This window comes from Klebsiella sp. GG_Kp173 (assembly GCF_040062415.1).
GTDB lineage: Bacteria > Pseudomonadota > Gammaproteobacteria > Enterobacterales > Enterobacteriaceae > Klebsiella > Klebsiella quasipneumoniae.
The window spans coordinates 1-56,662 of record NZ_JBEAFZ010000021.1 but is presented as its reverse complement, the minus strand read 5'-3'; the positions used below and the strand labels follow the sequence as shown (position 1 = coordinate 56,662).

55 protein-coding genes, 1 other RNA gene, 1 pseudogene and 1 other annotated feature (1 of these 58 cut by a window edge) are annotated in these 56,662 nt (G+C 55.4%); of the genes and pseudogenes, 22 read left to right on the top strand and 35 right to left on the bottom strand.

The window, feature by feature from the left end:
- Positions 1–735: the 5' portion of a DUF1852 domain-containing protein gene (locus tag ABLU50_RS11600; protein WP_087832285.1), read on the bottom strand. Its footprint begins 243 nt before the window's first position; the window shows 735 of its 978 coding nt (coding positions 1–735); it begins with the start codon at positions 733–735; its stop codon lies off the left edge, out of view.
- Positions 736–1,332: 597 nt separating this feature from the next.
- On the opposite strand from ABLU50_RS11600, the gene ABLU50_RS11595 reads away from it, so the two are divergent.
- Positions 1,333–1,653: a hypothetical protein gene (locus tag ABLU50_RS11595; RefSeq protein ID WP_087832286.1), complete on the top strand. Its 321-nt coding sequence runs from the start codon at positions 1,333–1,335 to the stop codon at positions 1,651–1,653.
- Positions 1,654–1,751: 98 nt separating this feature from the next.
- On the opposite strand, the gene ABLU50_RS11590 is transcribed toward ABLU50_RS11595, so the two are convergent.
- The 3 genes from ABLU50_RS11590 to ABLU50_RS11580 form a co-directional block, all read right to left on the bottom strand.
- Positions 1,752–2,000 carry a GlsB/YeaQ/YmgE family stress response membrane protein gene (locus tag ABLU50_RS11590; protein WP_004203110.1) on the bottom strand — a complete coding sequence of 83 codons (249 nt, stop codon included), beginning with the start codon at positions 1,998–2,000 and terminating at the stop codon, positions 1,752–1,754.
- 202 nt (positions 2,001–2,202) lie between these two features.
- Complete coding sequence (gene menI / locus ABLU50_RS11585; RefSeq protein ID WP_004203111.1) at positions 2,203–2,613, bottom strand: 1,4-dihydroxy-2-naphthoyl-CoA hydrolase; 411 nt, start codon at positions 2,611–2,613, stop codon at positions 2,203–2,205.
- Positions 2,610–5,666, bottom strand: coding sequence for an FAD-binding and (Fe-S)-binding domain-containing protein (locus ABLU50_RS11580; RefSeq protein WP_032456259.1), 3,057 nt, complete (start codon positions 5,664–5,666; stop codon positions 2,610–2,612). The genes menI and ABLU50_RS11580 overlap by 4 nt, the downstream gene beginning before the upstream one ends.
- 218 nt (positions 5,667–5,884) lie before the next feature.
- On the opposite strand from ABLU50_RS11580, the gene ydiK reads away from it, so the two are divergent.
- Both ydiK and rprA read left to right on the top strand, forming a co-directional pair.
- Positions 5,885–6,997, top strand: coding sequence for an AI-2E family transporter YdiK (gene ydiK / locus ABLU50_RS11575; RefSeq protein WP_087832287.1), 1,113 nt, complete (start codon positions 5,885–5,887; stop codon positions 6,995–6,997).
- Between the two features lie 190 nt (positions 6,998–7,187).
- Positions 7,188–7,295, top strand: an RNA gene (gene rprA / locus ABLU50_RS11570) — antisense sRNA RprA.
- An 85-nt stretch (positions 7,296–7,380) separates the two neighbouring features.
- On the opposite strand, the gene ppsA is transcribed toward rprA, so the two are convergent.
- On the bottom strand, positions 7,381–9,759 hold the full coding sequence (gene ppsA / locus ABLU50_RS11565) for a phosphoenolpyruvate synthase (protein ID WP_004203115.1): 2,379 nt from the start codon (positions 9,757–9,759) through the stop codon (positions 7,381–7,383).
- 75 nt (positions 9,760–9,834) lie between these two features.
- Here ppsA and ABLU50_RS11560 point away from each other — a divergent pair, with 75 nt between their 5' ends.
- The 4 genes from ABLU50_RS11560 (at position 9,835) to hemP (ending at position 12,467) form a co-directional block, all read left to right on the top strand.
- Positions 9,835–9,954, top strand: coding sequence for a hypothetical protein (locus ABLU50_RS11560; protein ID WP_004203117.1), 120 nt, complete (start codon positions 9,835–9,837; stop codon positions 9,952–9,954).
- Positions 9,955–10,098: 144 nt separating this feature from the next.
- On the top strand, positions 10,099–10,932 hold the full coding sequence (locus ABLU50_RS11555) for a pyruvate, water dikinase regulatory protein (RefSeq protein WP_002909061.1): 834 nt from the start codon (positions 10,099–10,101) through the stop codon (positions 10,930–10,932).
- Positions 10,933–11,086: 154 nt separating this feature from the next.
- Entirely contained in the window at positions 11,087–12,133 is a 1,047-nt protein-coding gene (gene aroH / locus ABLU50_RS11550) for a 3-deoxy-7-phosphoheptulonate synthase AroH (protein WP_004203118.1), read from the top strand.
- Between the two features lie 154 nt (positions 12,134–12,287).
- Positions 12,288–12,467, top strand: coding sequence for a hemin uptake protein HemP (gene hemP, locus ABLU50_RS11545; protein WP_023290103.1), 180 nt, complete (start codon positions 12,288–12,290; stop codon positions 12,465–12,467).
- A gap of 29 nt (positions 12,468–12,496) precedes the next feature.
- On the opposite strand, the gene selO is transcribed toward hemP, so the two are convergent.
- From selO to ABLU50_RS11525, 4 genes are all read right to left on the bottom strand, one after another.
- Positions 12,497–13,939, bottom strand: coding sequence for a protein adenylyltransferase SelO (gene selO, locus ABLU50_RS11540; protein ID WP_106479197.1), 1,443 nt, complete (start codon positions 13,937–13,939; stop codon positions 12,497–12,499).
- A 113-nt stretch (positions 13,940–14,052) separates the two neighbouring features.
- Positions 14,053–14,517, bottom strand: a complete 465-nt coding sequence (locus ABLU50_RS11535; protein ID WP_002909082.1) for an NlpC/P60 family protein — start codon at positions 14,515–14,517, stop codon at positions 14,053–14,055.
- A gap of 81 nt (positions 14,518–14,598) precedes the next feature.
- Positions 14,599–15,348 carry a vitamin B12 ABC transporter ATP-binding protein BtuD gene (btuD, locus tag ABLU50_RS11530; protein ID WP_049116533.1) on the bottom strand — a complete coding sequence of 250 codons (750 nt, stop codon included), beginning with the start codon at positions 15,346–15,348 and terminating at the stop codon, positions 14,599–14,601.
- On the bottom strand, positions 15,348–15,899 hold the full coding sequence (locus ABLU50_RS11525) for a glutathione peroxidase (protein ID WP_004203124.1): 552 nt from the start codon (positions 15,897–15,899) through the stop codon (positions 15,348–15,350). Before ABLU50_RS11525 ends, btuD begins: the two co-directional genes overlap by 1 nt.
- A gap of 236 nt (positions 15,900–16,135) precedes the next feature.
- On the opposite strand from ABLU50_RS11525, the gene ABLU50_RS11520 reads away from it, so the two are divergent.
- Positions 16,136–16,936, top strand: a complete 801-nt coding sequence (locus ABLU50_RS11520; protein WP_057215907.1) for a MetQ/NlpA family lipoprotein — start codon at positions 16,136–16,138, stop codon at positions 16,934–16,936.
- Between the two features lie 45 nt (positions 16,937–16,981).
- On the opposite strand, the gene btuC is transcribed toward ABLU50_RS11520, so the two are convergent.
- On the bottom strand, positions 16,982–17,959 hold the full coding sequence (gene btuC / locus ABLU50_RS11515) for a vitamin B12 ABC transporter permease BtuC (RefSeq protein WP_004203127.1): 978 nt from the start codon (positions 17,957–17,959) through the stop codon (positions 16,982–16,984).
- Between the two features lie 121 nt (positions 17,960–18,080).
- A complete protein-coding gene (locus ABLU50_RS11510) occupies positions 18,081–19,514 on the bottom strand; it encodes a gluconate:proton symporter (RefSeq protein ID WP_087832289.1) in 1,434 nt (477 codons plus the stop codon).
- A 276-nt stretch (positions 19,515–19,790) separates the two neighbouring features.
- On the opposite strand from ABLU50_RS11510, the gene ABLU50_RS11505 reads away from it, so the two are divergent.
- The 3 genes and pseudogenes from ABLU50_RS11505 to ABLU50_RS11495 all read left to right on the top strand — a co-directional run bounded on the left by ABLU50_RS11505 (position 19,791) and on the right by ABLU50_RS11495 (position 22,358).
- Positions 19,791–20,705, top strand: a complete 915-nt coding sequence (locus ABLU50_RS11505; protein ID WP_004203130.1) for a LysR family transcriptional regulator — start codon at positions 19,791–19,793, stop codon at positions 20,703–20,705.
- A gap of 37 nt (positions 20,706–20,742) precedes the next feature.
- Complete coding sequence (locus ABLU50_RS11500; RefSeq protein ID WP_323084013.1) at positions 20,743–22,008, top strand: D-amino acid dehydrogenase; 1,266 nt, start codon at positions 20,743–20,745, stop codon at positions 22,006–22,008.
- A pseudogene (locus ABLU50_RS11495) lies at positions 22,005–22,358 on the top strand (RidA family protein). Before ABLU50_RS11500 ends, ABLU50_RS11495 begins: the two are co-directional and overlap by 4 nt.
- Positions 22,359–22,410: 52 nt before the next feature.
- Here the strand turns inward: ABLU50_RS11495 and ihfA are convergent.
- The 10 genes from ihfA to ABLU50_RS11445 form a co-directional block, all read right to left on the bottom strand.
- Positions 22,411–22,710: an integration host factor subunit alpha gene (gene ihfA, locus ABLU50_RS11490; RefSeq protein WP_002909098.1), complete on the bottom strand. Its 300-nt coding sequence runs from the start codon at positions 22,708–22,710 to the stop codon at positions 22,411–22,413.
- A 4-nt stretch (positions 22,711–22,714) separates the two neighbouring features.
- The gene (gene pheT, locus ABLU50_RS11485; RefSeq protein ID WP_087832291.1) at positions 22,715–25,102 is read right to left on the bottom strand and encodes a phenylalanine--tRNA ligase subunit beta; all 2,388 of its coding nucleotides are present in this window, start codon (positions 25,100–25,102) and stop codon (positions 22,715–22,717) included.
- Between the two features lie 15 nt (positions 25,103–25,117).
- Positions 25,118–26,101 (bottom strand): phenylalanine--tRNA ligase subunit alpha, encoded by a 984-nt coding sequence (gene pheS / locus ABLU50_RS11480; RefSeq protein WP_002909105.1) that lies wholly within the window; start codon positions 26,099–26,101, stop codon positions 25,118–25,120.
- Positions 26,102–26,164: 63 nt separating this feature from the next.
- Positions 26,165–26,289: a sequence feature (Phe leader region), on the bottom strand.
- The gene (gene pheM / locus ABLU50_RS11475) at positions 26,240–26,284 is read right to left on the bottom strand and encodes a pheST operon leader peptide PheM (protein WP_001386830.1); all 45 of its coding nucleotides are present in this window, start codon (positions 26,282–26,284) and stop codon (positions 26,240–26,242) included. It overlaps the preceding feature by 45 nt.
- Positions 26,290–26,407: 118 nt before the next feature.
- Entirely contained in the window at positions 26,408–26,764 is a 357-nt protein-coding gene (gene rplT / locus ABLU50_RS11470) for a 50S ribosomal protein L20 (RefSeq protein WP_000124850.1), read from the bottom strand.
- A 50-nt stretch (positions 26,765–26,814) separates the two neighbouring features.
- The gene (rpmI, locus tag ABLU50_RS11465; protein WP_001124225.1) at positions 26,815–27,012 is read right to left on the bottom strand and encodes a 50S ribosomal protein L35; all 198 of its coding nucleotides are present in this window, start codon (positions 27,010–27,012) and stop codon (positions 26,815–26,817) included.
- A 92-nt stretch (positions 27,013–27,104) separates the two neighbouring features.
- A complete protein-coding gene (infC, locus tag ABLU50_RS11460) occupies positions 27,105–27,647 on the bottom strand; it encodes a translation initiation factor IF-3 (protein WP_004189469.1) in 543 nt (180 codons plus the stop codon).
- 3 nt (positions 27,648–27,650) lie between these two features.
- Positions 27,651–29,579 carry a threonine--tRNA ligase gene (gene thrS / locus ABLU50_RS11455; protein WP_017900777.1) on the bottom strand — a complete coding sequence of 643 codons (1,929 nt, stop codon included), beginning with the start codon at positions 29,577–29,579 and terminating at the stop codon, positions 27,651–27,653.
- Positions 29,580–30,010: 431 nt separating this feature from the next.
- Positions 30,011–30,244: a hypothetical protein gene (locus ABLU50_RS11450; RefSeq protein ID WP_004203141.1), complete on the bottom strand. Its 234-nt coding sequence runs from the start codon at positions 30,242–30,244 to the stop codon at positions 30,011–30,013.
- A gap of 258 nt (positions 30,245–30,502) precedes the next feature.
- Complete coding sequence (locus ABLU50_RS11445) at positions 30,503–31,261, bottom strand: YdiY family protein (protein ID WP_004203142.1); 759 nt, start codon at positions 31,259–31,261, stop codon at positions 30,503–30,505.
- A gap of 356 nt (positions 31,262–31,617) precedes the next feature.
- Between ABLU50_RS11445 and pfkB the strand changes: the two genes are divergently transcribed.
- The 3 genes from pfkB to ABLU50_RS11430 all read left to right on the top strand — a co-directional run bounded on the left by pfkB (position 31,618) and on the right by ABLU50_RS11430 (position 33,906).
- Positions 31,618–32,550, top strand: coding sequence for a 6-phosphofructokinase II (gene pfkB, locus ABLU50_RS11440; protein ID WP_004203145.1), 933 nt, complete (start codon positions 31,618–31,620; stop codon positions 32,548–32,550).
- A 93-nt stretch (positions 32,551–32,643) separates the two neighbouring features.
- Positions 32,644–32,928 (top strand): type V toxin-antitoxin system endoribonuclease antitoxin GhoS, encoded by a 285-nt coding sequence (ghoS, locus tag ABLU50_RS11435; RefSeq protein WP_004203147.1) that lies wholly within the window; start codon positions 32,644–32,646, stop codon positions 32,926–32,928.
- 105 nt (positions 32,929–33,033) lie between these two features.
- On the top strand, positions 33,034–33,906 hold the full coding sequence (locus ABLU50_RS11430; protein WP_087832293.1) for a fructosamine kinase family protein: 873 nt from the start codon (positions 33,034–33,036) through the stop codon (positions 33,904–33,906).
- Positions 33,907–33,949: 43 nt separating this feature from the next.
- Here ABLU50_RS11430 and tonB read toward each other — a convergent pair whose 3' ends face one another.
- A complete protein-coding gene (gene tonB, locus ABLU50_RS11425; protein ID WP_060656024.1) occupies positions 33,950–34,696 on the bottom strand; it encodes a TonB system transport protein TonB in 747 nt (248 codons plus the stop codon).
- Positions 34,697–34,906: 210 nt separating this feature from the next.
- Between tonB and ABLU50_RS11420 the strand changes: the two genes are divergently transcribed.
- The gene (locus tag ABLU50_RS11420; RefSeq protein WP_002910042.1) at positions 34,907–35,203 is read left to right on the top strand and encodes a YciI family protein; all 297 of its coding nucleotides are present in this window, start codon (positions 34,907–34,909) and stop codon (positions 35,201–35,203) included.
- Positions 35,204–35,885: 682 nt separating this feature from the next.
- Positions 35,886–36,533 carry a YceI family protein gene (locus tag ABLU50_RS11415; protein ID WP_072206868.1) on the top strand — a complete coding sequence of 216 codons (648 nt, stop codon included), beginning with the start codon at positions 35,886–35,888 and terminating at the stop codon, positions 36,531–36,533.
- A 278-nt stretch (positions 36,534–36,811) separates the two neighbouring features.
- On the opposite strand, the gene ABLU50_RS11410 is transcribed toward ABLU50_RS11415, so the two are convergent.
- Positions 36,812–36,985 (bottom strand): YciY family protein, encoded by a 174-nt coding sequence (locus tag ABLU50_RS11410; RefSeq protein ID WP_023290120.1) that lies wholly within the window; start codon positions 36,983–36,985, stop codon positions 36,812–36,814.
- Between the two features lie 143 nt (positions 36,986–37,128).
- Between ABLU50_RS11410 and cls the strand changes: the two genes are divergently transcribed.
- Both cls and ABLU50_RS11400 read left to right on the top strand, forming a co-directional pair.
- Complete coding sequence (cls, locus tag ABLU50_RS11405; RefSeq protein WP_004203158.1) at positions 37,129–38,589, top strand: cardiolipin synthase; 1,461 nt, start codon at positions 37,129–37,131, stop codon at positions 38,587–38,589.
- A gap of 34 nt (positions 38,590–38,623) precedes the next feature.
- Entirely contained in the window at positions 38,624–38,953 is a 330-nt protein-coding gene (locus ABLU50_RS11400) for an HI1450 family dsDNA-mimic protein (RefSeq protein ID WP_002910079.1), read from the top strand.
- Between the two features lie 64 nt (positions 38,954–39,017).
- Here the strand turns inward: ABLU50_RS11400 and ABLU50_RS11395 are convergent, their stop codons facing one another.
- The 8 genes from ABLU50_RS11395 to ABLU50_RS11360 form a co-directional block, all read right to left on the bottom strand.
- Entirely contained in the window at positions 39,018–39,845 is an 828-nt protein-coding gene (locus ABLU50_RS11395; RefSeq protein ID WP_004203160.1) for an ion transporter, read from the bottom strand.
- Positions 39,846–39,899: 54 nt separating this feature from the next.
- Positions 39,900–40,904, bottom strand: coding sequence for a murein tripeptide/oligopeptide ABC transporter ATP-binding protein OppF (gene oppF / locus ABLU50_RS11390; RefSeq protein WP_002910083.1), 1,005 nt, complete (start codon positions 40,902–40,904; stop codon positions 39,900–39,902).
- Positions 40,901–41,914 (bottom strand): ABC transporter ATP-binding protein, encoded by a 1,014-nt coding sequence (locus tag ABLU50_RS11385; protein ID WP_060656025.1) that lies wholly within the window; start codon positions 41,912–41,914, stop codon positions 40,901–40,903. The genes oppF and ABLU50_RS11385 overlap by 4 nt, the downstream gene beginning before the upstream one ends.
- Before the next feature lie 11 nt (positions 41,915–41,925).
- The gene (oppC, locus tag ABLU50_RS11380) at positions 41,926–42,834 is read right to left on the bottom strand and encodes an oligopeptide ABC transporter permease OppC (protein ID WP_004145396.1); all 909 of its coding nucleotides are present in this window, start codon (positions 42,832–42,834) and stop codon (positions 41,926–41,928) included.
- A gap of 14 nt (positions 42,835–42,848) precedes the next feature.
- Positions 42,849–43,769, bottom strand: coding sequence for an oligopeptide ABC transporter permease OppB (oppB, locus tag ABLU50_RS11375; RefSeq protein ID WP_002910089.1), 921 nt, complete (start codon positions 43,767–43,769; stop codon positions 42,849–42,851).
- An 85-nt stretch (positions 43,770–43,854) separates the two neighbouring features.
- The gene (gene oppA / locus ABLU50_RS11370) at positions 43,855–45,489 is read right to left on the bottom strand and encodes an oligopeptide ABC transporter substrate-binding protein OppA (RefSeq protein WP_004203164.1); all 1,635 of its coding nucleotides are present in this window, start codon (positions 45,487–45,489) and stop codon (positions 43,855–43,857) included.
- Positions 45,490–46,232: 743 nt separating this feature from the next.
- A complete protein-coding gene (locus tag ABLU50_RS11365; protein WP_002910095.1) occupies positions 46,233–46,880 on the bottom strand; it encodes a YchE family NAAT transporter in 648 nt (215 codons plus the stop codon).
- A 213-nt stretch (positions 46,881–47,093) separates the two neighbouring features.
- Entirely contained in the window at positions 47,094–47,279 is a 186-nt protein-coding gene (locus tag ABLU50_RS11360) for a hypothetical protein (RefSeq protein WP_032425908.1), read from the bottom strand.
- 77 nt (positions 47,280–47,356) lie between these two features.
- Between ABLU50_RS11360 and adhE the strand changes: the two genes are divergently transcribed.
- Positions 47,357–50,032 (top strand): bifunctional acetaldehyde-CoA/alcohol dehydrogenase, encoded by a 2,676-nt coding sequence (adhE, locus tag ABLU50_RS11355; RefSeq protein WP_004203165.1) that lies wholly within the window; start codon positions 47,357–47,359, stop codon positions 50,030–50,032.
- A gap of 146 nt (positions 50,033–50,178) precedes the next feature.
- On the opposite strand, the gene tdk is transcribed toward adhE, so the two are convergent.
- Positions 50,179–50,796 (bottom strand): thymidine kinase, encoded by a 618-nt coding sequence (gene tdk / locus ABLU50_RS11350; RefSeq protein WP_025999297.1) that lies wholly within the window; start codon positions 50,794–50,796, stop codon positions 50,179–50,181.
- Between the two features lie 561 nt (positions 50,797–51,357).
- Here tdk and hns point away from each other — a divergent pair.
- Positions 51,358–51,765, top strand: a complete 408-nt coding sequence (gene hns, locus ABLU50_RS11345) for a histone-like nucleoid-structuring protein H-NS (RefSeq protein WP_002910103.1) — start codon at positions 51,358–51,360, stop codon at positions 51,763–51,765.
- Positions 51,766–51,887: 122 nt separating this feature from the next.
- On the opposite strand, the gene galU is transcribed toward hns, so the two are convergent.
- The 3 genes from galU to rssA all read right to left on the bottom strand — a co-directional run bounded on the left by galU (position 51,888) and on the right by rssA (position 54,993).
- A complete protein-coding gene (gene galU, locus ABLU50_RS11340; RefSeq protein WP_048324758.1) occupies positions 51,888–52,790 on the bottom strand; it encodes a UTP--glucose-1-phosphate uridylyltransferase GalU in 903 nt (300 codons plus the stop codon).
- A 197-nt stretch (positions 52,791–52,987) separates the two neighbouring features.
- Entirely contained in the window at positions 52,988–54,001 is a 1,014-nt protein-coding gene (gene rssB / locus ABLU50_RS11335; protein ID WP_017900771.1) for a two-component system response regulator RssB, read from the bottom strand.
- A gap of 89 nt (positions 54,002–54,090) precedes the next feature.
- On the bottom strand, positions 54,091–54,993 hold the full coding sequence (gene rssA / locus ABLU50_RS11330) for a patatin-like phospholipase RssA (RefSeq protein WP_004203175.1): 903 nt from the start codon (positions 54,991–54,993) through the stop codon (positions 54,091–54,093).
- A gap of 112 nt (positions 54,994–55,105) precedes the next feature.
- Between rssA and ABLU50_RS11325 the strand changes: the two genes are divergently transcribed.
- Positions 55,106–55,564 carry a YchJ family protein gene (locus ABLU50_RS11325; RefSeq protein ID WP_017900770.1) on the top strand — a complete coding sequence of 153 codons (459 nt, stop codon included), beginning with the start codon at positions 55,106–55,108 and terminating at the stop codon, positions 55,562–55,564.
- A 42-nt stretch (positions 55,565–55,606) separates the two neighbouring features.
- The gene (gene purU, locus ABLU50_RS11320; protein WP_004203178.1) at positions 55,607–56,449 is read left to right on the top strand and encodes a formyltetrahydrofolate deformylase; all 843 of its coding nucleotides are present in this window, start codon (positions 55,607–55,609) and stop codon (positions 56,447–56,449) included.
- Positions 56,450–56,662: the final 213 nt, after the last annotated feature.

The following is a 56,662-nucleotide window of genomic DNA, read 5'->3' as shown; positions in this document are numbered from 1 at the left end:
GGTCGCGATCAGCTCCAGGCTGGTGTAATCGCTGAGCAGATCGCCGGAAAAATAGAAGGCCAACGGCGCGACGCTGTGTTTCGGCATAAAATAGCGCACCTGCAGCCCCATTTTGCTGAAATAGCGCTCGGTCAGCGAGACGCCTTCCTGGGCATATTCAATGCCGAGAACCGGATGTTCGTTACCGGTGCGACGATAAACATCTTTGCTGGATACGCTCAGACAAATCACCGGCGCCTTGCTAAAGCTGGTCTTATAGGCGCTGGATTGCACGAAATCCTTAAAGATATTGCCGTGCAGCTCGCCAAACTTTTCGGGCACGCTGAAGCGGCTCTGGTCTTTATTATGCTCCAGCAGCAGCACGCTAAAATCATAATCCCGTACCCAGGAAGAGAAGTTATTGCCGACGATACCGGCATGGCGCTCACCGGTTTTTTTATCGACAATATGCGTTTGCAGGATCTCTATCACCGGAAAACTGGCGGCATCAGCAATATTCATCTCGACAGAAATAATATCCAGTTCCACCGCATAGCGATCGTTGTAGGGATTATCCCAGTGCGCCAGGGTATTAAACCGGTTATTCATCATGATTAACGTATTGCGCAGATTGTCCTGACGGCTCTCCCCTCTCGCCAAATTGGCAAAATTGGTGGTAATACGCGTATTTTCCGCAGGGTTATAATTTTCATCAAACCGGCTGCGCTTAATCGTATAGGTAAATTCGTTATTCATGGCGATTGTCCATCCTGGTGTCGGGCATAAAGCGGAATAAGCGGAGTACTCTCCACAGGCGGCGCAGAGTCAGACCTGGCGCGCTTCAACCGGTAAATGTTGTTGATTCGTTAATGGGTCTATTTTTGCCAGAGTCGGTGATGGAGGGAAAGCGACTTAAATTCATTGCAACATGAGCTATCCTCATGTTGCTCCGCTAAGGGCAAGGTGCGGTTCGCGGTATCATCATGACGCCATGGTCAGGGGCGGCAGTTCAGGCAACGCCAGGCTAATAATCGTTTGTCCAGAGAATGCATGCAGGGTACAATCTTTAACCACTATAATACGTGCTGTGACCTGGCCGCCGTACCCGTTTGCTGGAGCTTTTGTCGTAAAGAATGATTGTTGATATCAGTATTATGTCGATGTGCATGGCCGTGCTGCTGATTATGAGCGTGCTGCTGAATTGAGAGGCTCCCGAACACAATGACACCCACTCTCATCTGACCTTCACATTCGCGAGGAATAAAGGAGATTCAGAGGATTCGCGCTGCACGGCATTGTCCCGCCTGCCGCCGCCCTCTACTCTTTATGCACTTGCTTATCGAGGAAAACCAGATGAAAAAAGCTCTCTTTGCGCTGTTCGCTATTGCTGCCGTGGGCGCCGCCAGCGCTTTTGCGGCTGATAAAACCGACGCTCCGACGCCCGCTGTCGACAACGGCGGCCGTCCTCCGCTGGAGATGAGTCATGGTCCCCTGCCGCCGTTCCCGCCACCGTTTCCGCCGCGCAAGCCGGTGCTGTTTTCAGCAACGGTCGCGACCGATACGCCGGCGGAAACCATTAACAAACTAACCGCCCTGATCCCGACCGGTCAGGCGAAGCACTACGAAGTTCACGTTGAGGTGGTGCCGGTTGCGGAGGATGCCGACGGGCAATAGCCCTGGCGTGGGCACGCTGCCTGAGTCCTGCGATAATAAAAAAGCTGCCGCTTATCGCGGCAGCTTTTGTTAACTTGAATAAAACAGAATGCAGAGAATTAGCTGCGCACTTTACGGTAGATAAACAGCACAACCAGCGCACCGATTACCGCCACCACGAAGCTGCCGAAATTAAACCCGTCGACTTTGCCAAAACCAAAGAAGGTACTGATCCAGCCGCCGACCACGGCGCCGATGATCCCCAGAATAATGGTTACAATAAACCCGCCGCCGTCTTTCCCCGGCATAATCCACTTGGCTAAAATACCGGCAATAAGTCCAAAAATGATCCAGGAAAGAATACCCATGGTTAACCGTCCTCTTGTTACCTTTATGCATTTCGTATTGAAAAGAGTAGCATATATAACGAGATTGGATCGGTAATAATCTATTTATTAGATAATTTCTTGCCGCTGCGCGGTAGTGTTCTCACGCCATCTCTCGCGCTGCCAGGCCCTGTGCCGCTTATTACCTTGAAAAAAGGGAGGCTATTCGCCTCCCCCTTACGGTTTATATTACCGCGGTGGTTAGCCGCGATGAACAGCACAATCGCGACTGTTCGTCGAAGATTTCAATTTGCCAGACCTGATGGCGAGTCCCGACGTGCAGCGCTTTGCACACGCCCCGCACCCGGCCCCCACGCGCTGAACGGATGTGGTTGGCGTTAACCTCCAGCCCCACCACCTTCTGTTCGCCTTCGCTGCACAGATAACCCGCTACCGACCCCAGCGTCTCCGCCAGCACCACCGACGCCCCGCCGTGCAGCAGACCAAACGGCTGCTGGGTGCGGCCATCCACCGGCATGGTGGCCTCCAGCGTATCGTCGGTAAACGTCTCAAAGCGAATATCCAACAGCCCTACCATGTTTCCCTCACCGAGCCGGTTGAGCTGCTCCAGCGTGGTCTGACGTTTCCAAATCATCCGATTATCTCCAGTAACGCCTGCAGCGGGTGGCGAACGCCGCTGCCTTCAATGCGCTTCACCTGGCTGCGGCAGGAGTAGCCCGTCACCAGACAGCGGTTACGCGGTAGCCGCTGCATCGCCTGCTGCCAGGAGAGCGCGTAAATGGCCAGCGAGTTGGCATGGTTTTTCACTTCATGACCATAGGTGCCTGCCATCCCGCAGCACCCAACGCTGACGTTTTCCAGCTTCGCGCCGAAGTGGGCAAAAATCTCTGCCCACTGCTTTGTCGCCGCCGGCAGCGCGGTCACTTCCGTACAATGACCGAACAGGTACCAGGGCTCGCCGCCGAGATCGGGACGGGCGTCGGTCGGCAGGGCCTTCGGCAACCACTCATGCACCAGCATGACCTGGAAATCGCCGCGCTTGTCGCCGAGCGTTTGCTTATATTCATCGCGGTAGCAAAGCACCAGCGCCGGATCGACGCCGACCAGCGGCATCCCCAGCTGCGCCACGCGGTTAAGGAAGTCTGCCGTTTTCTGCGCGGTGCGCGCGAAGCGGGTCAGGAATCCTTTAATATGCTGCGCCTTGCCGTTCGGCGAGAACGGCAGGAGCACCGGCTGATAGCCTAAGGCCTCGACCAGACGGATAAAGTCAGCCACCACCTGAGCGTCGTAATAGCTGGTGAAGGGATCCTGCACCACCAGCACCATCTTCGCCTTCTGCTCGTCGCTCAGCGCTTCGAGCTGCTCAAGGGTCATATTGGCGGAGCGGTGGCCGGCCATCTGCTGCTTCAGCGACGGCGCCGAGAGCAGCGGCAGATCGACCATCCCGATATGCTTCTCCGACAGCTTTTTCAGCCACGGCTGGTTAATGAAGAAGTTAAAGGTCTTCGGCGCCTGGGCCATCAGCGGCGCATAGGACTCCACCGACGCCACCAGATGATCCCGCACCGGGCGCAGATAGCGGCTGTGATACAGCTGCAGGAAGCGCGAGCGGAACTCCGGGACATCGATTTTGATCGGGCACTGGGTCGAACAGGCTTTACAGGCCAGACAGCCGGACATCGCCTCTTTGACCTCGTGCGAGAAGTCATATTCCCCTTTGCGCGCATGCCAGCTGTTACGGGTGCGCGCCACCAGCGAACGCAGGCTAACGCCCTGCTCCGGCAGCGCCTTCTCCAGCTGATTGGGATCGACGCCGCGATCCGCTAGCAGACGCAGCCATTCGCGGACCAGCGTCGCCCGCCCTTTCGGCGAGTGGATGCGCTGGTTGCTGACTTTCATCGACGGACACATCGGACTTTTTACGTCAAAGTTGAAGCACAACCCGTTGCCATTACACTCCATCGCCCCGCGCCAGCTGCTGCGCACCGCGATGGGGATCTGCCGATCCCAGGTGCCACGCTTCACCGCGTCGACTTTCATCATCGGCGCGTCGACCCCTTCCGGAGGACAGATTTTCCCTGGGTTCAGGCGGTTATCGGGATCGAAGACCGCTTTGATCTTCCTAAGTTCGCCGTACAGCGCCTCGCCAAAGAAGGCCGGGCTGTACTCCGCGCGAAAGCCTTTGCCATGTTCCCCCCACAGCAGGCCGCCATACTTCGCCGTCAGCGCCACCACATCGTCGGAGATCTGCTTCATCAGCACCTCCTGCTGCGGATCGCACATGTCCAGCGCCGGGCGCACATGCAGCACCCCGGCGTCGACGTGGCCAAACATGCCGTAGCTCAGGCCGTGGCTGTCGAGCAGCGCGCGGAACTCGACGATATAATCCGCCAGGTGTTCGGGCGGGACGCAGGTATCCTCGGCAAAGGGGATCGGCTTGGCGGCACCTTTGGCATTACCCAACAGGCCTACCGCCTTCTTGCGCATGGCATAGATGCGCTCCACGCCATCAAGATCGTGACAAACCTGCCAGCCGATGACTCCCGCCTCGCTGCGGGCCATCAGCTCGTCCAGCCGCTGGCACAGGGTGGTGACCTGCTGGTCAATCAGCGCCGCGTCATCCCCGGCGAATTCGACGATATTCAGCCCGAGCATCTCTTTATCCGGTACGTCGGTGATCAGTTCGTTCACCGAGTGCCAGACGATATCCTCGCGCGCCAGATTGAGGACCTTAGAGTCGACGGTCTCCACCGACAGGGCCTTGGCTTCCACCATAAAGGGTGCATTACGCAGCGCAGAGTCAAAGGAGTCATATTTGACGTTGACCAGCCGGCGCACCTTCGGCAGGCGGGTAATATCCAGCCGCGCTTCGGTAATAAACGCCAGCGTCCCTTCCGAACCGGTTAAAATTCGGGTCAGGTCGAACTCGCTCATCTCATCGTTAAAGACGTGGCGCAGATCGTATCCGGTGAGGAAGCGGTTGAGTTTGGGAAACTTATCCATGATCAGCTCGCGCTGCGCCTTGCAGCGCTGGTAGACCGTGTTGTAGATCCTGCCGATCGTCGAGGGCGTATTGCCCAGCGTCTCCGCCAGCGCCACCGGCACCGCCTGGGTATCGAGGATATCACCGCCCATCAGCACCGCCCGCAGGCCAAGCACGTGATCCGACGTCTTACCGTACACCAGCGATCCCTGTCCGGACGCGTCGGTGTTAATCATCCCGCCCAGGGTAGCGCGGTTGCTGGTGGAGAGCTCCGGGGAAAAGAAATAGCCATAGGGCTTGAGAAACTGATTCAGCTGATCTTTGATGACTCCGGCTTCAACGCGCACCCAACCCTCTTCGGGGTTGATTTCGATAATGCGGTTCATATAGCGGGACATATCGACGATAATTCCGCCGTTCAGCGCCTGGCCGTTAGTGCCGGTGCCGCCGCCGCGCGGGGTGAAGATCAGCGATTTAAAGCGTGGTTCGGCGGCGACGCGCGCCAGTAGCGCGACGTCTGCCGTGGAACGTGGAAAAAGGACCGCATCCGGCAGCAGCTGATAGACGCTGTTGTCGGTGGCCATCGTCAGCCTGTCGGCATAGCTGGTGGCGGTATCGCCGGTAAAACCCTGTTGCTCCAGTACCTGCAAAAAATTCAGCACCAGCTGAACTACCCCTGGCGCCTGAGAAATTTGTGGGATCATCACACTTGACCCTGCCTGACTATGTTGTGTTTGAAAATATTGTGTTGGTGCTAACTAAACGTTTGCGTAGCGCATTCAACTTTTTATCACATTTTTTTCATATGCGCCCACGTGTTTTCTGTGCAAAATCAGCCCGGCAAAATTATTGATATTATTATCAGTACATGGATTTACGCGGCGCCAGCTTTTTGGCGCGACTGGAAAGGTAAAATTTATCTATGATTAACCCCCATCAGCCTCGGGACATACCGCAAATACTGCTGTCGGTGCTGTTCCTGGCCCTGATTATCATATCCTGCCTGTGGGTTGTGCAGCCGTTTATTCTGTCCTTCGCCTGGGCCGGCACCGTGGTGATCGCCACCTGGCCGGTGCTGCTGCGTCTGCAGCGTGTGCTGTTCGGCAAACGGATGCTGGCGGTGCTGGCGATGACCCTGCTGCTGTTTTTGCTATTCGTTATTCCTATCGCTCTGCTGGTCAACAGCCTGGTGGATAACAGCGTTCCGCTGATCAAACTCATCAGCAGCGGAAATGTGACGCTGCCGGATTTCGCCTGGCTCAACAGCGTGCCGCTGGTGGGCGATAAGATCTACTCCGCCTGGCATGGCCTGCTGGATATGGGCGGCTCGGCGATTATGGCCAAGGTTCGCCCCTATATTGGCACCACTACCAGCTGGTTTGTCGGTCAGGCGGCGCACATCGGCAAGCTTCTGGTCTACTGCGGTTTGATGCTGCTGTTCAGCGCGTTGCTCTACTGGCGCGGTGAGCAGGTGGCCTACGGTTTCCGCTATTTCGCCACGCGCCTGGCGGCTAAACGCGGTGACGCCGCCGTGCTGCTGGCCGGCCAGGCCGTGCGCGCCGTGGCGCTGGGCGTGGTGGTGACAGCCCTCACCCAGGCGGTGCTGGGCGGTATCGGCCTTGCCATCTCCGGCGTGCCCTACGCCGCTCTGCTGACCGTGGTGATGATCTTTACCTGTCTGGTCCAGCTCGGGCCTTTGCTGGTTCTGGTGCCGTCGATTATCTGGCTTTACTGGAGCGGGGACACCACCTGGGGCACCGTGCTGCTGGTGTGGAGCTGCGTGGTCGGCACCATGGACAACGTAATCCGCCCGGTGCTTATCCGCATGGGCGCCGACCTGCCGATGATCCTCATTCTTACCGGCGTCATTGGCGGCCTGATCGCCTTCGGCATGATCGGTCTGTTTATCGGTCCGGTGCTGCTGGCCGTCTCCTGGCGCCTGTATGACGCCTGGGTGCACGAAGTGCCGCCGCCGCCGAAAGACCCCGACGTCGTACTCGAAGAGCTCAGCGAGCTGGAGGCCGGGCGCAAGTAATGCATTGTCAGGCGGGGAGACCCGCCTGTTTCCCCGCCAGCACAATTGTTAAGCAAAATTTATTGATCGCCGGCTCAACGCCAGACTTGTAGGCCCCTCACCCGCGTTTCACCTCCCGGACCTTCACAACAATTTAACTATTGAGAGGAATCTGATCGACGGCAAAGGCCCCGCTGCCTACTATTAGCTCACGGTTATAAATCAACACCTTGATTTATAAGCATGGAAATCCCCTGAGTGAAACAACGAATTGCTGTGTGTAGTCTTTGCCCATCTCCCACGATGGGCTTTTTTTTGTCCTGCGCTCACGACACCTGGCGCTCTGACACAGGCAAAAAAAATCCCCGGCATCGCTGCCGGGGATCGGTGTTGTCAGGGCGAACTTATTTATTCAGTTCCGCCAGACCTAACCAGGTTTGCACCACGGTGTCCGGGTTGAGGGACAGGCTATCGATCCCCTCCTCCATCAGCCAGGCGGCAAAATCTTCATGGTCAGACGGCCCCTGGCCGCAGATGCCGACGTATTTACCCTGCTGCTTCGCGGCGCGGATCGCCATCGACAGCAGGGCTTTCACCGCGTCGTTGCGTTCATCAAACAGCTCAGAGACCACGCCGGAGTCGCGGTCCAGACCGAGCGCCAGCTGGGTCATGTCGTTAGAACCGATGGAGAAGCCGTCGAAGTATTCGAGGAACTGCTCCGCCAGCAATGCGTTCGACGGGATCTCGCACATCATAATGATCTTCAGCCCGTTCTCGCCGCGCTTCAGCCCCTGACGCTCCAGCTCTTCGACCACCGCTTTCGCCTGGGCAACGGTACGGACGAACGGCACCATCACTTCAACGTTGGTCAGCCCCATGTCGTTACGCACGCGCTTCATGGCTTCACATTCCAGCGCGAAGCAGTCGCGGAAGCTTTCGGAAACGTAGCGTCCGGCACCGCGGAAGCCGAGCATCGGGTTCTCTTCTTCCGGCTCATAGCGCTCGCCACCTACCAGGTTGGCGTATTCGTTCGACTTGAAGTCCGACAGACGCACGATCACCCGTTTCGGATAGAAAGCGGCACCGAGGGTGGCGATCCCTTCGGTCAGGCGGCCAACGTAGAACTCTCTCGGCGAATCGTAGCCTTTCATCAGCTCGCGAATTTCGTTCTGCAGGCCCGGCTCCTGGTCGTCAAACTCCAGCAGCGCGCGCGGGTGCACGCCAATCATGCGGTTGATGATAAACTCCAGCCGCGCCAGACCCACGCCTTCGTTCGGCAGGCAGGCGAAGTCGAAGGCGCGATCCGGGTTGCCGACGTTCATCATCACCTTCAGCGGCAGATCCGGCATGTCGCCGACGCTGGAGCTCTTGACGCTGAAGTCGAGCAGCTCGGCGTAGACATAGCCGGTATCGCCTTCGGCGCAGGAGACGGTCACATTCTGGTTTTCCTGAATGCGATCGGTGGCATCGCCGCAGCCGACCACCGCCGGAATACCCAGCTCACGGGCGATGATCGCCGCGTGGCAGGTACGGCCGCCGCGGTTGGTGACGATCGCCGAGGCTTTCTTCATGATCGGTTCCCAGTCCGGGTCGGTCATATCGGTAACCAGCACGTCGCCCGGCTCAATGCGGTTCATCTCGCTGATATCGTGGATCACCTTCACCGGACCGGCGCCAATGCGATGGCCGATGGCGCGCCCTTCGGCGATGATCTGCCCCTGAGCGTGGAGGGTATAACGCTCCATCACCTGGCCGCGGGAACGCACGGTTTCCGGACGCGCCTGGACGATAAACAGCTTACCGGTGTGGCCATCTTTCGCCCACTCGATATCCATCGGACGGCCGTAGTGCTTCTCGATCTGCACCGCCTGCTTCGCCAGCTCCTGCACCTCCTCGTTGGTTAACGAGAAGATATCGCGCTGCGCCTGCGGCACATCTTCGATACGCACCTGCTTGCCGTGCTCCTGGGTCGGCGCGTAAACCATGCGGATCTTTTTCGAGCCCATGGTGCGGCGCACGATCGCCGGGCGTCCAGCGGCCAGCGTCGGTTTGTGGACGTAGAATTCGTCCGGGTTCACCGCGCCCTGCACTACCATCTCGCCCAGACCCCACGCCGAGGTGATAAACACCACCTGGTCAAAGCCGGATTCGGTATCGATGGAGAACATGACGCCGGAGGAGGCCAGATCGGAGCGGACCATCCTCTGCACCCCGGCGGAGAGCGCCACGCCGCGATGATCGTAACCCTGATGCACGCGATAGGAGATCGCGCGATCGTTAAACAGTGAAGCAAATACGTGCTTCACGGCAACGAGCACGGCGTCAAAGCCCTGCACGTTGAGGAATGTCTCTTGCTGCCCGGCGAAGGAGGCGTCCGGCATATCTTCCGCGGTGGCGGAAGAGCGCACGGCGAATGAGGCCTCGGCGTCATCGGCGGACAGCAGGTCATAAGCATCGCGAATCGCGTTTTCCAGTTCGCTCTGGAAGGGGGTATCGATGATCCACTGTCGGATCTGCGCGCCCGCTTTCGCTAATGCGGAAACGTCGTCAATGTCGGTTTCATCCAGCAGCGCATAGATGCGCTGGTTAACACCGCTTTGGTCCAGGAACTGGTTGAAAGCATCAGCGGTGGTGGCAAACCCGTTAGGTACGGAAACACCCATACCGGACAGATTCGTAATCATTTCACCAAGGGAGGCATTTTTGCCCCCAACTCTGTCTACATCATTCATGCCGAGTTGGTTATACCAAAGCACCAGCGGTGACGAGCCATTGTTGGACATCGAGACAATCCTTTTGTGATTTAATACCAGTGAAAAAAATTTCACGATCGACTGCAAGATTATCCTGACATATTTATGGTGCTGAAAAAAACGGTGAATCGTTCAAGCAAATTATTTTTTCTTTTTTCGGACTGTTCCTCTGATATAGATAACTTGATGATTTTTAGGAATTATGACGAGAAACGCTGGAAATAACGGCAAAAAAAAGAAAATGAACCACCCTTTTCATAAAAAACAAAAATAGCGTTTCAATTTTAACAAGAGACAAATCAAACAGGGATATGCTTAAATTTAATATCCGCTTTCAGGCAATTAAACTCATTATACCGGATGGTCAAAATGGAAAGTGCTGTAGATCGCCACGTATTTTATATTTCTGACGGTACCGCCATTACGGCGGAGGTGCTGGGACATGCCGTCATGTCGCAATTCCCGGTCGCCATCAGCAGCGTGACCCTGCCGTTTGTGGAAAATATCAGCCGCGCGCGGGCGGTGAAAGAGCAGATCGACGCCATTTATCAGCAAACGGGCATCCGCCCGCTGGTGTTCTATTCCATCGTCATTCCGGAGATCCGCGATATCATTCTGCAAAGCGAGGGCTTTTGTCAGGATATCGTTCAGGCGCTGGTGGCCCCGCTGCAGCAGGAGCTCAACCTCGACCCGACCCCGGTGGCGCACCGCACCCACGGCCTGAACCCCGGCAACCTGATCAAATACGATGCGCGTATCGCCGCCATCGATTACACCCTCGCCCATGACGATGGCATCTCGCTGCGCAACCTTGACCAGGCGCAGGTGATCCTCCTCGGCGTGTCGCGCTGCGGCAAGACGCCCACCAGTCTGTACCTCGCCATGCAGTACGGCATTCGCGCCGCCAACTATCCGTTTATCGCCGACGATATGGACAATCTGGTTCTGCCGGCCTCGCTGAAACCCCTGCAGCATAAGATGTTCGGCCTGACCATCAATCCGGAGCGTCTGGCGGCGATCCGCGAGGAGCGCCGGGAGAACAGCCGCTACGCCTCGCTGCGCCAGTGTCGGATGGAAGTGACCGAAGTGGAGGCGCTGTATCGCAAGAATAAAATCCCCTGCCTGAACAGCACCAACTATTCCGTTGAGGAAATAGCGACAAAAATCATGGACATCATGGGGCTGAATCGCAGGATGTACTAATACACTAGTACATTATTAAAAATTTGTTTATGCTATCACCCGTGGCCTATACAGGATCATGCCCTGCTCTTGCAATAAGCAGGGATTGGTTTATCGTGATGCGCATCACTTCCCGGCATTTTCGCTGGCGAAGAAACAGATTTTTGAGACCCCAATGAATAAAACAGACGAATTGCGTACCGCGCGCATTGAAAGCCTGGTAACGCCCGCGGAGCTGGCCCAGCGCCATCCCGTTACGGCCGACGTGGCCGCCCACGTCTCGGCCTCCCGTCGCCGAATTGAAAAAATCCTCAACGGCGAAGACCGCCGCCTGCTGGTGATTATCGGCCCCTGCTCCATTCACGACACCGACGCGGCGATGGAGTATGCCCGCCGCCTGCAGACCATGCGCGAGCGCTACCAGCCGCAGCTGGAGATCGTGATGCGCACCTACTTTGAAAAACCCCGTACCGTGGTGGGCTGGAAAGGCTTAATCTCCGATCCGGACCTCAACGGCAGCTACCGGGTCAACCACGGGATTGAGCTGGCACGGCGCCTGCTGCTGCAGGTCAATGAGCTGGGGGTGCCGACGGCCACCGAGTTTCTCGATATGGTGACCGGTCAGTTTATCGCCGATCTCATCAGCTGGGGAGCCATCGGGGCGCGCACCACTGAAAGTCAGATCCACCGTGAAATGGCTTCGGCGCTCTCCTGCCCGGTCGGGTTTAAAAACGGCACCGACGGCAATACGCGCATCGCTGTGGACGCCATCCGCGCCTCCCGCGCCAGCCATATGTTCCTCTCCCCGGACAAGCAGGGGCAGATGACGATTTACCAGACCAGCGGCAACCCGTTCGGGCATATCATTATGCGCGGCGGCAAACGGCCGAACTATCACGCCGAGGACATCGCCGCCGCCGGCGAGGCGCTGCGGGAATTCGATCTGCCGGAGCAGCTGGTGGTCGACTTCAGCCATGGCAACTGCCAGAAGCAGCATCGCCGTCAGCTGGAGGTGTGCGCCGATATCTGTCAGCAAATTCGCGCGGGCTCTACCGCCATCGCCGGCATTATGGCGGAGAGCTTCCTGCAGGAAGGGACCCAGAAAGTGGTTCCCGGCCAGCCGCTGGCCTGGGGCCAGTCGATCACCGATCCCTGCCTGAGCTGGGAAGACAGCGAACGTTTATTGAGTGAGCTGGCGGCCGCCACGGCCACCCGTCTGTGACCGCTCCGCCCGCCGCGCATGCGGTGGGCGAACCCCTTCTGACATTCCCTACCAAATTCGGTAACACGAGAAATAACGCTTGCTGTCAAAAACAACATTATTGATAATGATTATCATTGTTGCTTTGATTTTTATTTTGAGAGCTATGACGCGTATGGATAACACTGCCACAGCTGAAAAACCAAAAGACAATGCCCCCTATCCCGTGGCGACGGACAGACAGATCAGCAGTCGGGTTCTGTTAGGCAGCGAAGGACGGGTAGTCATTGAGCATGGCGGCCAGCGCTATCTGCTGCGCCAGACCCACGCCGGGAAGTTGATCCTGACCAAATAATCGCCCCGCGGTGCGCGGGGCGAGGCGAGTTAGCTCGAGCAGCTGACTTCCAGACGTTTCCCCCAGTCCGGCGGCCGGCGGACGTAGTCGTCCTCGCGATCGGTGAAGGGATCGGCCAGCGCGGCATGCAGACGCTCCAGCTCCCCCATATCGCCAGCCTCAGCCTGCTCGATCGCCCGCTGCGCCAGCCAGTTACGTAATACCAGCGCCGGGTTGACGCCCTGCATCCGCTGCTGGCGCTGGGCATCCCCCACCTGTTCATCACGCAGCCGCGCGCGATATCCGGCGAACCAGCTGTCGAAAGCCGCACGGTCGATAAACTCGTCGCGCAGCGGCGAGGCGGCGCAGAGCTGTTCGCTGTGGCTCAGCAGGCGGAACGTTCGGGTATAGTCGCTTCTCTCGCGGATCATCAGGGCAAACAGACCGTCGAGCAGGTCGTTATCCCCTTTCTGCTGGCTGAACAGGCCAAGCTTGTCGCGCATCCGCTGGCCATAGGCGGTCAGCAAGGCGTGCTGATACTCATCCAGCGTCGCATTCAGCGCTTCGGCGCTGATAAACGGCGACAGCGTCTGGGCCAGACGCTGCAGATTCCACAGCCCCACCGCCGGCTGGTTTTCAAAACTGTAGCGCCCCTGATAGTCGGAGTGGTTGCAGATGAAGTCCGGCTGAAAATCGTCAAGGAAGCCATACGGGCCGTAGTCGATGGTCAAACCGAGAATCGACATGTTGTCGGTATTCATCACCCCATGGGCAAAGCCCACGGTTTGCCAGCTGGCGATGGTCTGCGCGGTACGCGTGACAACGTCACGGAACCATAACAGGTACTTGTCCGCCTCATCCTGCAGCTGCGGCCAGTGGTGGCGAATGACATAGTCGGCCAGCTGCTGGACCTTCTGCGGCTCGCGGCGATAGTAAAAATGTTCGAAATGGCCAAAGCGGACATGGCTCTCGGCCACCCGCATCAGCATCGCGCCAGGCTCCACGCGCTCGCGGTAGACCGGCGTATCGCTGGTCACCATCGCCAGGGCGCGCGTCGTCGGGATCCCCAGGGCGTGCATCGCCTCTGACGCCAGACTCTCCCGGATCGTCGAGCGCAGCACGGCGCGGCCGTCTCCCATCCGCGAATAGGGGGTCAGGCCGGCGCCTTTCAGATGCCAGTCGTAACGACGGCCATCCGCCAGCTGCTGCTCGCCGAGCAGGATCCCGCGGCCGTCGCCCAGCTGGCCGGCCCAGGCGCCAAACTGATGGCCGCTGTATACCTGCGCCAGCGGCGACATGCCCGGGAGCAGCGCTTCCCCGCCCCAGACGCCGGCCCCGTTTTCAGGCGCAAACAGCGCGTCAGGGACGCCCAGCTGTTGCGCCAGCGGGGCGTTGCGCCAGATGAGTCGGGCGTTATCCAGCGGCGTTGGTGACAGGGAAGTGTAAAAGTCCGGCAGTTCATCCCGCCAGTGGGTGGTAAAAGAAAGGGTCATGGTTCCTCCTCTCTCCAGTGTAGTGCCTGGAACAGCGGATTAACACGGGCGGAGTGCAGGGTTATCGGCATAAAAAAGGGAAGCGCTCGCTTCCCTCAGGCCGCTGAATGACGTCAGATACGCCGCGCCTGCCAGAACTTTTTGTTCCAGTAGACGTTATCCAGCGAGGAACGGGTGACGCCCTGACTGGTGGAGGCATGTATGAACTGGTTATCGGTATCGTAGATGCCGACGTGCAGGCCGCTTTCGCCTGAGCCGGTTTTGAAGAACACCAGATCGCCAGGCAGCAGATCGCGCTTATCAATCCGGGTACCGATTTCCGCCTGCTCGCGGGTTTCGCGCGGCAACTGGAGGGCAAATTTATCGCGAAACGTGCGCACCACAAAGCCGGAGCAGTCGACGCCGCGCGGCGTCATGCCGCCGTAGCGATACGGTGCGCCGCGCCAGCTGCGCAGCTGCTCGTTCAGATTCGCCACCACCGTAATGGAGTCAGCCAGCCGAGGATTCGGCGGCGGTGCCCGATGGCTGCTGCAGCCGGCTAAAATTAACGCCGCCGCCAACATGAACCAGAAGCGCATTTCAGATGATCCCTCTGTCCCTAGTCTCTTTATCGCAATAATTTAGCTTGTTTATCAATATAGTGACAAGATAACTGCGTGCTACTGTGACGCGATGAGCATAATATGACCGGCCACCTCCACGCGCTGGAACGGGATCGCATAGGCGGCGGTTAAATTTTCCTCATTCAGCACCTCGGCGGTCTCCCCGCAGGCGATGGCTTCCCCCTGGCAGAGCAGCCAGCTCTGTCCGGCATGGCGCAAAGTGTGGTTGAGATCGTGACTGCTCATCACCACCGCAATTCCCGTCGCGCTTAGCTCGCGTAACAGCCGATCCAGCGCCGCCTGCTGGGCCACATCCAGACTGTTCATCGGCTCATCCAGCAGCAGCAGTTGACCCACGGGGTTGCTTAAGGGATCGATCTGCAGGATCACTGCCGCCAGCCGCACGCGCTGCCACTCGCCGCCCGACAGCTGATTGACCGGACGGCCCAGCTTATTGTCCAGACCAAGCCGGGCCGCGATATCGCTCAGACGGGCGCTATCACCCTGCTGCTGCATATGCAGCGCCAGGTAGTGCCACACCGGCATGGCGAACGGCGGGGTCTGGTGTTGACACAGATATCCGCGACGGCGCGCCAGCTCCGTCGCCGGCCACTCGTCAAGCCGTCGTCCGTTAAAATGAATCGTACCGGGGCCGTCGGACAGTCCCGCCATGCGAGCCAGCAGCGTGCTCTTCCCTGCGCCGTTAGGCCCCACCAGGTGGACGATCTCCCCGGCGCGAAAGGCCGCAGAAAACGGGGCCAAACGCCCCGCCGCTTCTACATCCTGTAGCTGCATCAGAAACGACATTATTTCGCCAGCGCTCCTTTAATCGCCGCCACCAGCTGCGGATCGTCCGGCGTCATGTCCGGAGAGAAGCGCTGAATGACGTTGCCCTGGCGATCGACGAGGAATTTTTCGAAATTCCACAGAATGTCGTCCACGTACAGCGGCGCCCGGCCCTTGCTGGCCATCCGCTCATAAAAACCGCTGCCTTCCGGGGCCACCGCCTTCGGCGCGGCGGCAACCAGCTTTTGATAGAGCGGCGCGCGATGTTCGCCGTTGACGTCAATCTTGCTGAACAGCGGGAAGGTGACGCCGTAGGTGGTGCTGCAGAAGGTCTTAATCTCTTCTTCACTGCCCGGCTCCTGGCCGAGGAACTGGTTGCAGGGGAAGCCCAGGACGCTGAAGCCCTCGCCGGCAAACTGCTTTTGCAGGTCCTCCAGTTGCTCGTACTGCGGCGTCAGGCCGCATTTGGAGGCCACATTGACGATCAGCAGTACCTTGCCGGCAAAGGATGCCAGGGTGGTTTTCTCGCCATCAATGGTCGTCACTTCGGTATTCAGAATGTCATGTTGCATAGCCTGTCCTCAATGGATAAACCGGTTTCCGGTGAAGGTGATCCCTATCTACTGTAGCGGATTCAGCGCCCGCCATTCTACTGCCAATCCCCGCGAGTTGTCGCATGATGTAACAGCGCTTCGCTGCCCGTCGGCAACATGAAATCCTCTCAATTGGGCAGGCAACCATTTCCGTGTACAGTGTTCCATGAATGTAATATGGTTTTGTTACTTGTTAATTTAAGAGAGTTTTATTGATGAAGAAGTTGTTTAGCCTGGCGTTAATCGCCGCCTCTGTCGCCCTGCTGAGCGCCTGCTCTCCGGATGAAGATAATAAAGTGAAAGTCGCTATCAATACCGGGCCGGACGAAGCCATCTGGAAAGTAGTGGAGCAGGTGGCGAAGGAAAAATATCACCTCGACGTCGAAGTGGTCTCCTTCAATGATTACGTGCTGCCTAACGAAGCGCTGAACAACAAAGATGTGGATGCCAACGCCTTCCAGACTCTGCCTTACCTTGAGGCGCAGTCGAAAGAGCGCGGCTATAAATTCGCGGTGGTGGGTAAAACCTTTGTCTTCCCTATCGCCGCCTATTCACATCGCATCAAAAATATCAGCGAGCTCCCTGAGGGGGCGACAGTGACCATCTCTAATGAAACCACCACCCTGGGCCGCAGCCTGCTGCTGCTTCAGGCGCAGGGACTGCTCAAGCTGAAACCGGGCGTCGGCTATTTACCCACCACGCTGGATATCATCGACAACCCAAAACAGCTGAAAATTGTGGAGGTGGATACCCCGCAGCTGACTCGTACTCTGGATGACCCGAACGTCAGCCTGTCAATCATTAACACCAACTTCTCCGCCCAGGCCGGCCTGTCAGCCGCCCGCGACGGCCTGTTCATGGAGGGACCGGATTCCCCTTACGTGAATGCGATCGTCGCCCGCGAGGATAACAAGGACAGCAAGAAAATTCAGGAACTGAAAGCCGCCTTCCAGACCAGTGAAGTCGCGGAAAAAGCGAAGGAAGTCTACAAAGGCGACGCGATCAAAGGCTGGTAAGCCCGAGCCGGCGCCGTCCCTGCAGACGGCGTCGCGCTATCCCCGTCACCGCGAGCGCAGCAGCAACCAGATAAAGACCGGCGCGCCCAGCGTCGCCGTCACCACGCCAATCGGCAGCTCAGCGGCGGAAAGCGCCAGCCGGGCGATAATATCCGCCCCCAGCAAAGCGCTTGCCCCCGCCAGCATGCAGGCCGGGAGCAACACCCGGTGATCGCTCAAGCCGCATAGCCGCAGAATGTGCGGGATCACCAGGCCGATAAAGCCAATCGCCCCCGCCAGCGCCACGCTCACGCCGACCATCCAGCCGGTCGCCACCACCAGCAGCTTGCGCCACAGCCACAGCGGCAGCCCGAGCTGACGGGCGGAGACTTCGCCCAGCGCCAGTAAATTCAGGGGTTGGGACTGCAGACAGACCCAGCAGAGCACCGGCAGGAGGGCTATCATCAGCCACAGCTGCTGCCAGTCGACGCCGCCAAACCCGCCCATCATCCAGTACATCAGCTGCCGCAGGTCAAAAGAGGTGGAGAAGTACACCGCCCAGGTCATCAGGGCGCTGCAGATGATGCCCAGCGCCACCCCCGCCAGCAGCAGACGGCTGGTGGAAAGATGGCGGCGGGCGAAACGCAGCAGAATAAAGGTGATCAGCAGCGCGCCGAGGATCGCACACAACCCCAGCGCCCAGCCTGGTAACAGGCCTTTGCCCAACAGGACGGCGGCAATCAGCCCGACGCCCGCGCCGTTGGAGACGCCCAGCAGACCCGGTTCCGCCAGCGGATTTTCAAACAGCGCCTGCATTATCGCCCCGGAGAGCGCCAGCGCCGCCCCCACCAGCAGCACCGCCAGGGTCCGCGGCAGGCGGATCTGCCAGATAAACAGCTGCCCCTTGGCGCTGAACCACTCGCCGGGCGGGATCCATTGATCCCCCGCGCACAGACTGATCAGCAGGGTGACCAGCAGCAACAGCGTTAAACCAAAGAGCCAACGCCGGCTGCGGCGCTGTTGGAGATGGGCGAGAGTCAGCATAGATTCCATTACGCACTGGGAACAAGAGGCTGATTTTACGGTGGCTGTCGCGGTGAGAAAAGGAAAACCTCACGGCCAAACGTCGACGCGGAGGAGGCTCCCCCGCGTCGACCATCCCGCTTTACACCAGGATCTGAAACAGCAGCGCGAAGAGAATGATGTTCGCCACCACGATTGCCCAGCCGTTATAGAGCATGTATTTCAGATGAGTAGACTGTGCCAGCCCCATCTGGCCGAACATGTCCGATGAGGGGAACGGTCCGAACCAGTCCACCTGAGACGAGGCCAACAGCACCGCGGTGGTCCCCTGCGGCGGCACGCCGGCTGCCATCAGCATCGGGCCAAAGATTTTATGAGTAAAGGTCATCTGGGCCACCGCCGCGCCAGGCACATGGCCGATAATATTGAACGCGAAGATGCTAAAGCACAGCCAGGCCGGGGAGATCCCCTCCAGCAACGGCTGGGTATACTCCAGCAGCCCCTGATAGGCGTGCAGGCCATCCATCAGCTCAAGGATCGGGTTGTACAGCCAGTAGAGAATAAACATCCACACCAGACGACCGCAGCCGTGATAGAGCGCCTGCAGGATCTGCGTCGGCCGCAGGCCGCCCACCAGCCCGGTCATCAGCGCCACCAGCAGCATGACGATAATTGCAAAGCTAAAGCCGGCTTTAATCACCACCCCAACCACCGCCATCACGATGATGGTCGCGGCGAAAGCCAGCGCGCTTAATTTACGCCGGCGCTGCTGCGCGGCGTTAAGTTCCTCTTGCGGCTTTTCCGAGAGATCGACCTCATAGCGCAGTTTGCCTTCGGTCATCTTCTGGATCCGTCCCGCCATGATCCAGCCGGCTAACAGGGTGACGGCGCTCATCGGCAGGCCGACATACAGCAGATAATCCGGATAGCTCAGTCCGCCAAGGCTGAGGATCGTCACGGTGCTGGGGGTGAAGGGCCCGGTAAAGAGTCCAACGGAACCGGCGGTCATCATCAGCGCGGCCACCGTCGGCGGCGTTAAGCGTACCGCTGCCGCCACCGGAATGATTACTGCCACGATAATGGCATTGCCACCGGCCATAGTGCCCAGCGAACCGCAAATTAAAATCGATGACACCACAATGCCGAACTTGACCCGCGTCTGGCTCGACAGCCCAATACGGTGGACCACGAATTTCACCAGCTCAACCGCCGCGCCGGTGCGGGTGGCTACCTCCCCCACGCCGGCGCCGAGCATAATGATAAGCCCGACGGTGGCAATAAATGACCCGGTGGATTTCGCCAGCATCACGCCCATTTCCGGCAGACCGGTTGAGGTCATGATCATGGCGATAATAATCGAGGAGATGACCGCCAGCACAATATCGACGCCGATCAGCGATAATATCGCTAACGCCACCAGCGGCGTAAATCCCAGCAGGCCAAGCTCGCTGCCCGGTCGACCGTGGCACCACAGCGCAATCAACATAAACAGCAGCAATAACAGACCGGTAATAACGTTTTTTCGCGTGATATTTCGTCTGACAGGCGTATTGCCTGCGAGCGTTGAGTCACTCATAACACTCCTTAATGCCAATCAATCCGACCGTAAAGGTCAGGTGGTGTATTGGTGCCTGCTCAGAAAATATCCTCCCTCTTTTTCATTATTGGCCGCGGCCTGAGGGTCTGGTGGGGTACAAAGGAAACGATTCTGAGAGCGTTTTATTCCGCCATCATGCGGGGCCAGCAGCACAATATGTAACCAATGCGCTGATTGGTGATTAAATTTATGTTAACTTAGTGTTAGTGGAAAATGACTTTTTATCGGTAGGCTATAACCCTGAGTTAACTGTTCATGAAACTGCGTCATCTGGAAATCTTCTATGCCGTCATGACCTGCGGCTCTCTGTCGCGGGCAGCGGAATCGCTGAATATCTCCCAGCCAGCGGCCAGCAAAGCGTTAAAAAGCGCCGAGCTGAAGCTGGGCTTTACCCTCTTTCAGCGGGTGCGCGGCAAGCTGCTGCCGACCAGCGAGGCGATCACACTTTTCGAAAAAGCGCAGACTATTTATCAGGACCTCGATAACCTGCGCCTGCTGGCCGATAACCTGGCCCGCGATCCGCGCGCTAAAATCACCTTAGGCTGCCTGCCAAGCCTGGGGTTAAGCCTGGTACCGGAGCTGGTGACCGATTTTTATCAACAAAACAGCAATCTGGTAATGACGCTCACCACTGAACACACCGAGACGCTGGTTAGAAAACTGGATTTACGCGAGATAGATTTAGCGCTGACGCTACAGCCGGTGCAGCAGGGAGAGATCCTTACCACCCTGATTGCCGAAGTGCCGCTGGTGTATATCGACCGTCATTATCGTCAGGGTGCGGTGGACATCAGCGAGATCGACCAGCAGCGGTGGATCTCGCCGGGGCCGCACTCGCTCTCCGCCGCCATCGCCACCCGTCGCGACTTTTCCACTACCCGGCTAAACGTCCAGACCTACTATATGGCCACCGAGTTCGTGAAGCGCGGCATGGGCTGCAGCATTACCGATATCTTTTCCGCCCAGCACAACCTTTCTCCCGAGATGATCCATCCCATTACGCCGCCGATCGCGATTAACCTCTGCCTGTTACGGCGGGCCGACGTTTCCCTGAGCCCGATGGCGCAAAAGTTCGTCGATTTTCTCTGCCAGCGCCTGCGCCAGCAGCTCAAGGAGATTAACCTGCGGTTATACCCTGACCATAAAAAGTCAATTGCGCCGCTGGGGTAAATGCTTTGACATAACCCGATAAATTGATCAGCGGTGGATATATCGGGTTATGAACAAACGCATTGTCATTATCGGAGGCGGCGTGGTCGGTCTGGCCACGGCCTGGGAACTGATTAAGCGCGGCCATCAGGTGCAATTACTGGAGCGCAATGGCGAACCGGCCAGCGCCACCAGTTTTGCCAACGGCGGCCAATTAAGTTACCGCTACGTCGCTCCCCTTGCCGACAGCGGCGTTCCCCTGCAGGGGATGAAATGGATGGGTAAAGCCGATTCGCCGCTCAATATGCGTCTCAATATCTCTTTTCAGCAGTGGCGCTGGCTGCTGCAGTTCCTGCGCGCCTGTAATAGCCAGACCAATAAAATAAACGGCGACCATATATTGCGTCTGTCGCTGCTCAGCCGGCAGGTTATGCAGTCGTGGCGGGAAGAGGATAGGCTTGCCGATTTTCACTGGCGACGCAGCGGAAAATTAATTATCCATCGCCGGGAATACGATTTTACTAAAGCGGCAAAAGGGATAGATCCTCAATATCAGCAGGTGCTGAATGCTGAAGCCTGCCTGCGGCTGGAGCCGGCGCTAAAACATATCAGCCCTTCGCTACAGGGCGGCATTTATTCGCCGGGGGATGAAACGGCGGATTGCCATCAGTTTTGCCTTGCGCTGCTCGACAAGCTCGCCGCCAGCAGCCGCTTCAGCCTGCTGACCCACTGTGAGGTGCTGCGGCTCACTAAGCGCGGCGGACGCGTCAGCGCCCTGGAGACCAGCCGCGGGAGCATCACCGGCGATGAGTATGTCGTCGCCGCCGGAAACGGCAGCGGCCCGCTGCTGGGACATCTGGGCGTTCGCGTGCCGCTCTGCGCCCTGAAGGGGTACAGCCTGACCCTTCCCTATCCCCAACAGACGGGCATTGCGCCGGACATCAGCGTTACCGACTATGGGCACAAAATTGTCTATGCCCGCCTTGGCCAGCAGTTGCGCATCGCAGCGATGGTGGACATCGGCTACGACGGCGACGAACTGCGCGAAAGCCGCATTCAGGCGCTGAAGAGCATCGTCGCCCGCAGCTTTCCCGAACTCGAGGGGTTGGACAAGGCCGAAGCCTGGACCGGCATGCGCCCCTCAACGCCAGCCGGCCCACCGCTGCTGGGACGCGCCGGCTACCCCAACCTGTGGATGAACCTCGGCCAGGGAAGCCTCGGCTTTACCCTCGCCGCCGGCAGCGCGGTGGTGCTGGGCGCGTTAATCGACAATCAGATGCCAGACATTTCTTTAGAAGGTCTCACATGGAAACAAACCGCATGACAATTATTCGCAATCATCCACAACCTCGTCTTTCCGCCAGCGTTGAGTATGGCAATCTGCTGTTCCTCTCCGGACAGACGCCGAAAAGCAACGAGGAGGAGATCACCTTGTAGACCCGCGAAGTGCTGGAGAAGATCGACGCCCTGCTGGCGGAGGCCGGGAGCGATAAGCGGCACATTCTCTCCGCGCAGATCTGGCTGAAAAATATCGAACGTGACTTTGCTGCGTTCAATGAGGCGTGGGTGGAGTGGATGCCGGACGGCCATAGCCCGGCGCGAGCGGCCGTGCAGGCGGAGATGGCGCGACCAGAAATCCTGGTGGAGATCATGCTCACTGCCGTTAAAGCGTAAGAGTCGACAGAAAAGAAAAAGGCCGCAATGCGGCCTTTTTAATTAGTTCAGATTATTTGTCTTTAGGCGACGCGTTTTCGACACGGCTTTTCAGCTTCTGACCGGGTCTGAAGGTCACCACGCGCCGGGCTGTAATGGGAATATCCTCCCCCGTCTTCGGGTTACGTCCCGGGCGTTGGTTTTTATCCCGCAAATCGAAGTTGCCGAACCCGGAGAGTTTGACCTGTTCTCCGTTTTCCAGAGCACGACGGATCTCTTCGAAAAACAACTCGACCAGTTCTTTGGCATCCCGCTTGCTAAGCCCAAGCTTATCAAACAGATATTCTGACATTTCAGCTTTTGTAAGCGCCATAGGTTCAATCCCTCAATGATGCCTGGAATCGCTCTTTTAATGCCTCTACACATCTGGCAACGGTAGCGGCAATCTCCTCTTCTTCGAGTGTACGGCTGGTATCCTGCAGGATCAGGCTAATCGCAAGGCTCTTATACCCTTCCGCCACACCTTTACCACGGTACACGTCAAATAAGTTTACGCCAACTACCTGATTTACGCCAACTTTCTTACATTCGGCTAAAACATCGGCGGCAGCCACGTTTTCCGCGACCAGCAACGCGATGTCGCGACGGTTCGCTGGGAAGCGGGAAATATCGCGCGCCTGAGGCACCACGCGGTCTGCGAGCTTGTTCCACTCCAGTTCAAACACCAGAGTGCGACCGTTCAGATCCAGTTTACGTTCCAGCTCAGGATGAACAACCCCAATGAAACCAATGCGTTCACCTTTAAGATAAATCGCTGCGGATTGCCCCGGATGCAGCGCAGTGGTCGCTTCAGCACGGAATTCGATATCCGCTAATTTTCCGGTTAAATCCAGAACGGCTTCCAGATCGCCTTTCAGATCATAGAAATCGACCGTCTCTTTCGCCAGTGTCCAGTGCTCTTCGTAGCGGTTGCCGCAGATGGCCCCGGCCAGCATCACATCCTGACGAATGCCCAGCGGCGCATTGGTGTCCGGCACAAAGCGCAGACCACTCTCAAAGATGCGTACCCGGCTCTGCTGACGGTTCTGGTTGTAGACCACGGTCCCCAGCAGGCCAGTCCACAGCGACAGGCGCATCGCCGACATTTCGCTGGAGATCGGGCTTGGCAGGATCAGCGCCTCTTCACCGGCGTGGATCAGCTGCTGGACTTTCGGGTCGACGAAGCTGTAGGTGATCACTTCCTGATAGCCTTTGTCATTCAGCAGCGTTTTCACGCGCTTCAGCGACAGGTCGGCTTCACGGTGGGTACCCATGATCAGACCCGCCTGCACCGGCTCATCAGGAATGTTGTTGTAGCCATAAACGCGAGCCACTTCCTCGACCAGATCCTCTTCGATCTCCATGTCGAAACGCCAGCTCGGGGCCACCGCCTGCCATTCGCCTTCGCCCACCGTCACTTCGCAGCCGAGGCGCTGCAGAATGTCGGTGACCTGCGCGTCGTCGATATGGTGGCCAATCAGGCGATCCAGTTTGCTACGACGCAGAGTGATGGTGGCGCGTTTTGGCAGAGTCTCTTCGTTGGTCACGTCGATCACCGGGCCGGCTTCGCCGCCGCAGAGGTCGATCAGCAGACGCGTGGCGCGCTCCAGCGCTTTATACTGCAGGGCCGGATCGACGCCGCGCTCATAGCGATGAGAGGCATCGGTGTGCAGGCCGTGACGGCGCGCGCGGCCAGTGATGGACAGCGGGCTGAAGAAGGCACACTCCAGCAGCACGTTTTGGGTTTCGTCGTTAACGCCGGAGTGCTCCCCACCGAAGATCCCGCCCATTGCCAGCGCTTTGTTGTGGTCAGCAATGACCAGGGTATCGCTGTCGAGCTTCGCTTCGGAGCCATCAAGCAGGACCAGGGTTTCGCCCTCTTTCGCCATGCGCACCACGATCCCGCCTTCGATACGGTCGCGGTCAAAGGCGTGCATCGGCTGGCCCAGCTCAAGCAGCACATAGTTGGTCACGTCAACCACCGCGTCGATGGAGCGGATCCCGCAGCGGCGCAGTTTCTCTTTCATCCACAGCGGCGTCGGCGCTTTGACGTTGATGCCTTTCACCACGCGGCCCAGATAGCGCGGGCACGCCTGCGGGGCGTCAACCTGAATCGGCAGCACATCGTCAATGGTGGCGGCAACCGGGGTGATTTCCGGCGCGTTCAGCGGCGCCTTGTTCAGCACGGCCACGTCGCGCGCGACGCCGATGATGCCCAGGCAGTCGGCGCGGTTCGGGGTGACGCTGATCTCGATGGTGTTATCGTCTAGCTTAAGGTATTCGCGAATATCGGTACCGATCGGCGCATCCGCCGGCAGCTCGATAATTCCGCTATGATCGTCGGAAATGCCCAGCTCGGAGAAGGAGCACAGCATCCCTTCTGACGGTTCGCCGCGCAGCTTCGCAGCCTTGATTTTAAAATCGCCCGGCAGCACGGCGCCGATGGTCGCCACGGCGACTTTCAGCCCCTGACGGCAGTTTGGCGCGCCGCAGACGATGTCCAGTAGGCGTTCGCCGCCGACGTTGACTTTAGTGACGCGCAGTTTGTCGGCGTTCGGGTGCTGACCACACTCCACGACTTCACCAACAACGACGCCGTTGAAGCTGCCGGCAACCGGCTCAACGCCGTCCACTTCGAGGCCCGCCATGGTGATCTGATCGGAAAGCGCTTCGCTGTCGATCGCCGGGTTAACCCACTCGCGTAACCACAGTTCACTGAATTTCATTGTTCTGTCCTGCCCTTATTTAAACTGTTTGAGGAAACGCAGATCGTTTTCGAAGAACGCGCGCAGATCGGTGACGCCATAGCGCAGCATGGTCAGACGCTCCATGCCCATGCCAAAGGCGAAGCCGGAATACACTTCCGGATCGATACCCACGTTGCGCAGCACGTTCGGGTGCACCATACCGCAGCCCAGCACTTCCAGCCATTTGCCGTTTTTACCCATTACGTCGACTTCCGCGGACGGTTCGGTGAAGGGGAAGTAAGACGGACGGAAGCGTACCTGCAGATCTTCTTCAAAGAAGTTGTTCAGGAAATCGTGCAGGGTTCCTTTCAGGTTGGTGAAGCTGATGTTTTTATCAACGATCAGACCTTCCATCTGGTGGAACATCGGGGTGTGGGTCTGATCGTAGTCGTTACGATAGACGCGTCCCGGCGCGATAATACGGATCGGCGGCTGCTGGTTTTCCATGGTGCGGATCTGCACGCCGGAGGTCTGGGTGCGCAGCAGGCGAGTGGCATCGAACCAGAAAGTGTCGTGGTCAGCGCGCGCCGGATGGTGACCCGGGATATTCAGCGCATCGAAGTTGTGGTAATCGTCTTCGATTTCCGGGCCCGTCGCCACGGTAAAGCCGAGCTCACCGAAGAAACTTTCAATACGGTCGATGGTGCGGGTGACCGGATGCAAACCGCCATTTTCAATGCGGCGACCCGGCAGCGAGACGTCGATGGTCTCTGCAGCCAGACGAGCATTCAGCGCCGCCCCTTCCAGTTCGGCTTTGCGCGCATTCAGCGCCTGCTGTACCTGCTCTTTCGCTTCGTTGATGACCGCACCGGCTGCCGGACGCTCTTCCGGCGGCAACTCACGCAGGGTGGTCATTTGCAGGGTCAGATGCCCTTTCTTACCCAGGTATTCCACGCGGACGTTGTCCAGCGCAGCAACATCTGATGCCTCGTTAATGGCTGCCTTGGCACTGGCAACCAGCTCTGCGAGATGTGACATGGTTTTCCTCATTATGTCGGTGCAGACACCGGTTATAGTGAAATTAATATTCCGAATCCATATACGAAAAAAGCCTCCACAGGGGAGGCTTTCTGGCGCTGTTTTCCGTTTCTTCTTTCACGCGCTAGCCTCCTGAGTTCAGGTGCTAAAGTAAAAAAAGAAGCGGAAAATAGCAGCATTCATGCTTGCATTACCTTGTCTGGTAAGAAACGTCAGACCTGTATTGAAAAGCCTGCGCCGATAAAAGTCAATGTATTGATGGTGTTGAAACGAAAAGAGGGAGACAAGCTCCCTCTTTCAACTGGCTTATGCCAGAGCTGCTTTCGCTTTTTCGACCAGAGCGGTGAACGCTACTTTGTCGAATACGGCGATGTCAGCCAGGATCTTACGGTCGATTTCAACAGAGGCTTTTTTCAGGCCATTGATGAATTTGCTGTAAGAAATACCGTTCTGACGTGCTGCTGCGTTGATACGTGCAATCCACAGTTGACGGAACTGACGTTTACGTTGACGACGGTCACGGTAAGCGTACTGACCAGCTTTGATAACAGCCTGGAAGGCAACGCGGTATACGCGAGAACGCGCACCGTAGTAGCCTTTAGCTTGTTTCAAAATTTTCTTGTGACGTGCACGTGCAATTACACCACGTTTTACGCGAGCCATGTGTGCTCTCCTGTATCTATTCTAAGTTAAAAAAGTTAAACGTTAACGACTTATGCGTACGGCAGGCACGCGATAACCAGGCCCAGATCGCCTTTGGAAACCATGGCTTTCGGACGCAGGTGACGTTTACGCTTGGTAGCTTTTTTAGTCAGAATGTGACGCAGGTTAGCGTGCTTGTGCTTAAAACCACCTTTACCGGTTTTTTTGAAGCGCTTAGCAGCACCGCGTACGGTCTTAATTTTTGGCATTTTAATAACTTCCACTTCGCATTGTTAATAAACGAAACAAAGGCGAACAAAACCAGTGAGCCGAAGCCCACCGGAAATGTTTCTTGATGGCCTTACTGTTTCTTCTTAGGAGCGAGCACCATGATCATCTGGCGGCCTTCGATCTTCGTTGGGAAGGATTCGACTACTGCCAGTTCAACCAGATCGTCTTTCACGCGGTTAAGCACTTCCATACCGATCTGCTGGTGGGCCATCTCACGACCGCGGAAACGCAGCGTGATTTTGGCCTTATCGCCATCTTCGAGAAAGCGAATCAGGCTGCGGAGTTTTACCTGATAGTCACCTTCATCAGTACCAGGGCGGAATTTAATTTCCTTAACCTGGATAACTTTCTGCTTCTTCTTCTGTTCCTTAGAAGACTTACTCTTTTCATAAAGGAACTTGCCGTAGTCCATGATACGACAAACTGGCGGCTCGGCGTTAGGGCTGATTTCAACTAAATCTACTCCAGCCTCTTCAGCCTTTTCGATAGCTTCTCTCAGACTCACAATACCCAGCTGCTCACCTTCCAGACCTGTTAAGCGAACTTCCTGGGCGCGAATCTCGCCATTGATACGATTCGGACGTGCCGTTTGAACTCGTTTTCCGCCTTTAATACCTTATTCCTCCAGTTGTTGAAGACTGCGGCTGCGAATCTCTTGTTGCAGCTTCTCGATCACTTCATTTACGTCCATGCTGCCGAGGTCTTTCCCGCGACGGGTGCGCACGGCCACTTTGCCGGCTTCGACTTCTTTGTCGCCACAGACCAGCATATACGGGACACGACGTAAAGTGTGCTCGCGGATTTTAAAGCCAATCTTCTCATTTCTCAAGTCTGCTTTTACACGAATGCCCGCATTTTGTAGTTTACGCGTCAATTCGTTAACGTATTCAGCCTGAGAATCGGTGATATTCATGACCACCACCTGCACTGGCGCAATCCAGGTTGGGAAGAAGCCAGCGAACTCTTCGGTCAGGATGCCAATGAAGCGCTCCAGAGAACCGAGAATCGCACGGTGGATCATGACCGGCACCTGACGCTCGTTGTTTTCGCCCACATAGGAGGCGCTTAAACGCTGCGGCAGAGAGAAGTCCAGCTGTACCGTACCGCACTGCCATGCACGATCGAGGCAGTCATACAGGGTAAATTCAATTTTCGGGCCGTAGAACGCCCCTTCACCCAGTTGATATTCAAATGGGATATTATTTTCTTCCAGCGCCACCGCCAGATCCGCTTCCGCGCGATCCCAGGTCTCGTCGCTGCCGATACGTTTTTCCGGGCGAGTCGACAGTTTGACAACGATCTTCTCGAAGCCAAAGGTGCTGTACATATCATAAACCATACGAATACAGGCGTTCACTTCATCGCGAACCTGATCTTCAGTACAGAAGATATGCGCATCATCCTGGGTAAAGCCGCGAACGCGCATCAGACCGTGCAACGCGCCTGATGGTTCGTTACGGTGGCAGCTACCAAACTCCGCCATACGCAGCGGCAGATCGCGGTAGGATTTCAGCCCCTGGTTGAAGATCTGCACGTGGCCCGGGCAGTTCATCGGCTTAATGCAGTATTCACGGTTCTCAGAAGAGGTGGTGAACATCGCATCTTTGTAGTTGTCCCAGTGACCGGTTTTTTCCCACAGCACGCGGTCCATCATGAACGGACCTTTGACTTCCTGGTACTGATACTCTTTCAGTTTCGAACGGACAAAGGTTTCCAGTTCACGGAAGATAGTCCAGCCGTCGTTGTGCCAGAACACCATCCCCGGCGCCTCTTCCTGCATGTGATACAGGTCGAGCTGCTTACCGATTTTACGGTGGTCGCGCTTCGCGGCTTCTTCCAGACGCTGCAGATAAGCATTCAGCGCTTTTTTATCTGCCCACGCGGTACCGTAGATACGCTGCAACATTTTATTGTTGCTGTCGCCGCGCCAGTAGGCACCGGCGGTTTTCATCAGCTTGAAGTGATGGCAAAAGCGCATGTTCGGCACGTGCGGACCGCGGCACATATCGATATATTCTTCATGATGATACAGGCCAGGCTTGTCATCATGGGCAATGTTTTCGTCAAGAATAGAAACTTTATAGCTTTCGCCGCGCTTCACAAAGGTTTCACGCGCTTCGTGCCAGCTCACTTTCTTCTTGATGACATCGTAGTTTTTCTCGGCGAGCTCATGCATACGTTTTTCGAGCGCGTCGATATCTTCCTGAGTCAGGGTGTGGTCGAGGTCTACGTCATAGTAGAAGCCATTATCAACAACCGGACCGATAGCCATTTTGGTGTTGGGCCACAGCTGTTTGATAGCATGGCCTAACAGGTGCGCGCAGGAGTGACGAATGATCTCCAGCCCTTCTTCATCTTTAGCCGTGATAATAGAGAGGGTGGAATCGGTTTCGATCGGGTCGCAGGCGTCTACCAGTTCACCGTTTACCCGCCCGGCGATGGTGGCTTTCGCCAGGCCTGGGCCGATATCCAGCGCGACGTCCATCGGGCTGACGGCGTGATCAAAATGGCGTTGGCTGCCATCAGGAAGCGTAATTACAGGCATTTTATGTCCTTATTTGCAGTGGTGCCCCACACGAAAGAGCACATACAAAACAATATAATCATAATTATCATCAGGTTAAGGCGCAGTTCCCGCTTCACTCTGCGAAAAGAGGAGCACGACCGGAGCGATCGTTCCCGCCTGCTGCCGCCTGCTGATAACACCGGGGAGTAGTTTACACATCATTGGTACGTGATTAAAGCCGCAATAGCATAAATGATGGCGGAATGCGGAGAAAACAAGAGCGGCGCGGATAAAAGCAGAATATCCGTCAGGAAGGGCCGATAATAATCACCAGCGAAGCCGGACGATATTATGCGGGCAAACTAAAAGAGACGCGTTGATATTGCCTGCGTGATGTTTAGCGCGGGTCGTTAAACCGGTACAACTTTACCCGGCTTAATAGACTGCCCGTGAAGCAGTAGCCTGCGATATTAAGACCACTCGCCTGCCACCAGCGTATGCACATTAAAGGCATCGCTCATGGATTGTCCGGTGCTACGGGAACCGGGGGCAATATTCGATCCGGCCTCAACGTCGGTAGCTTTGGCGATACCTACCTGCGTATGGTCCTGGTTACCCGACGGCGGAACTGGCGTGGCGGCCGATGCGCCAAAGGAAAGCACGCACAGCGCCAGGGCTGCGATGGTAAATTGGCTTTTTTTCATGATGTTTATTCTCTTATTACGGAAGACGGACCGAACAATGTCTCCATTCGGTCAGTGGCTGTTAGTATAGATCCAGATCACATATTTGTCCGTCGAATATTTAGCTTTTCGTGTCAAATAGAATGAATATTTGTCAGCAAATGGAGAATAATGGAGGCCAGTTTCTTTTTATAAAAACTAAAACGAATTGCCAGAAAAAATAATGTCACTTATTGCTAAATCTAAAACGATCAGGCCGGGAAACCCGGCCTGAAAATATTACATTTTATATCCGAGGGAGAGCGAGGTCCGGCGATCGGTATGCTCCGGCGCAGACGCCGGCGGCTCCGAGTTCCAGGTGACGTTGTACGCCACTTTCAACGCAAAGTGGGCGTTAATCGCCACGTTTAACGCACTCTCTGAGTTGACCGTGGTGTCCTCGGCGCCAAATACCGATACCCCTTGGGTAAATTTGGCGTTATCGGTCATCTGCCAGGCCCAGGTTCCGGAGGCGTAGCCCAGCGGTTGAGTGTCGGTATCCCCGTCGGTGTATTCGTCATAGCGGACGCCAGGACCAAATTCAAACCGCAGGCTGTGCACCGGTCCGTTGAGGATTTGACGACCATAGCCCGCCGTCAGGACATCGCGCTGCTGATAGCCGTTATAACGGTCGGTTAGCCAACTGCCCTGCCCAAAGACGTAGTTCATATCGGTCAGGTTATAGCGGCTACGACCACCGACTGCATATTTCTCTGAGGAGCGCTCATCGTTGGACGAGGTGTTGCTGGCGTTGCCCCACAGGGACCAGGCGGTGGTGTTGCCATACCAGGTCAGGGTGGAATCAGCCGTCATTGAGGAGTTCTTGGTGTTGCCGGACTGCGCCAGGTAACCTGCGTTGACCACCCCTTCGAACGGTTTTTTGGCAGCGGAAGGGTCATCCATGACGGTAAATACAGAATCATCGGCCATTGCGCCAACAGACGCAAAAAGCCCCCCCGCCAGCATGACCGCTGCGGGTACTGTCTTTAAAAGCTTCATTATAACTCTCTAAAATACATTTTTTTAGGACAGTACAAATGATGAACAGGCCTAACCATGCCGGTTCATTGAATTTAGCGTCCGTACAACATAAAAGAGACCTGTGGGTCCCGGAAACTTTCGCGAGGATCGCGGAGTGCAGGTCCTAAGAAAGGTAGCAAATTATAAAAAAGCACGAATAACATAGCAATCACTTACTCTTTCGTTTTTTGAATAAGACAGCTCCGGAAACAATCTTTATTTCATAATGAAAATACAGGCTTCTTTGCAAATCTCTCAGAGACAGCACTTTCCCTCCCTGAATCATCGTGCCATGCTTAAATAAAGCACAGTCGCCGTATTAAGGAGGAGAAGGAATGACCAAAATTTATACGCTCACGCTGGCCCCCTCGCTGGATAGCGCCACCCAGACCCCGCAGATCTACCCGGAAGGGAAACTCCGCTGCAGCGCGCCGGTATTTGAACCCGGCGGCGGCGGGATCAACGTCGCCCGCGCCGTGACCTTTCTCGGCGGCAAAGCCACCGCCATTTTCCCGATTGGCGGCGCCACCGGCGAGCACCTTGCCGCCCTGCTGGCCGATGAGCAGGTGCCGATCGAGACCGTCGAAACCCGCGACTGGACGCGACAGAACCTGCACGTTCACGTGGCCGCCAGCGGCGAACAGTATCGCTTTGTGATGCCCGGCGCCGCGCTGACAGACGATGAATTCCGCCGCCTGGAAGAAAAAGTCCTGACCATCGACCCCGGCTCACTGCTGGTGATCAGCGGCAGCCTGCCGCCAGGTATCAGCGTCGAAAATCTGATGCAGCTTGTTAAAAATGCGCAACAGCAAGGCCTGCGTTGCATTATCGACAGCTCCGGCGATGCGCTGGCCGCCGCGCTGGACGTCGGCAATATTGAATTAGTGAAGCCAAACCAGAAAGAGCTCAGCGCCCTCGTGCAGCGCGATCTGAGCCAGCCTGATGACGTCCGCCTTGCCGCTCAGTCGTTGATCCAGTCCGGTAAAGTGCGCCGGGTGGTGGTCTCCCTCGGTCCGCAGGGGGCGTTAGGGGTTGACGCCAGCGGCAGCGTTCAGGTGGTGCCGCCGCCAATGAAAAGCCAGAGCACCGTCGGCGCCGGCGACAGCATGGTGGGCGCCATGACCTTGCGTCTGGCGGAAAACGCCAGCCTCGAAGACATGGTACGCTTTGGCGTCGCCGCCGGTAGTGCCGCGACCATCAACCAGGGTACCCGCCTCTGCTCGCAGGCCAATACGCAAAAAATCTACGATTATCTCTGCGGACGTTGATTTCCCCTGCCCCTCCGCGCCGGCGGAGGGGAGCCGCGAGATTTGCAGGATGGTCTATGCTGGAAAGGCCATACATAACAACGGGGTGTCGAGATGAGCAATGAAATTACCGCCTGGGTCGTCAGCGTAACCTTCCATGAGCAGGTGCTGACGGAGATCAATGAGGTCAGCAACCATTTTACCCGTGCCGGGTTTGTACTAACGCTCAATGATGAAGAGGGCACGCCCCATGAGCTGGGCACCAATACCTTTGGCCTGCTGAGCGCCCAAACAGCCGAGGAAGTGAAAGCTCTCAGCGCCGGCCTGGCGGAATCGGCCCTTGGCCGTCCGGCAGAAATCGCCGTCAGCACATTCGCCGAGTGGTTAAAAGCTCAATAAATGCGTTTAGCGCAACGGAAAGCGTCAGTTGTGCGTCAGTTCCAGGTTTACCCGGTAGTAATGCGCTAACCTTATGATATGGTGGAAAACATGGGGAGAGACAGCATGTGGCAAGCAATCAGTACTCTTTTACGCGATTGGCATACCGAAGACGCTGAAATCGAACTGAAAACCGAGCTGCCCGGCGGAGAGATCCATTCCGCCTGGCATTTGCGCTTCGGCGGCAAAGATTACTTCGTGAAATGCGACGAACGGGAACTCCTGCCTATCTTCACCGCCGAGGTCGATCAGCTGGAGCTGCTGTCGCGAAGCAAAACCGTTCGCGTACCGCAGGTCTTTGCCGTCGGCAGCGATCGCGACTACAGCTTCGTGGTCATGGAATACCTCCCTCCCCGTCCGCTGGATGCGCATAACGCTTTCCTGCTTGGCCAGCAGTTAGCCCACCTGCATCGGTGGAGCGATCAGCCGCAGTTCGGTCTGGATTTTGATAACGATCTTTCCACCACGCCGCAGCCCAACGCCTGGCAGCGTCGCTGGTCGGTGTTTTTTGCCGAGCAGCGTATCGGCTGGCAGCTGGAGCTGGCGGCGGAGAAAGGGTTGCACTTTGGCGATATCGATACCTTAGTCGATATGGTACAGCAGCGACTGGCCAACCATCAGCCGCAGCCTTCGCTGCTGCACGGGGATCTGTGGTCCGGCAACTGCGCCTTAGGGCCGGATGGCCCCTATATATTCGATCCCGCTTGCTACTGGGGCGACCGCGAGTGCGATTTAGCCATGCTGCCGATGCATCCGGAACAGCCTCCGCAAATCTATGACGGCTATCAGTCCGTTTCGCCTCTGCCGTCGGGTTTTCTCGATCGTCAGCCGATTTATCAGCTTTATACTCTGCTGAACAGAGCGATTTTGTTTGGCGGCCAGCACCTGGTAACGGCCCAGCAGGCGCTGGATGATGTATTGATGGAGAAAATGCGTTAAACAAGCTTCACGGCGGACCTTGCCGGTCCGCCGCAGCGTTTTATCAGTTAATCTCGACGCCGTTGAGGCGGAATTTAATGGTCATCGTCACGCCGGTTCCCGGTCTTGCCTGCTCGTAACGCCATCTGCGCATCGCGCTTTTCACCTCGCGCTCGAACATATTCGCCGGCTGGGCGGAGAGGATCTGCAAATTATCAATTCGGCCATCTGGCGTGACGTCAAACTTCACCCGCACCGTCCCTTCAATGCGCAGCGCCTGAGCGCGCGCCGGATAGGTCGGCTGGACACGGCTGATGGCCCGCGGGCCGCTCGGGGCAGTGACGGTGGGTTTGGCCGCTGCGGTGGAGGCGCTCGGCGCGGTGCGCGCTGGCGTCGTATTGTTGTTTTCAAACGGTGAAGCCGGACGCGGCTCCGCTGCCGGCTTGACGTCCCGCTTAGGCTGCTCAACCTTTTTCTCCGGCTTGGGCTTCGGTTTAGGTTTGGGCTTCGGCTTAGGTTCTGGTTTATGGATCACCACCGGCGCCTCTTTCGGCGGCTCAGGGACCACCTCAGGTTCCGGCTCTGGTTCGGGTTCAACAACGGGCTGCACGACGGGTTGCGCCGCCGGGGGCGGCTCAAGATCGGCCGGCGCCACCATGGTGATCTCTATCGGCTGCGTCGGGGAAGGCTGTTCAATAACCTGATGTACCGAGGTATAAAGCAACCCCGCCACAACGGCACCGTGGATAGCCACGGACAGCAGCGTTGGCCACGGGAAGCGGCGAGGTAAATCAAGGGTCATTGCGCTCATAGTCGTTTCTGTTGAAAAATGATGCTCCGATTTTAAATGCAAATAGCAATCATATTCAATAAGCCGTCTTAACCTGAGTCAATTTTTGCCACCATTTGCGGAAAAAAGCCGCGTCGGCAGGGCATTCGGCGCCGGGGCGCATCTTTGCATTGCAGTCCATCGTCGTTTAACTTAACGTAATTCGCCTGTTTATTGATAAGGAGCTTTGCCGTGCTTTACGTTATCTACGCTGAAGATATCGCCGATTCTCTGGAAAAGCGGCTCTCGGTTCGCCCCGCGCATCTTGCGCGTCTACAACTTTTACATGATGAAGGTCGGTTGCTTACCGCCGGACCAATGCCGGCCGTTGACAGCAACGAACCGGGCGCAGCTGGATTCAGCGGCTCAACGGTAATCGCTGAGTTTGAATCGCTGGAAGCGGCTCAGGCCTGGGCCAATGACGATCCGTACATTGCAGCTGGCGTCTACCGCCAGGTCTCTGTTAAGCCGTACAAAAAAGTATTTTGAAAAAAATCCCCTGCTATTTTTCTGGTTAACCGCAAAAACACACCAGGCCATCAGATGAAAGGGCGCATTTTTCTACACAACATTAAAATGCCGCCCTTTTTAACCGCACGAAAGCGCTGGCTGTTATCCGCCTGAGATGCCTGGAAGATGAGCACATCTCTTCCCCAGCGACGACATCATCGACCATCACCTCGCCTTTTGCGGCAACAGAAAATGCCGACCAAACGTCGACGCCGGGCATGATATTGAATGGCTAATATATTGAATAAGTCTGTGACAGAGATCTTGCATGGATCTATCGCTTGCTTTGCATGCCAGCACATCCCGACATCGCCCGGTAAATCTTAAACACAGTTGAAAGAAGATCGTTAAAGAGAGAGGGATTCTCAGCAACAGATATTAACGCCTGGAGTAAATAAGCATGTGTATCCGGTTCAGCTGGCATAGGACCAAATATCGCCTATCTTGCTGCATTCAGGATCGCGGTGTCTGGAAAGCAACCGGAAATAAAAAATGCGCTGATCCAGGCACATCCCATAGGGATGAACGTATAAAGATCACGTGACCAGATTTACGTTACAGAGGATTTTTTTAATGCCTATTAATTTCGTTAGGTAAAATTCACGCGGAGTGATTGTAGGGTTATTATTGGTTGGTTAAAATATTTGAACGGGAATAACAAATGTTTTCAATAAGCCCTGCATTTTTTTGGGCTACCATTTATGCACCTGACGCTTATGAGGATTTTTGTATGAATACCCTGAAAAAAACCGCATTATTTTCTCTGCTTGCCTTATATATTCCTGTATCACAGGCCGCTGCGACAGAATATAGCCTGGATCCACAGCATACTTCGGTTGTTATTGCCTGGAACCATTTTGGTTTCTCTAACCCTACCGCCTATATCTCTGATGTTTCAGGGAAACTCTCTTTTGACAAAGACAACCCAGAGAAATCCTCTGTGCACGTCACGCTGCCAGTCAAAACCATTGATACGCATGTCAAAGCGTTAACGGATGAGTTTTTAGGCAAAGAGTACTTCGATGTCAAAACGTATCCTGAGGCAACCTTTCAGAGCACCCGGGTGGAAAGTAAAGGCGGCAATAAATATGATGTTGAAGGTAACCTGACCATTAAAGGCATCACTAAACCGGTAGTATTACATGCCACCCTGAATAAGCAGGACATGCATCCGATGGTGAAAAAGGAGGCCATTGGTTTTGATGCCACTGGGGTAATAAAACGTTCAGACTTCAAGCTTGATAAATATGTTCCGGCGGTGAGTGATAACGTGACCATCACGTTATCTACGGAAGCCTATGCCAAATAAATTTACACCCACAAAAGCGGTGCATTTTAATCAGAGTGGTCACCCCGATAGTTAGCATGACATTGAAAAACGATCGACAACCCCGCGCCCTGTTCAGGCTTCTGCAGGGCGGTTAATGTCTGTCGCAGAATAAGGAGTTCTGTCGGTAATTCCCCGTCATACCCTGACAGACATCGCATAGATATTTCATTAGGCCACCTGGCGATGTTAAAAGGGAGTTCGGCGCAGGGCTGAGAAAACGACAACGGCACCGCGCACGGTGCCGTTAGCCTGCTCGCTTAACAGTCGGGGAAAATAAACAGCAGAGCATGACGCTGCCGTTTCACCAGCCCCTTTCTGATGGCGAGGATCCGCATATTGCGGCGTGATTGGGCTTCCAACCAGCGCGCTTTACGGCGATTCACCTGTCTCAGCATGCGCCAGCGCCCTACTTCCGTTCTACTACGCTTCATTGCAACGACTCTACGAGTGAAAACAGCCCCCATTATAAACCTCTGCCTGCGGCTGACCACCGCTTTCGCTGCGTTTTTATTTGCCAGAAAAATACTGATGCGTAAACTCATCACATAACGTCATTCAAAAGGATTTTACATCTATGACAACCTTTTACACGGTGGTGAACTGGCTGGTCATTCTGGGGTACTGGCTGTTGATCGCCGGTGTAACATTACGAATTCTAATGAAACGCCGCGCTGTGCCGTCCGCGATGGCATGGTTATTGATCATTTATATTCTGCCGCTGGTGGGGATCATCGCCTATCTCTCCTTTGGCGAGCTGCATCTTGGCAAGCGGCGGGCAGAACGCGCGAGGGCGATGTGGCCTTCCACGGCCAAATGGTTAAACGACCTCAAAGCCTGCAAACATATCTTCGCGGAAGATAACAGCCCGGTGGCCGAGTCCCTGTTCAAGCTGTGCGAACGGCGCCAGGGCATTGGCGGCGTAAAAGGCAACCAGCTGCAGCTGCTGACGGAATCTGACGACGTCATGCAGGCCCTGATCCGCGATATTCAACTGGCTCGCCATAATATTGAGATGGTCTTCTATATCTGGCAGCCAGGCGGCATGGCCGACAGCGTCGCCGAATCGCTGATGGCCGCCGCCCGTCGCGGGGTTCACTGCCGGTTGATGCTCGACTCCGCGGGCAGTGTGGCTTTTTTCCGCAGCCCATGGGCGGCAATGATGCGTAACGCCGGCATTGAAGTGGTCGAGGCTCTCAAGGTCAATCTGATGCGTGTGTTTCTGCGCCGGATGGACCTGCGTCAGCATCGCAAAATGGTGATGATCGATAACTATATCGCCTACACCGGCAGCATGAATATGGTTGATCCCCGCTACTTTAAACAGGACTCAGGGGTCGGACAGTGGATTGACCTGATGGCGCGCATGGAAGGCCCGGTGGCGACCTCGATGGGCATCGTCTACTCCTGTGACTGGGAGATCGAGACCGGAAAGCGTATTCTGCCGCCGCCGCCGGACGTCAATATCATGCCGTTTGAAGAGGCCAGTGGACATACCATCCACACGATCGCCTCCGGCCCGGGGTTTCCGGAAGATCTTATCCATCAGGCGCTGCTCACCGCCGCCTACGCGGCGAAAGAGCATTTGATCATGACCACGCCCTACTTCGTACCCAGCGACGACCTGCTGCACGCGATCTGTACCGCTGCCCAGCGCGGCGTGGACGTGAGTATTATTTTACCGCGCAAGAACGATTCGCTGCTGGTGGGCTGGGCCAGCCGGGCCTTTTTCACCGAGCTGCTGGCAGCAGGGGTGAAGATTTACCAGTTCGAAGGCGGCCTGTTGCATACCAAGAGCGTGCTGGTCGATGGCGAACTGAGTCTGGTGGGTACCGTGAATCTGGATATGCGCAGCCTGTGGCTCAATTTTGAAATCACGCTGGTCATCGATGACGCCGGCTTCGGCAGCGATCTGGCGGCTGTCCAGGATGACTATATCTCGCGCTCGCGCCTGCTGGATGCCCGTCGCTGGTTAAAACGTCCGCTGTGGCAGCGGATCGCCGAGCGACTGTTTTACTTCTTCAGCCCGTTGCTGTAAAACGTGCCCATCAGATACCGAATGAGTAGCAATCATGGATATGGATTTAAACAACCGTCTGACCGAAGACGAAACGCTTGAGCAGGCATACGACATCTTCCTCGAACTGGCGGCCGATAACCTCGACCCGGCGGACATCATTCTGTTTAACCTGCAGTTTGAGGAGCGCGGCGGCGCCGAGCTGTTCGACCCGTCTGCAGACTGGGAAGAGCATGTGGATTACGATCTGAACCCGGATTTCTTCGCCGAAGTGGTGATTGGCCTGGCGGATACCGACGGCGGGGAAATCAATGATATCTTCGCCCGCGTACTGCTGTGCCGCGAGAAAGATCATAAGCTGTGTCATATTCTGTGGCGTGAATAACGCTGACCAGCCAGTGAAAAGCCTGCCGAGTTCCTCCCGGCAGGCTTTTTTTTATGCCGAGGGTTTACTGCGGTAACGCATGGCCACAGGCGTGACAAAACCGGGCGTTATCGTCATGGTGGCCCTGCTGGCACTGCGGGCATACCCGCTGCTGACGCCGCCGGTTCAGGGCGCTGGTCATATGGGTGGTAATAAGCCCGGTCGGAATGGCAATAATGGAGTATCCGATCAGGATGAGAATGGAGGCCAGGATGCGGCCCAGCGGTGTATGCGGCGTGATATCCCCGTAGCCGACGGTAGTGATGGTTACAATGGCCCAATAGACCGAAGCGTTGAGCGTGGTAAAACCATACTCTGGCCCTTCTATCAGGTACATTAACGAGCCGAAAATCACCATCACAATGGCGATAAACGAATAGAACAGGATCAGCTGATGGCGCGCGCTGACAATCGCCCGCCAGAACACATTGAGCGAAGGCATAAAGCGCAACAGTTTGAGAATACGCAACGCGCGGATCGCCCGCATTGCCCGCCAGGCAAAGACATAATTGAGGCTAATTTCCGGCCATAGCCACATCACGTACAGCGGCAGGATGGTCGCTAAGTCAATAAACCCCCAGAAGCTGAAAATGTAGTGGAGCGGATTGGGCCATGTCGCAATACGCAGCAGATACTCCAGGGTAAAGACCGCGGTCACCAGCAGCTCCAGCCAGACGAAAATATGCCATTCATCTAATGTCAGATGATATTGCGTGCCCAGCCCCGACTCGACAAATATCACCACCACGCTGAGCAATGCGAAAAGTCCGCACAGACCTTCGAAGCGGCGGCCGGAACGTCGGTTTTGATCGAAAAGCAAATGATAAAGCCGCAGGCGAGCGGCAGAAAGCATCCCCACTTCGTTAACCTCGCAAAAAAAAGGGCTGACCTGCGTCAGCCCCTGAGATTATAACGGGTCTACCTTAAGGCAGGAAACCGCATGGCGGAAGCTGCCTTCCAGCACCGGGCGGGTTTTGGCGCACTCCGGTCCGGCGAGCGGACAGCGGGTGCGGAAGACACAGCCCGAAGGCGGATTAATCGGCGAGGGTAATTCACCCTCCAGCAGTTGGATGGTTTTCGTTTTTTCGAGGTCCGGATCGGGGATCGGCACCGCCGACATCAGCGCTTTGGTATAGGGATGCAGCGGATTATGGTACACCTCATCGTAGGTTCCCAGCTCCACCGCATGGCCCAGATACATCACCAGTACGCGATCGGAGATGTGCTTAACTACCGCCAGATCGTGGGCGATAAATATCAGCGACAGTCCCATTTCACGCTGCAGCTGCTGCAGCAGGTTGACCACCTGGGCCTGGATGGACACGTCAAGTGCGGACACCGGCTCATCGCAGATAATCAGCTTCGGCTCGAGGATCAGCGCCCGGGCGATGCCGATACGCTGGCACTGACCGCCAGAGAACTCGTGCGGATAGCGGTTGATCAGGTTAGGCAACAGCCCAACTTTCATCATCATCGCCTTTACGCGATCGCGCACTTCCTGACGCGGCATCTTCGGATGATAGGTACGCAGCGGTTCAGCGATGATTTCTCCGATGGTCATACGCGGGTTCAGCGAGGCCAGCGGATCCTGGAAGATCATCTGGATATCGCTGCGCACGTCGCGCCACTCTTCCTGCTTCATGCCCAGCAGATCTTTACCCAACCAGGCCACTTTGCCATCGGTGGCCTTCACCAGGCCAATGATGGCGCGGGCGAAAGTCGATTTACCGCAGCCTGACTCCCCCACCACGCCGAGGGTCTCGCCTTCATAGAGACGCAGCGTCACGCCATCTACGGCTTTCAGCGTTTTCGACGGCTGCCAGAACCACTGTTTGCCATCTTTAATATCGAAATGCACCTTCAGGTCGGCAATTTCGAGCAGGACTTTTCGTTGTTCAGTTACGGCGTTCATAGCAGATCCCCCACCGGTTTAAAGCAGGCGCGCAGGCGGCCTGACGCGAAAGACTCCAGCGGCGGCGCGCTGCTGCACTGTTCCATTGCATGCGGACAGCGCGGCTGGAATGGGCAGCCTTTCGGCAAACGCAGCAGGTTCGGCGGGTTGCCCGGAATGGTCAACAACGCATCGCCTTCGGCATCCAGACGAGGAACCGCATTCAACAGCCCAATAGAGTATGGGTGCGACGGCTGATAAAAGACATCGCGCGCCTGACCGTACTCCATGGTGCGGCCCGCATACATCACCAGCACTTTATCGCAGATCCCCGCCACGACTCCGAGGTCATGGGTGATCATAATGATGGCCGTATTAAATTCGCGTTTCAGCTCATTCAGTAACGTCATGATCTGCGCCTGCACAGTGACGTCCAGGGCGGTGGTCGGCTCATCGGCAATCAGCAGCCGCGGCCGACACAGTAGCGCCATGGCAATCATCACGCGCTGGCGCATCCCGCCGGAGAACTCGTGCGGGAACATCTTCATGCGCTTGCGCGCTTCCGGCATTTTCACCGCGTCGAGCATCTTCACCGACTCTTCAAATGCTTCGGCTTTGCTCAGCCCCTTATGCAGCATCAGGACTTCCATTAACTGCTCTCCCACCCGCATATATGGGTTCAGAGAGGTCATCGGATCCTGGAAAATCATCGAGATTTGCTCGGCGCGCAGTTTGTTCAGCTCACGCTCGGGCAAATTGAGGATTTGATGACCGTTAAAGGTGGCGGAACCCCCGATGCGACCGTTGGCCGCCAGCAGCCCCATCAGGGCGAAGGCGGTCTGCGATTTACCGGAGCCGGACTCCCCGACAATACCGAGCGTTTCGCCCGCCTGGAGGGTGAAGTTCAGATCATTGACGGCGGTGACATCGCCATCCGGCGTTTTAAAGGTGACGCGAAGATCTTTCACGTCCAGCAGCAGGCCGCTGTGACTCTGCGCTTGCGGCGCTTTTGCCGTTTCAATCATGGTCATGGCAGCGCTCCTTAGCGGTCTTTCGGGTCGAGGGCATCACGCAGACCATCGCCGATAAAGTTGAAACAGAACAGGGTCACCACCAGGAAACCCGCCGGGAACAGCAGCAGCCAGGGCGAGACTTCCATTGAGTTGGCGCCATCGCTGAGCAATGCCCCCCAGCTGCTGAGCGGCTCCTGCGTCCCCAGCCCCAGGAAGCTGAGGAAAGATTCGAAGAGGATCATACTGGGGACCAGCAGCGAGGCGTACACCACCACCACGCCCAGCACATTAGGAACGATATGGCGCAGCACGATGCTCGCTGTGGAGACCCCGCCGACCTGAGCCGCCTCAATAAACTCTTTGCGCTTCAGGCTCAAGGTCTGTCCGCGTACGATACGGGCCATATCCAGCCAGGAGACCATGCCGATAGCGACAAAAATCAACAGGATATTCTGACCAAAAAAGGTCACCAGCAGGATAACGAAGAACATAAACGGGAAGGAGTTGAGGATCTCCAGCAGACGCATCATCACCGAATCCACTTTGCCGCCGAGATACCCGGAAAGCGAACCGTACAGCGTGCCGAGGATCACCGCCACCAGCGCCGCCGCCACCCCAACCATCAGCGAAATACGCCCGCCGATCGCCACGCGCACCAGCAGATCGCGACCGGAGGAGTCGGTCCCAAAGTAGTGGCCAGAGGCCATGTCCGGGGCATTGGACATCATGCCCCAGTCGGTATCGAAATAGGAGAATGACGACACCATCGGCGCGAAGGTCACGAACAGCGCAATGAGCACCAGCATAATCAAGCTGGTGACCGCGGCGCGGTTATGCATAAAGCGGCGACGCGCATCCTGCCAGAGGCTACGCCCCTCCACTTCCAGCTTCTCACTGAAGTTTTCCAGCGCCTCGCTATTTTTCTTACTTAACATCATGGCGAACTCCGGCTTCAGTAGCGAATCTTCGGATCGATAACGGCGTAAAGCACGTCAACGATGGCGTTGAACAGAATAGTCAGGGCGCCCACGAGGATCGTCAGGCTGAGCACCAGCGAGTAGTCGCGGTTAAGCGCCCCGTTAACGAACAGCTGGCCAATCCCCGGCAGGCCGTAAATGGTTTCAATGACCATTGAGCCCGTAATGATGCCCACGAAAGCCGGCCCCATATAGGAGAGCACCGGCAGCAGCGCCGGCTTCAGCGCATGGCGCAAAATAATGCGGCGCATCGGCAGTCCCTTCGCCCGCGCGGTGCGGATAAAGTTAGAGTGCAGCACTTCAATCATTGAGCCGCGGGTAATTCGCGCGATGCTGGCGATATAGGCCAGGGAAAGCGCCACCATCGGCAGGATCATAAATTTCAACGCCCCGCCGTTCCAGCCGCCGCCCGGCAGCCAGTGCAGGGTAATAGCAAAGATCATCACCAGCAGAGGCGCCACCACAAAGCTCGGAATAACCACGCCGGTCATGGCTACCCCCATCACCGCATAGTCCCAGCGGGTATTCTGCTTCAAAGCGGCAATAACGCCCGCAGCGACGCCGATCACTACCGCCAGCAAAAAGGCAGCGAAGCCCAGTTTCGCCGAAACCGGGAAGCTGGCCGCCACCAGATCGTTGACCGAATAATCTTTGTATTTAAAGGAGGGACCAAAATCGCCATGCGCCAGCTGCTTCAGGTAATTGAAGTACTGCGTCATGATGGGGTCGTTTAAATGGTATTTTGCTTCAATATTCGCCATGACTTCCGGCGGTAGCGTGCGTTCCCCGGTAAAAGGACTTCCCGGAGCCAGACGCATCATGAAGAATGAAATGGTAATAAGAATGAATAGCGTCGGAATCGCTTCCAGACAGCGACGTAAGATAAATTTTAACATTGCCCGTACCTTCTGGCGTGTGCCTTTGCACTGCTCTCAAATAAGACACGATGGAGCGAGCACAGGCCCGCTCCACGTATTGCCATTAATGTTTGATAACGTAAAGGTCTTTGGTATAGACGTTATCCATCGGGTCTTTACCGGTGTAGCCACCGACCCACGGTTTCACCAGGCGGGCGTTAACGTAGTAATAGACCGGTACGATCGCGCTGTCTTTGTCCAGCTGCTGCTCTGCTTTCGCATAGGCTGCAGTGCGCTGCGCTTCATCGGATGCTTTCACGGATTCAGCCATAATCTTATCGAACGCCGGGCTCTTATAGTGCGCAGTGTTCATTGAGCTGTCTGAAAGCATGGTATTCAGGAATGAGGTTGGCTCGTTATAGTCGGCGCACCAGCCTGCACGCGCCACGTCATAGGTACCCTGATGACGGGTATCGAGGAACGTTTTCCACTCCTGGTTGACTAACTTCACGTCAATGCCCAGGTTTTTACGCCACAGCGAGGCGGCGGCAATCGCCAGCTTCTTGTGCAAATCAGAGGTGTTATACAGCAGGTTGAAGGTCAACGGTTTATCGGCGCTATAGCCGGCTTCGGCCAGCAGTTTTTTCGCTTCTTCATTCCGTTTTTCCTGCGACCAGGTAAACCATTCCGGCTCGGTCAGTTTCGCGCCATCGGTATACGGCGGGGTGTAGCCGTAGGCCGGCAGATCGCCCTGTCCTTTTACCTTATTGGCAATAATGTCGCGGTCCAGACCCAGCTTCAGCGCGGTACGTACGCGCACGTCGGTGAACGGTGCTTTCTGATTGTTAATTTCGTAGTAATAAGTACACAGATACGGGTCAACGTGCAGCTCGTTCGGGATCTCTTTTTTCAGTTTCTGGAAGAGCTCGATCGGCAGCTGGTTATAGGTCATATCCAGCTCACCGCTACGGTAACGGTTAACATAGGTCACTTCAGAAGAGGTCGGCAGCCAGGTGACAGTGTTAATAACGGTTTTGGCATTATCCCAGTAATGCGGGTTGCGCTCCATGACGATACGTTCGTTGACCACCCAGTCTTTCAGGGTGTACGCGCCATTGGTGACGATATTGCCAGGCTGCGTCCACTTCTCGCCAAATTTTTCAATCGCTGGTTTGTAGACAGGAGACATCGCCGGGTTAACCAGCAGTTTATAAAAATAGGGTACTGGCTCGCTGAGGGTGACTTCCAGCGTGTGGTCGTCAATGGCTTTTACGCCCAGTTCGCTCGGAGCTTTCTTGCCGTCAATGATTTCGTCGACGTTCACGATATGACCATACTGCGGATAGCTGGCATAAGGAGACGCGGTTTTCGGATCCACCAGACGCTGCCAGCTATAAACGAAGTCCTGGGCGGTCACCGGCTCGCCGTTAGACCATTTCGCATCTTTACGCAGATGGAAAGTCCAGACTTTGAAATCTTTATTATCCCAGCTCTCTGCCACGCCAGGGATCGGGTGGCCATCTTTCGGCGAGGTATTCAGCAAGCCTTCGAACAGGTCGCGGCTAATATTCGCCTCAGGCACCCCTTCGATTTTATTCGGGTCCAGCGATTGCGGTTCGGCGCCGCTATTTCGCACCAGCGTTTGCTTATCCGAAAGCTGCACACCGGCCGGGACATCCGCTGCCATAGCCATATTGCCGGCCATGAGTGCGGATAGCACTCCTGCGGCGATCAAACGTTTTTTAGTGATGATGGTCATTGTGTTGTAACTCCAGTCATTATAATTACTGGTTTTTTAACCAGCCTGTTTTTTTCCCGTTTAGGGGATCTGTCCAGCGCAGGAGTGTTTGCGATTGGCAGATTGCTATCACCGACTTATTTATTACGACCGCTCGAACGGCAGTCTTAACGTCGATTCGTTCCCCCTCGCTGGGGGGCAGTTCCGGCATAGCGAGATCATTAAAAATGATTCTCATTTACGCACATAATTCAGCAGACGATAACGGCGGAAAGTACCAAAAGGTAAACACCTCCGCCAATGCAATTTGCAAATATGTTACCGGATTCTCTTTTATTGCCGGCTTTGCCAGCGTTACTCGCGGTTGCCACAAAACACCGATAGAAAAATATCATTATTAATCATTTAGTTATGATGCTTTCACCAGCCAACATACTGATCAACGACCGCAAGATGATTTTTTGTACAAAAATTTAACAATAGATTACTTTTTAGCACATTCATCTACAGCCTTGTTAAAATTACTAATATCATTTCGATGATCCGACAGCAAGTACCAGAGAATGATGTGAAGAAAATAACATCACAGGATGGGGAGACGTGAGGGGAATGTTAAGAGAAATATTTCATATATTAATGAAAATTATGGAATTAATAGCGATATCGCAAAATGTTATTCCTACCGCCGGTTCCGCGCTGGCTAATAGGTTTTGCTAATAATCGCGCAGGCGAGAAGGGAACCTACCCGCCTGCGTGGCAACCAGCTAACTCAGCAGCCCCGGAAAGAGCGCTTTAATCCCCGTCACAATAAACTCAATGCCAAGGGCCATCAGCAGCAGGCCCATAATACGGGTGATAACGTTGATCCCTGTCTGCCCTAGCAGACGCACCAGCCACGGCGCCATGCGGAAAATCCCCCAGCAGCAGAGGGCAAAGACGGCAATCGCCAGTGAAAAACCGACGAGGTGCACCCAGGAGTGATACCGCGTACCCCACACGATAGTGGAACTGATTGCCCCCGGTCCGGCCATTAGCGGTAGCGCGAGAGGAACCACGCCGATGCTCTCCCGCACCGCCGTCTCCGACTTCTCCTGCTTGTTCTGCTTATCTTCACCGAGCTTACCGCTGATCATCGACATCGCGATGGTCACCACCAGGATGCCGCCGGCGATACGGAACGAATCAATGGAGATACCAAAAATCTGCAGAATGCCATCGCCGAGAAACAATGACGTCAGGAGGATGATCGCCACCGACAGGTTGGCGGTCAGATTGGTCTTATTGCGCACTGCTGCCGGTTGGTAGCTGGTCATACTAATGAACACAGGAATAATGCCCACCGGGTTAACCAGAGCAAATAAGCCGATGAAAAACTTGAAATATGCAGAAAAATCGAACAGTGATTGAGTCACAATGGGCTCCGCAGCATCATCAAAATTGGCGGTTGACTGTTAACAGCATAAAATAACTGCGCGAAACATACGCTTTTTGCATGCAATATTCATTATAAATATGCATAACCCGGTGATATGTATCGAATGTTAGCTATTTGTAGTTTTTATGCTAATCGTTTTTTTAATTTCAAAACCCTCCCATTACACTTGATCGAACCGGTCAAAAAGCAGTCAGCTGAAAGGTATCAGCAGTGCCAATACTTGATCTAAATCACGTAATTTGTACTCAGAAGTGAGTAATCTTGATGACACCAACAGAGTGGAAGGCAGCAGTACCTGAAAGTTAAAAAGATAAAGCTTTTTTAGTAAATCGGTAAAACAGCGTCCTGATTTTCCTACATAAACATTTACATGCAAGCTGTTTACAGCCTGTCTATAATGTCGAATCGAGCGACTGATTTACTAAAAAAGTTTAACATTATCAGGAGAGCATTATGGCTGTTACTAATATCGCTGAACTGAACGCGCTTGTTGAGCGTGTCAAGAAAGCCCAGCGTGAATATGCCAGTTTCACTCAAGAACAAGTCGACAAAATCTTCCGCGCCGCCGCGCTGGCCGCTGCAGATGCTCGAATCCCTCTCGCCAAAATGGCCGTTGCCGAATCCGGCATGGGCATCGTTGAAGACAAAGTGATCAAAAACCACTTCGCTTCCGAATACATCTACAACGCTTATAAAGACGAAAAAACCTGTGGCGTCCTGTCAGAAGACGACACTTTTGGTACCATCACTATCGCTGAACCTATCGGCATCATCTGCGGTATCGTTCCGACCACGAACCCGACTTCAACAGCCATCTTCAAATCGCTCATCAGCCTGAAGACGCGTAACGCCATCATTTTCTCTCCGCACCCGCGTGCTAAAGAAGCCACTAACAAAGCGGCTGACATTGTCCTGCAGGCTGCCATCGCTGCCGGCGCACCGAAAGACCTGATTGGTTGGATCGATCAGCCGTCTGTTGAGCTGTCTAACGCCCTGATGCACCACCCGGATATCAACCTGATCCTTGCAACCGGTGGTCCAGGCATGGTGAAAGCAGCATACAGCTCCGGTAAACCTGCTATCGGCGTAGGTGCCGGTAACACCCCGGTGGTGATTGATGAAACGGCTGACATCAAACGCGCCGTTGCTTCCGTTCTGATGTCTAAAACCTTCGATAACGGCGTTATCTGTGCTTCTGAGCAGTCCGTTGTGGTGGTTGATTCCGTTTATGACGCGGTTCGCGAACGTTTCGCCAGCCACGGCGGCTACCTGCTGCAGGGTAAAGAGCTGAAAGCCGTTCAGGACATTATCCTGAAAAATGGCGCGCTGAACGCCGCTATCGTTGGTCAGCCTGCAGCGAAAATCGCTGAACTGGCAGGCTTCACCGTACCGGCCACGACTAAAATCCTGATTGGCGAAGTCACCGACGTTGACGAAAGCGAGCCGTTTGCTCACGAAAAACTGTCTCCGACGCTGGCGATGTACCGTGCGAAAGATTTCGAAGACGCCGTGACCAAAGCAGAAAAACTGGTCGCCATGGGCGGTATCGGTCATACCTCTTGCCTGTACACCGACCAGGATAACCAGCCGGCTCGCGTGGCTTACTTCGGCCAGATGATGAAAACGGCGCGTATCCTGATCAACACCCCGGCTTCTCAGGGTGGTATCGGTGACCTGTACAACTTCAAACTCGCTCCTTCCCTGACTCTGGGTTGTGGTTCCTGGGGTGGTAACTCCATCTCTGAAAACGTTGGTCCGAAACACCTGATCAACAAGAAAACCGTTGCTAAGCGAGCTGAAAACATGTTGTGGCACAAACTTCCGAAATCTATCTACTTCCGTCGTGGCTCCCTGCCTATCGCACTGGATGAAGTGATTACTGATGGTCACAAACGCGCGCTGATCGTGACTGACCGCTTCCTGTTCAACAACGGTTATGCCGATCAGATCACCTCCGTACTGAAAGCTGCGGGTGTGGAAACTGAAGTCTTCTTCGAAGTTGAAGCTGACCCGACGCTGACCATCGTTCGTAAAGGTGCTGAACTGGCGAACTCCTTCAAACCAGACGTGATCATCGCGCTGGGCGGCGGTTCCCCGATGGATGCGGCGAAAATCATGTGGGTCATGTACGAACATCCGGAAACCCACTTCGAAGAACTGGCCCTGCGCTTTATGGATATCCGTAAACGTATCTACAAGTTCCCGAAAATGGGCGTTAAAGCCAAGATGGTAGCGATCACTACCACCTCCGGTACCGGTTCTGAAGTTACGCCGTTCGCCGTTGTGACCGACGACGCGACAGGTCAGAAATATCCGCTGGCGGACTACGCGCTGACCCCGGATATGGCCATCGTCGATGCCAACCTGGTAATGGATATGCCGAAATCGCTGTGTGCGTTCGGTGGTCTGGATGCAGTGACCCACGCCCTGGAAGCTTACGTTTCCGTTCTGGCTTCTGAGTTCTCTGACGGCCAGGCTCTGCAGGCGCTGAAGCTGCTGAAAGAGTACCTGCCGGCGTCCTACCACGAAGGTTCCAAGAACCCGGTTGCCCGCGAGCGCGTACACAGTGCCGCCACCATCGCCGGTATTGCGTTTGCTAACGCCTTCCTCGGCGTGTGCCACTCCATGGCGCACAAACTGGGTTCCCAGTTCCATATTCCGCACGGTCTGGCCAACGCCCTGCTGATCTGCAACGTTATCCGCTACAACGCGAATGACAACCCGACCAAGCAGACCGCGTTCAGCCAGTACGACCGTCCGCAGGCTCGTCGTCGCTACGCTGAAATCGCCGATCACCTTGGTCTCTCCGCACCGGGCGACCGCACCGCAGCGAAAATCGAGAAACTGCTGGCATGGCTGGAAAGCGTGAAAGCTGAGCTGGGTATTCCGAAATCTATCCGCGAAGCTGGCGTTCAGGAAGCTGACTTCCTGGCCCACGTTGATAAGCTGTCTGAAGATGCATTCGATGACCAGTGCACCGGCGCTAACCCGCGCTACCCGCTGATCTCCGAACTGAAACAGATCCTGCTGGATACCTACTACGGTCGCGAGTTCGTCGAAGGCGAAGCCGCCGCGAAAGCCGAAGCGGCACCAGTGAAAGCTGAGAAAAAAGCGAAAAAATCCGCTTAATCAACAAGCATAAACGTTCTGCAAGCCCCGTCATCTGACGGGGCTTTTTTTTGCCTGCCGTCAGCCATGCTTTAACCCTGCTAACCCAACGGAGCGCAGGCAATAAAAAAGGCGCCTACAGGCGCCTGGACGAGCTTCTGCGCGTATTAGCAGGGGCGGTGCAGGTTTTGTACCTGGGTTAACGAGCCGACGCTCAGCGCTTCTTTATAATGCTTACGACAGACTGAAACGTATCGTTCATTACCGCCGATGACGACCTGCTCGCCCTCATTATAAGGACGCCCCTCCTGATCGAGGCGCAGCACCATGCTAGCCTTTCGTCCGCAGAAACAGATGGTTTTTAGCTCCACCAGCTTATCTGACCAGGCCAGCAAATACTGGCTACCGGTGAAGAGCTCACCGCGAAAGTCTGTCCGCAGGCCATAGCAAAGCACCGGAATGTCCAGCGTATCGACAACTTCAGACAGCTCATGAACCTGCTCGCGCGTCAGAAACTGGCTTTCATCCACCAGCACGCAGTGAATCGGTTTTAACTTGTGCTCTGCGGCAATATCGTTATATAGCGACGTCTGTGGATTATACAAACGGGCCGGCGATGAGAGACCGATACGCGAGCTAACTTTTCCGGCGCCAAAGCGGTCATCAATCTCAGCGGTATAAACGACGGTACGCATCCCCCGCTCCTGGTAATTGTACGAAGATTGCAACAGAGCGGTCGACTTACCTGCATTCATTGCAGAGTAGTAGAAATAAAGTTGTGCCATCGGCTGCGTGACCCCAATCAAAGTGTTTTATCGCGGCGGCGATTATACCATATTTTATGCGTACAGCCGCCCGTTTAGCAGGGGTATTGTATCGCAGCCGAAGAGCCTGCAAAGCCAAAGGATTAAGAGGATGAATTGAATTTACAGGGCCATTATTTGTGCGCCCCGTTACGCTACTGGCGGGGTAACCATTGTCTTTTCGTGCTTATAGGGCGGTTAACTATGGGGCTATAAGCTGGGCCGCACGTTGTTTTATATTAAGTCTCGTAACCAAAAATGCGCTAATACTGACGAGGGTTATTTACCCATGTAAAGGATAATTTTTCTCACCGTAGCTCAGAAAAAGCATACCGTCTCAGTGTTTTAGCTTACCTTCTCCTCATTGCTATAAGGATGAAAGATGTGAAGCGGCACGGGAATTTTAACTTAAATTAATTAATTCTCGCGACAAATAACCAGTAATTTTGAATTCCTTACATTCCCCCCTATTGCACAACGCATTTTATCGCTCTATTATTAGTTCAACAAACCACCCCACAATATAAGTTTGAGATTACTACAATGAGCGAAGCACTTAAAATTTTGAACAACATCCGTACTCTTCGTGCGCAGGCAAGAGAATGCACCCTGGAAACGCTCGAAGAAATGCTGGAAAAATTAGAAGTCGTTGTTAACGAGCGCCGTGAAGAAGAAAACGCCGCCGCAGCAGAAATTGAAGAACGTACGCGTAAGCTGCAGCAATACCGTGAAATGCTGATTGCTGACGGTATTGATCCGAATGAACTGCTGAGCACCATGGCAGCCGTTAAAGCCGGTACCAAAACCAAGCGTGCTGCACGTCCGGCTAAATACAGCTATGTCGACGAAAACGGCGAAACCAAAACCTGGACCGGCCAGGGCCGTACCCCGGCGGTGATCAAAAAAGCAATGGATGAGCAAGGTAAATCACTGGACGATTTCCTGATCTAATCTCCGTTGTTTCGATATAAAAAATCCCGCTGCGGCGGGATTTTTTTTGCCCTCGGGGCCGATATAAAAAACCGGGAGCGCATCTGCAGCTCCCGGTTTTGTGCTTTCAGCAGCGCGGCGGATTACTTCGCAACCGCGGTTTCCAGCCAGGCTTTAAAATCGTCGCCCAGCGTTTTGTGGCGAATACCATATTCGACGAACGCCTGCATGTAGCCAAGCTTATTACCGCAGTCATGGCTCTTGCCTTTCATGTGATATGCTTCGACTGTCTCTTTTTCGATCAGCATATCAATCGCGTCAGTCAGCTGAATTTCATCACCAGCACCCGGAGGAGTCTTCGCCAGCAGTGGCCAGATATCGGCGCTGAGGACATAGCGCCCCACCACCGCCAGGTTGGACGGCGCAACGTCAGCTTTCGGCTTCTCTACCACACCCACCATCGGTACGCTTTCGCCCGGCTGCAGAGATTCACCTTTGCAGTCAACCACGCCATAGGCGGTCACGTCCTCGACAGGCTCAACCATAATCTGGCTGGCGCCGGTCTCATCGAAACGAGAAATCATCTCCGCGAGGTTATCGCGGCTCAGATCGGATTCATATTCATCCAGAATAACGTCTGGCAGAATAACCGCGACCGGCTCATCACCCACTACCGGATGGGCGCAAAGTACCGCGTGCCCCAGACCTTTCGCCAGGCCCTGACGAACTTGCATAATGGTTACGTGCGGCGGGCAAATAGACTGCACTTCTTCCAGCAGCTGGCGTTTTACGCGTTTTTCCAGCATCGCTTCCAGCTCAAAACTGGTATCGAAATGGTTTTCGATAGAGTTTTTGGACGAGTGCGTTACCAGAACAATTTCAGTAATTCCTGCAGCGATACATTCATTAACAACGTACTGAATTAACGGCTTATCTACCAGCGGCAGCATTTCTTTTGGAATCGCTTTGGTGGCAGGCAGCATCCTGGTGCCTAATCCCGCAACCGGGATAACCGCTTTTCTGACTTTAGAATTAAGGGCAGCCATTGAAATCTCCTGGACTGTTTGTTTTTTAAACTTCTCGTTACAAATAACGTGTCGAGTATATCAGTCAACCGCGTATTCACTGGTCTGAAAAGCTTCCGATAGCCTCGAATTAGGACTTTTACGCATAAAACTGCTCGATATTACCACCGCTAAAGGGCAACGGGTAATCCCGTCTGCTTAGATATAACCGTAATTGCTCATTCCGCAGACAACATTAAGCGTAAACGCCCTCCAGCCCCCCAAATTTGGCACTGCCATGAGGTACAACGCTGGCTAATTTGGTTAAGGTAAGCATCACCCAACGTTCCCAAAGGAACGCCATTACTAATCTGAATTTGATGCTCACCGGTATTCAGCGTGCCATTGAGCCCCGCCGACACCAGAATTAAGTTTTTTAGTCCGCTGTGGTAATACCCCACTAACAAAGGAAACTGACCGGGAAGGTTTGCCTGACGCAGCAGCTGATTCACCTGTTTTAGCAGACTCCCCATTTCTGGAAGCCGTTGTCCCTGATGCGCCAGTTGCTCCTGTAACAAGCCATTGAACAACGCGCGCAATAATAAAGCTGCCAGTACGCCATTATCTCCTGCTCGTGTGACATCCAGACAATAGAAGGCCAAATCATTGTCCGAGAGCGGCGCGATATCGAGTACCAGACCGGGTTTATCCGCCGACACCAGCTGGCGATAATGAATGCGGCAGTGCGACATTTCCTGTTGCACCGGCGGCTGTAATTCCTGCAGTAATCGTGAGGCGGCGGTAGGATTACTGACCAGCGCGTCCCAGTCCTCAAATAGACGCTCTTCCTCTTCCACACGTGAACTGAACATCGCAGGATAGAGGCACGCATAAACGGTTTCACGCAGGCGATTGAAATCTTTTACTGGCTTTAACAACACGTCCTGAACGCCAAGCCGCAACGCTTTGGCTATATCGGCCATGTTTTCGGTAGCGGAAATCATCAGGATCGGTAGCTGCTCGCCGCGATTACGCAACGTCTCCACCAGCTCCAGACCGTTCATTCTCGGCATCGAAATGTCGCAGATCATCAGGTCCGGATGCACCTCCGTCATTTTATGCAGGGCATCCTTGCCATCTTCCGCCTGGAAGGTCGTTGCTCCCAGCGAGGTCAGCCATCCATGCAAGAGTGAGCGGAAAACGGGTTCGTCTTCAACTATCAGAATCTGTTTTCCCGCCAATGGCTGCGTCATGATATCTCCCCTGGCTGACGATAATTCAATAGTGGCACGCTATTCTCACTATCGCCTGTCAGAATTTGCTTAAGTCAGGTACTCGTGCGTCAAATCGCGGTACGCACTAAGGGTAATAATTCATCCATTTTCTTTTCTACCGCCAGCTGCCCTGCGGTAATCGCCTCGCCGGCGCGATGGAAATCAAGCGTCGAGACTTGTGGACAGTACGGTTGCAACAGGATATCCGGCGGGTCACCCGCCATACGATTGCGTTTAAGACGATTCTCCAGGACCTGGATAGAGGTGGTCATGATCTCCATCGCCGTCGGCGTCACGGCCGTCCGGCGGGAACTCATTTGCGTCAAGCGTGCGCGCAGACGAGTATGCCATGGCCCCTCCTTCGCTTCGGCTTCCCGCCGCGGCGTTTCGAGGGAGAATAAATCCTGCTGCATAAGGTGGGCATCATGTTGCAGATCCACGGCAATCACGATATCGGCCCCCATTGCCCGCGTAAGCGACACGGGAACCGGATTGACCACCGCGCCATCGACCAGCCAGTAACCATTATGCCTTACCGGCGACATTAACCCCGGCATACTGCAGGAGGCTCGAATCGCTAAATGCAGATCGCCTTCGGTAAACCACAGCTCCCTGCCAGTGCTTAAATTTGTCGCGACGGCGGCAAATCGCCGTTCGCAGTGTTCGATATCGGTCACGGGCATGATGCGGCGATAATGATTGAATACCTTTTCACCCCGCAACAGTCCACCGCGGCGCCAGGAGAGGTCCATCAGTTTCAGAACGTCCCAGTTGCTGAAAGAGCAGACCCAGGACTCAAGGGCCGGGAGCCGGTTACAGGCATACGCCGCCCCTACCAGCGAACCGATAGAGCAACCGGCCACGATATCAATCTCAATGCCGGCCTGCTGGAGGGCGTTGATGACGCCAATATGCGACCATCCGCGGGCGGCACCCGCTCCTAACGCCAGACCAATTTTAAGCTTTCTCATTAGTACTGATAACTATCCTTCCACTCTGAGCGTGGCAACATTGTCACGGCTCAGTTAACATAAAGCCCTTTGGCGTAGAACCGCCGTTACTCATTCTTCCATGGAGGCAGTTTTGTCGCAATTATGCCCCTGTGGCAGCGCACTGGAGTATAGCTCATGTTGCCAGCGATATCTGTCCGGCGCTGAGCTTGCACCAGGCCCGTCACAGCTTATGCGCTCCCGTTACAGCGCGTTCGTCATGAAAGATGCCGACTATCTGATCAAAACCTGGCATCCGTCCTGTCAGGCGCGGCAGTTTCGCGCCGAACTGGAGAAAGGCTTTGCCCACACAGAATGGCTGGGCTTAACCCTGTTCGCCAGCGATGAAGGACGAGCCGCAAATGAAGGCTTTGTCAGCTTTATCGCCCGCTTTAATGACAATAACCGCCCGGGCGCCATTATTGAACGTTCCAGATTCTTAAAAGAAAATGGACAGTGGTACTATATCGACGGGACACGACCGCTGATTGGCCGTAACGACCCCTGCCCTTGCGGTTCAGGTAAAAAATTTAAAAAATGCTGCGGCCAGTAACGCTGCCGCAGCGCTTGCAAACACTACAGGATTTTCCTCGCGATGCATTCATTACAACGTAAAGTACTACGCACTATTTGCCCTGATCAGAAAGGCCTCATCGCGCGTATCACCAATATCTGCTACAAGCACGAACTTAACATTGTGCAGAACAACGAATTTGTTGACCACCGTACCGGTCGTTTCTTTATGCGCACCGAACTGGAAGGCATTTTCAACGACGCTATTCTGCTGGCCGATCTGGACAGCGCCCTGCCGGAAGGCTCGATTCGTGAACTCAATCCGGCAGGCCGCCGCCGGGTGGTGATTCTGGTGACGAAAGAGGCCCACTGCCTCGGCGATCTGCTGATGAAAGCCAATTACGGCGGGCTGGATGTCGACATTGCCGCGGTTATTGGTAACCATGACACCCTGCGCCCGCTGGTGGAACGTTTTGGCATCCCGTTTGAACTGGTCAGCCATGAAGGGCTGAGCCGCGAAGAGCACGACAAACAGATGGGCGACGCGATTGCCGCCCACGAGCCGGATTACGTGGTGCTGGCCAAGTATATGCGCGTGCTTACGCCGGAATTTGTCGCCCGTTTCCCGAACAAGATCATTAACATTCACCACTCATTCCTGCCGGCGTTTATCGGCGCGCGTCCGTATCATCAGGCCTATGAGCGTGGCGTGAAGATCATCGGCGCCACCGCCCACTACGTGAATGATAATCTGGACGAAGGCCCCATCATTATGCAGGACGTCATTCACGTCGATCATACTTATACCGCAGAAGATATGATGCGTGCCGGGCGCGATGTCGAAAAAAACGTATTGAGCCGGGCGCTGTATCAGGTACTGGCGCAGCGCGTCTTCGTCTACGGCAACCGGACGATTATTCTTTAATCGACTGAGAAATGAATTGGTTAGCTTTACGGCGTTACGGGTAAAAATCAGGCAACCAGTTTATTTTTGTCAAAGGAATGCTTTACAGGGGCGCATCATTTGGTATGATGCGCCCCGCTTCCCGAGAAGGAAGCAGGCCAGTATTAAGCATTACCCCGTGGTGGGGTTCCCGAGCGGCCAAAGGGAGCAGACTGTAAATCTGCCGTCATCGAC

Coding starts and splice junctions, on each gene's coding strand:
- cls (WP_004203158.1), top strand. CDS start 37,129: ATGACAACCTTTTACACGGTGGTGAACTGGCTGGTCATTCTGGGGTAC.
- menI (WP_004203111.1), bottom strand. CDS start 2,613: ATGATTTGGAAACGTCAGACCACGCTGGAGCAGCTCAACCGGCTCGGT.
- oppC (WP_004145396.1), bottom strand. CDS start 42,834: ATGATGTTAAGTAAGAAAAATAGCGAGGCGCTGGAAAACTTCAGTGAG.
- rssB (WP_017900771.1), bottom strand. CDS start 54,001: ATGACGCAGCCATTGGCGGGAAAACAGATTCTGATAGTTGAAGACGAA.
- ABLU50_RS11395 (WP_004203160.1), bottom strand. CDS start 39,845: ATGCTTTCTGCCGCTCGCCTGCGGCTTTATCATTTGCTTTTCGATCAA.
- ghoS (WP_004203147.1), top strand. CDS start 32,644: ATGAGCAATGAAATTACCGCCTGGGTCGTCAGCGTAACCTTCCATGAG.
- oppF (WP_002910083.1), bottom strand. CDS start 40,904: ATGAACGCCGTAACTGAACAACGAAAAGTCCTGCTCGAAATTGCCGAC.
- ABLU50_RS11400 (WP_002910079.1), top strand. CDS start 38,624: ATGGATATGGATTTAAACAACCGTCTGACCGAAGACGAAACGCTTGAG.
- adhE (WP_004203165.1), top strand. CDS start 47,357: ATGGCTGTTACTAATATCGCTGAACTGAACGCGCTTGTTGAGCGTGTC.
- aroH (WP_004203118.1), top strand. CDS start 11,087: ATGAATAAAACAGACGAATTGCGTACCGCGCGCATTGAAAGCCTGGTA.
- ABLU50_RS11450 (WP_004203141.1), bottom strand. CDS start 30,244: ATGAAAAAAAGCCAATTTACCATCGCAGCCCTGGCGCTGTGCGTGCTT.
- ABLU50_RS11510 (WP_087832289.1), bottom strand. CDS start 19,514: ATGAGTGACTCAACGCTCGCAGGCAATACGCCTGTCAGACGAAATATC.
- ABLU50_RS11560 (WP_004203117.1), top strand. CDS start 9,835: ATGGTGCTGAAAAAAACGGTGAATCGTTCAAGCAAATTATTTTTTCTT.
- purU (WP_004203178.1), top strand. CDS start 55,607: ATGCATTCATTACAACGTAAAGTACTACGCACTATTTGCCCTGATCAG.
- oppA (WP_004203164.1), bottom strand. CDS start 45,489: ATGACCATCATCACTAAAAAACGTTTGATCGCCGCAGGAGTGCTATCC.
- pheT (WP_087832291.1), bottom strand. CDS start 25,102: ATGAAATTCAGTGAACTGTGGTTACGCGAGTGGGTTAACCCGGCGATC.
- ABLU50_RS11415 (WP_072206868.1), top strand. CDS start 35,886: ATGTTTTCAATAAGCCCTGCATTTTTTTGGGCTACCATTTATGCACCT.
- tdk (WP_025999297.1), bottom strand. CDS start 50,796: ATGGCACAACTTTATTTCTACTACTCTGCAATGAATGCAGGTAAGTCG.
- hemP (WP_023290103.1), top strand. CDS start 12,288: ATGGATAACACTGCCACAGCTGAAAAACCAAAAGACAATGCCCCCTAT.
- ihfA (WP_002909098.1), bottom strand. CDS start 22,710: ATGGCGCTTACAAAAGCTGAAATGTCAGAATATCTGTTTGATAAGCTT.
- pheS (WP_002909105.1), bottom strand. CDS start 26,101: ATGTCACATCTCGCAGAGCTGGTTGCCAGTGCCAAGGCAGCCATTAAC.
- selO (WP_106479197.1), bottom strand. CDS start 13,939: ATGACCCTTTCTTTTACCACCCACTGGCGGGATGAACTGCCGGACTTT.
- thrS (WP_017900777.1), bottom strand. CDS start 29,579: ATGCCTGTAATTACGCTTCCTGATGGCAGCCAACGCCATTTTGATCAC.
- oppB (WP_002910089.1), bottom strand. CDS start 43,769: ATGTTAAAATTTATCTTACGTCGCTGTCTGGAAGCGATTCCGACGCTA.
- ABLU50_RS11535 (WP_002909082.1), bottom strand. CDS start 14,517: ATGCGCTTCTGGTTCATGTTGGCGGCGGCGTTAATTTTAGCCGGCTGC.
- ABLU50_RS11555 (WP_002909061.1), top strand. CDS start 10,099: ATGGAAAGTGCTGTAGATCGCCACGTATTTTATATTTCTGACGGTACC.
- ABLU50_RS11580 (WP_032456259.1), bottom strand. CDS start 5,666: ATGATCCCACAAATTTCTCAGGCGCCAGGGGTAGTTCAGCTGGTGCTG.
- ABLU50_RS11505 (WP_004203130.1), top strand. CDS start 19,791: ATGAAACTGCGTCATCTGGAAATCTTCTATGCCGTCATGACCTGCGGC.
- hns (WP_002910103.1), top strand. CDS start 51,358: ATGAGCGAAGCACTTAAAATTTTGAACAACATCCGTACTCTTCGTGCG.
- rplT (WP_000124850.1), bottom strand. CDS start 26,764: ATGGCTCGCGTAAAACGTGGTGTAATTGCACGTGCACGTCACAAGAAA.
- pfkB (WP_004203145.1), top strand. CDS start 31,618: ATGACCAAAATTTATACGCTCACGCTGGCCCCCTCGCTGGATAGCGCC.
- tonB (WP_060656024.1), bottom strand. CDS start 34,696: ATGAGCGCAATGACCCTTGATTTACCTCGCCGCTTCCCGTGGCCAACG.
- rssA (WP_004203175.1), bottom strand. CDS start 54,993: ATGAGAAAGCTTAAAATTGGTCTGGCGTTAGGAGCGGGTGCCGCCCGC.
- rpmI (WP_001124225.1), bottom strand. CDS start 27,012: ATGCCAAAAATTAAGACCGTACGCGGTGCTGCTAAGCGCTTCAAAAAA.
- ABLU50_RS11410 (WP_023290120.1), bottom strand. CDS start 36,985: ATGAAGCGTAGTAGAACGGAAGTAGGGCGCTGGCGCATGCTGAGACAG.
- ABLU50_RS11590 (WP_004203110.1), bottom strand. CDS start 2,000: ATGGGTATTCTTTCCTGGATCATTTTTGGACTTATTGCCGGTATTTTA.
- ABLU50_RS11595 (WP_087832286.1), top strand. CDS start 1,333: ATGAAAAAAGCTCTCTTTGCGCTGTTCGCTATTGCTGCCGTGGGCGCC.
- btuC (WP_004203127.1), bottom strand. CDS start 17,959: ATGCTGACTCTCGCCCATCTCCAACAGCGCCGCAGCCGGCGTTGGCTC.
- ABLU50_RS11445 (WP_004203142.1), bottom strand. CDS start 31,261: ATGAAGCTTTTAAAGACAGTACCCGCAGCGGTCATGCTGGCGGGGGGG.
- btuD (WP_049116533.1), bottom strand. CDS start 15,348: ATGTCGTTTCTGATGCAGCTACAGGATGTAGAAGCGGCGGGGCGTTTG.
- ABLU50_RS11525 (WP_004203124.1), bottom strand. CDS start 15,899: ATGCAACATGACATTCTGAATACCGAAGTGACGACCATTGATGGCGAG.
- ABLU50_RS11520 (WP_057215907.1), top strand. CDS start 16,136: ATGAAGAAGTTGTTTAGCCTGGCGTTAATCGCCGCCTCTGTCGCCCTG.
- ABLU50_RS11385 (WP_060656025.1), bottom strand. CDS start 41,914: ATGACCATGATTGAAACGGCAAAAGCGCCGCAAGCGCAGAGTCACAGC.
- ABLU50_RS11430 (WP_087832293.1), top strand. CDS start 33,034: ATGTGGCAAGCAATCAGTACTCTTTTACGCGATTGGCATACCGAAGAC.
- ydiK (WP_087832287.1), top strand. CDS start 5,885: ATGATTAACCCCCATCAGCCTCGGGACATACCGCAAATACTGCTGTCG.
- ppsA (WP_004203115.1), bottom strand. CDS start 9,759: ATGTCCAACAATGGCTCGTCACCGCTGGTGCTTTGGTATAACCAACTC.
- galU (WP_048324758.1), bottom strand. CDS start 52,790: ATGGCTGCCCTTAATTCTAAAGTCAGAAAAGCGGTTATCCCGGTTGCG.